The sequence below is a fragment of the Cryobacterium lyxosi genome, from assembly GCF_004403345.1.
GTDB classification, from domain to species: domain Bacteria; phylum Actinomycetota; class Actinomycetes; order Actinomycetales; family Microbacteriaceae; genus Cryobacterium; species Cryobacterium lyxosi.
Map to the genome: position 1 here is coordinate 57,672 of NZ_SOGT01000015.1, position 57,671 is coordinate 115,342.

Below are 57,671 nucleotides of genomic sequence, written 5' to 3' on the forward strand. Positions count from 1 at the left end.
GTTCCCGGCGCGCGCCTGCACGGCGCGACCTTCGCTGCTGCCGCCGCCGAGGCCGGGGCGGTGGCCATTTTGACCGACGAGGCCGGAGGGGTGCTCGCTGCAGCCAGCGGTCTGCCGGTTTTGGTCACACCGGATGCCCGCGCCGCGCTGGGCGCCGTCGCGGCCTGGATTTATCGCACCGATGACAATCCGGCGACCCTGTTCGCGGTCACCGGCACCAACGGCAAGACCAGCGTCGTCTACCTGTTGTTCGGCATTCTGAACCAACTCGGCGTCGTCTCCGGGCTCACCTCGACTGCCGAACGCCGTATCGGCGATCTAGCCGTCACGAGTTCCCTGACCACGCCCGAGGCCAGCGAACTGCACGCCTTGTTAGCCCGTATGAACGAGGCCGAGGTACGTGCCGTCGGCATCGAGGTTTCGGCGCAAGCCCTCAGTCGCTACCGGGTAGACGGTCTCGTCTTCGATATCGCTGCGTTCACCAACCTCAGCCACGACCACCTCGACGACTACCCGGCGATGGATGACTACTTCCAGGCGAAGCTGGAGCTGTTCCAGCCCGACCGGTCGCACCGAGGTGTCGTCACCGTCGACACCGAGTGGGGGCGGCGCCTCGCCGACGAATGTCGCATCCCGGTGACGACCATCAGCAACCTGGCCGACGTCGACGCCGACTGGCACATGAGCGTTGTGGGGGAGTCCGCCACGCATACCGACTTCGTGCTCGAGGGCCGGGGCGGCCGTCGCCTGCAGACCCGGGTGCCGCTGCTCGGCTGGTACATGGCCGCCAACGCCGCGCTGGCCATCGTCATGCTCGTGGAAAGCGGATTCGACCTCGGCGCCATCCAGCACACACTGAACCGCGACGGTGGCATTGTCGCGTTCATCCCCGGCCGCGCGGAGCGCATCTCCGGTGATCGCGGGCCGCTGGTCTATATCGATTATGGGCACAGCCCCGATGCCTTCCTCAATACGCTCGCGGCCCTGCGCAAATTCACGCCGGGTAAACTCATCATGCTGTTCGGCGCCGACGGCGACCGCGACACCACCAAACGCGCCGATATGGGCCGGATCGCCGCCGAGGGCAGCGATATCGTGGTGGTGACCGACTTTCATCCGCGGTTTGAAGATGCCGCGAGCATCCGTGCTGTTTTGTTGAAAGCAGCGCGCGAAGCCGTGCCAGACGGCGAGTTCTACGAAGTGGCCAACCCACGTGCGGCATTCCGCACGGCGCTGTCACTCGCACACGAAGGAGACACCATTCTGTACGCCGGCCCAGGCCACGAGGACTACCACGAGGTACAAGGCGTGAAACTGCCGTATTCGGCCCGGGATGACTCCCGCCAGGCTCTGCGCGATGCGGGGTGGCTGTAAATGATCGCCCTCTCCCTGGCCGATATCAGCAAGGTCGTCGACGGGGCGCTGCACCTCGCCGGCGCCTCCTCGGCCACTGACCTCGTTGACGGTTCGGTGCAGACCGACTCCCGGCTGGTCGAACCCGGCTCCATCTTCATCGCCAAGCCCGGCGCGGTCACCGACGGACACCTGTTCGCGCCCGCCGCCGCAGCCTCGGGGGCCGCGCTGCTCATCGTGGAACGGCTGCTCGACCTGCCGGTCACTCAGATCGTCGTGGCCGACGCCGTTGCAGCGCTCGGCGCCCTGGCCTCCGCCGTTGTCGCCAGGGTGCGCTCCGCGGGGAAGCTCAAGATCGTTGCCGTCACCGGTTCCAACGGCAAAACCACCACCAAGAACCTGCTGCGCAGCATGTTCGAGCGGGTCGGCGTCACCGTCGCCCCGCAGGGCTCTTTCAACAACCAGGTCGGGGCGCCGATGACGATGCTCGAGGTCACCGACGACACCCGTTTTCTGGTGATCGAGATGGGCGCCAGTAGCGAGGGCGCCATCGCGAACCTTGTGCGCCTGGTACGACCCGATGTGGGCATCGTGCTCACCATCGGCCTCGCCCACGCCGGTGAATTCGGCGATCTTGACGCCACCGTGCGGGCCAAGTCCGCGATGGTCACCGACCTGCTTCCAACGGATGTCGCGGTGCTGAACGCCGACGACCCGCGCGTCGCGCAGATGGCCGCGATCACCCCGGCGCGCATCGTGCGATTCGGCGAGTATGGCCAGGTCGACGTGCGTGCAAGCGACCTGCACTCCGGTCGCACGGGAACGACGTTCACCCTGCACCTCGCCGACGGGCAGAGCGCCCCGGTCGTGTTCCCGGTGCTCGGTGAGCACCACGTCATGAATGCCCTCGCTGCGGCGGCCGCCGCCGAGGTACTCGGGGTGTCGCTTGGTGATATCGTCGCCGCGCTGCAAGCCACCACACGGGCCGAACGCTGGCGCATGGAGGTGCTCGGCGGTAAGGACAACGTCACGATCATCAATGACGCCTATAACGCGAGCCCCGACTCGATGAGCGCAGCGCTCAAGACGCTTGCCCAGATCGCTACTCCCGGCTGCCGAACCATCGCGGTGCTCGGCGAGATGGCCGAACTCGGCGAACTGGCCGGTGAAGAGCACGATCGCATCGGGCTACTCGCTGTGCGACTGAACATCTCCCAGATGATAGTGGTGGGCCAGCGAGCCCGCCGAATGCATATCAGCACGATCAACGAGGGTTCGTGGGACGGCGAGTCGGTCTATGTCGACACGCCGGACGAAGCCTTCGAACTGGTGCGCAGCAGCGTGAATCCGGGGGACACCGTGCTCGTGAAGTCATCCAACTCAGCGGGTCTGCGATTTCTCGGTGATCGACTGGGAGACTTGTTCTCGTGAGAGTTCTGCTGCTGTCCGGAGCGTTTTCGCTAGCGTTCACGCTGTTTCTGACGCCGCTGTTCATTCGATTATTCAAGAAGCTCGGCTGGGGCCAGTTCATTCGAGACGACGGCCCCAAGAGTCACCACGCCAAGCGCGGTACCGCCACCATGGGTGGAATCATCATCATTCTGGGCGTACTGATCAGCTATTTCACGGCCATGCTGATCGAGCAACGACCGTTCACCCCGTCACCGTTGCTCGTCTTGTTCATGATGGTGGGCCTCGGGCTGGTTGGTTTTATCGACGACTTTCTGAAGACCCGCCACCAGCGCAGCCTGGGGCTCGGTGGCTGGTCCAAGGTTCTCGGGCAGGTCATCGTCGCCGGGGCTTTCGGCGTTCTGTCGCTGCAATTCGTCGACCGCAACGGCCAGACACCCGCTTCGACGAGCATTTCGTTCATTCGCGACCTACCCCTCGACTTCATGAAACTGGGCACGTTCATCGGCATCGCCGTGTTCCTGCTCTGGATCTGCCTGATCGTGGCCGCGACCTCGAACGGCGTCAACGTCGCTGACGGCCTCGATGGCCTCGCTACGGGGGCATCCACTTTCGCCATTGGGTCTTTTGTGGTGATCGGCTTCTGGCAGTCCAACCAGAGCTGCTTCGGAGGATCAGATGCCGCTGACCAATACAAGTGCTATCTCGGTCCCGATTCCTTTGACCTGGCCATCGTCGCGGCGACTATCGTCGGTGGCCTGATCGGTTTTCTCTGGTGGAATACCTCGCCGGCCAAGATCTTTCTGGGCGATACCGGTTCGCTCGCCCTCGGCGGGGCGCTGGCCGCCCTCGCGATTCTCAGCCGCACCGAATTGCTCCTCGTACTCATCGGCGGCCTGTTCGTGATGGAAGCCGGATCGGTGATCGTGCAGCGTGCCTACTTTAAAATCACCCACGGTAAACGCATCTTCCTGATGAGTCCGATCCATCACCACTTCGAGCTCAAGGGTTGGGCCGAAGTCACAGTCGTCGTGCGATTCTGGATCATCGGCGGCCTGCTCGTCGCGGCCGGTGTCGGCTCGTTCTACCTCGAGTGGTTGTCGCGCTAATGGGTGATGTCAATCTGTTTAGAAACAACCGACTCGACGAACTCACCAGCTGGCACGCTGACTGGAACGGGCTGCGCGTGGCCGTACTCGGACTCGGCGTGACCGGTTTTGCCGCCGCTGACACCCTCGCTGAACTCGGCGCCGACGTGCTCGTGCTGGCGTCAACCGGGCCCGACGAACGATTCGACCTGCTCACGGTGCTCGGAGTGCCGTTTGTGCAGGCTGACCTGCGTGAGGTGCCTGCTGAACTGACAGCACAGAGGCCGGACGTGATCATCGTGTCGCCCGGCTTCCATCCCGATCACCCGCTGCTCATCTGGGCGGCGGAGAACCAGGTTCCCGTCTGGGGTGACATCGAACTCGCCTGGCGGCTGCGCGACAAGGTCGGCGTTCCCGCCGAGTGGATACTCGTCACCGGCACCAACGGCAAGACCACGACCGTGCAGCTCACCGCCACCATGCTCGCCGCCCACGGCAGCCGCGTCGCCCCCTGCGGCAACATCGGCGTGCCCGTGCTCGATGCCATTCGCGATCCCGCCGGCTGGGATGTGCTCGTCGTCGAACTGTCCAGCTACCAGTTGCACCACCTGCCGCAGAGCGGTCCGGGCGCCCTGGCCCCCTGGGCAAGTCTCTGCCTCAATGTCGCTGACGACCACCTGGACTGGCATGGTTCGGCGGCCGCATACCGCGCGGCAAAAGCCAAGGTGTACCTGAACACCGCGGCTGCCTGCGTCTACAACACAGCGGATGCTGCCACCCGGCAAATGGTTCAGGAAGCCGACGTGCAAGATGGTGCCCGGGCGATCGGTTTCGGCCTGGGCGTGCCGGGGCCGAGCGAATTGGGCATCGTCGACGGCATCGTCTGCGACCGGGCCTTCCTTCCGGACCGGTTCGAACGTGCCCTCGAACTGACCACCGTTCCCGACCTCGTCGCGGCCGGCCTCGGCGCCCCGCACGTGATCATGGACGTGCTCGCCGCGAGCGCGCTGGCCCGGTCGTACGGCGTACTGCCGGCCACCATCCACACGGCACTGGAGACCTTCCATCTCGACGCGCACCGCATCGAGACCGTGGCCATTGGGGACGGCGTGGAATGGGTCGACGATTCCAAGGCGACTAATCCGCACGCCGCCGATGCCTCCCTGGCCGCTTATGAGTCGGTCGTCTGGCTCGTCGGCGGGCTGCTCAAGGGGGTCGACATCGATCAGCTCGTGCACAAGCACGTGGGTCGCCTGCGCGGCGCGATCATCATCGGCGTCGATCGCCTGGCATTACGCCAGGCATTCGCGCGACACGCCCCTGACCTGACCGTGTTCGAGATCGACCCGGACGACACTGTATCGAACGGGAACGAACAGGTGATGACGGTGGCGGTGCGGCTCGCTGCCGGGATCGCCAGGACCGGAGACACGGTGCTGCTTGCACCGGCTGCCGCGTCGATGGACCAGTTCGAGAGTTATGTCGAACGCGGCCGGCTTTTCAATCAGGCAGTACACGATTTTCTAGGCAGGTGACGCGGATGGTTCAGGTGCCGCGTAACCCCGCATCACGCACCACGTCACGCCCGGCCGTCCACACCGTGCCTGCTTCCGGGCGCCAGACGCTGGCATCCGCCCAACCGACAAAGCCGGAAACGCCGGGAGGACCCCAAGTTCGCATCAACCTCGGTCGGGTGTTCAAAGCTGAGGGTGGCAACTACTTTCTACTGCTGGGCACCACGCTGTTTCTGGTCATCTTCGGCCTCATCATGGTGCTGTCGTCGTCGTCGGTCGACTCCTTCCTGGCTGACATGGGTTTCTTCGGCGGGCTGCTGCGTCAGGGGATGTTCGCGCTGATCGGCATTCCACTCATGCTCGTCGTCAGCCGGCTGCCGCTCGCGTTCTGGCGGCGCGTGGCCTGGCCGTCGCTGTTGATCACCTGTTTCTTTCAATTTCTGGTGGTGGCCACCGGACTCGGCCGCGGCACCGGAGGCAACACCAACTGGCTGAACATCTTCGGTATCCAGTTTCAGCCGTCTGAGGGTATCAAGGTGGCACTGGTCATCTGGCTCGGCATGATCCTGTCGAAAAAACAACACCAACTCGACGACTGGAAGCACGTGTTCATTCCCGTGTTCGGGGTCGGCGGCGGGGCAGTGCTGCTCGTCATGATGGGCGGTGACCTCGGAACCGCCATGATCATGGCCGGCATACTTTTCGGCGCACTGTTCTTCGCTGGCGTCAAACTGCGGCTGCTCGCCGTGCCGCTTTTGATCGGTGTCGGTGGCGCTATCGTGCTGGCCATTGTGAGCCCCAACCGCATGACCCGCATCACGAGCTTTCTCAACGAGAGTTGCACGCAACTGAGTGGGGAGATCTCCAACAGCTGCTGGCAGCCGCTGCACGGCACCTGGGCGCTGGCCAACGGTGGAATCCTCGGCGTAGGCCTCGGCAACTCCAAGGCCAAATGGTCGTGGCTGCCGGCGGCCGACAACGACTATATCTTCGCCATCATCGGCGAAGAGCTGGGCCTGATCGGTTGCATCGTCGTGCTGGGCATGTTCATTCTGTTGGCCTTCGCCTTCCTCCGCATCATGCGTTCGGTCACGACCGTGCAGGCCAAGGTTTCCGTCGCCGCCACCATGGTCTGGATCATCGGCCAGGCCTTCGTCAATATCGGCGTGGTGCTCGGGGTGTTTCCCGTGTTGGGCGTACCGCTGCCGCTCATCTCGGCCGGTGGCACGGCCCTGCTCACGACCCTCGTAGCGATCGGTATTGTGCTCTCTTTCGCGCGTCGCGACCGCTCGAGCGAAGCACAGAACGATTTCCACGACACCGACTTCATCGAGGCGCACCGGGCATGACCACGTACCTTCTGGCGGGCGGCGGAACCGCCGGCCACGTCAACCCCCTACTCGCCGTCGCCGACCGCATCCGCGCCACTGAAGCGGATGCCACGGTGCTGGTTCTCGGCACCGCTGAAGGCCTCGAATCCCGCCTGGTCCCGGCCCGCGGCTACGAACTCATCGTCGTTGCCCGGGTGCCGTTTCCGCGCCGCCCGAATCGAGCCGCCATGCGTTTTCTACCGCGGTTCAATGCGGCCGTGCGAACGGTGACCGACGTGATCCGTTCGCGCCGGGTCGACGTGGTCGTCGGCTTCGGGGGTTACGTTTCGACACCGGCATACCTCGCGGCCCGCCGTGCCGGCGTGCCGATCGTTATTCACGAGGCCAACGCCAGGCCGGGACTGGCCAACAAGCTCGGGGCGCGCTTGACCCGGCACGTCGGCGTCGCGTTCGCCGGTACCCCGATTCGGCACGCCCGGTTCGTGGGCATGCCGCTGAGACCGGAGATCGAACGACTCGACCGGACGAAGGCCCGGCCCGACGCTCTCGCGTTCTTCGGTCTCGTCCAAGAACGCCCCGTGCTGCTCGTCACCGGCGGGTCACTCGGTGCCCGCAAGCTCAACGCCACCATGGTCGCTGCAGCGCGGGACCTCGTCGCGGCGGGCTGGCAAGTACTGCACATTACCGGGTCGAAGGCTGAGGTCACCGACCCACGGCTGCCGAACTACCACTTGCTCGAATACTGCGACCGCATGGATCTCGCCCTTGCGGCGGCTGATTTTGCCGTAACCCGGGCGGGAGCTGCCACCGTGAGCGAATTGTGTGCGCTCGGGATTCCGGCCGTATACGTGCCATACCCGGTCGGCAATGGCGAACAGCGTTTCAACGCTGCACCGGTGCTGGCGGCCGGTGGCGGCATTCTGATCGATGATAAGGACTTCGTGCCGGCTTTTGTTCAGGCTGAGCTGGTGACCCTGTTGGGCGACCGGGCGCACGTGGCGGCTATGGCGCGGGCGGCGGCATCCGTGGGCGCGCTCGACGGAACGATCCAGATGGTCGACCTGATTCACGAGGCGCTCACGACCTGAACGTCGGTGGGCACGCGTAACGTAGTGCCCGCACAAACTGTTTTTTTAGCTTCAATCGAGAAGAGCGCACCACGGTGATCAAACCAGACCTCAACCTGACTATTCCCGACACGCTCGGAAGTGTGCACTTCGTGGGCATCGGCGGATCCGGCATGAGTGGCATCGCTCGGCTGTTTCTGGATCGGGGCTATACGGTCACTGGGTCGGACGCGAAGGATTCATCGAACATGCAGGCCCTGCGTGAACTCGGTGCGACCGTGTACATCGGGCATGATGCCGCCAACGTCGGAACCGCCGATTCCCTCGTCGTCACCGGCGCCCTCTGGCAGGACAACCCCGAATACGTGCTCGCAAATGAACGCGGCCTGCCGGTGCTGCACCGCGCCCAGGCCCTGGCCTGGCTTATCCGCCAGCACCGCCTGGTATCGGTCGCCGGCGCACACGGCAAGACCACCTCCACCGGCATGATCGTCACCGGACTGCTCGGCCTCGGCCAGGACCCCAGCTTCGTCAACGGGGGCGTGATCGAATCGCTCGGGGTGAGCTCCGCGAGCGGCGCCGATGACCTGTTCGTGGTCGAAGCCGACGAATCCGACGGTTCGTTTCTGCTATACCACACGGCGGTCGCCCTGATTACGAACGTCGACCCCGACCACCTCGACCACTACGGCTCGCTCGAAGCTTTTGAGGCCGCCTTCGTCGAATTCAGCCGCGCTGCCAGCGAACTGGTCGTCATCTCCTCCGATGACATCGGCGCGGTGAGGGTCACCGCGGCCATCACGGCCGGCCTGAATAAAGCGGATGCCGCCGCCCGCGTCGTCACGTTCGGCGAGCACCGCGATTCCACAGTACGCGTGCATTCCATCACCACTGCCGGGCCGGTCAGTTTCAGCGTCTCCTGGGAGGGAGCGGATTACAGCGCCACCCTGCGCATCCCGGGCAAACACAACGCCATCAACGCCGCCGGCGCGTTCGCCGTGCTGGTCGGTCTCGGTTTCGACCCCGCCGCCAGCCTCGACGCGATCGCCGGCTTCGGCGGCACCCAGCGCCGGTTCGAACTGCACGGCACGGTCGGCGGCGTCAGCGTCTATGACGACTATGCCCACCACCCGACCGAGGTCGCTGCCGCTCTCGCCGCGGCCCGTACGGTGGTCGGTGAGGGCCGCATCATCGCCGTGCACCAGCCGCACCTGTACAGCCGCACCCGCCTGTTCGCGCGGGAATTCGCCGAGACCCTCGAGACCTTCGCCGACCAGACCATCGTGCTCGGCGTCTACGGCGCCCGCGAAGATCCAGAACCCGGTGTCACCGGCGCCCTCGTCTCCGACCGGTTCCGCGACCCCTCGCACGTTGCCTACGTGCCCGACTGGCAGGATGCGGCCGACTACCTCGCCGGTATCGCCCGCGACGGTGACTTCGTCGTGACCCTCGGCTGCGGAGACGTCAACCGCATCGTGCCCCAGCTGCTCGCCGCGCTCGAAAAAGTACGCGGATGAGGCGGCGGTGAAGCGACCGGCCAGCTTCGATCGGTCGGGCGAGCCGACTTCCGAGCCGGTTCGCCCGGCCGCTCCTGCCTCGAAACGGCGTGCGGACTCGCCCCGGGCCAAACCGAAACCGACGCCCACGCCCACGGATTCTCACGCGGCTCCAGCGCCTTCGCGGGTGCCCAGGAAGAAACCTTCCTCGTCGACAGCGCAGAAGGCTGCGCGTGCCGGGGGTGGCGCTGCACAAAAAAGTTCGCCAAAACCGTTCAGTGCGTCCGACACGACGACAGAACCGATCGTTCTCGCTGGGGGACGGGCGTCCGCTTCGCTGATCACAGCCGCGCCCGTGTCGGTTCTGCTGCCGGCTGCGCCGGCGGCTTCGGAGCAGGCAGGTGGGGTCCAGGAGCCCTCTGGCGACACTGCGGGTGCCCGCGCGGCCCGGTCGTTGCTGCGGGCGGCCCAGCGCGCCCGCAAACGGTTCGAACGGGCCGAAGTGCGGCGGTTCACCGGGCGCACACGTCGTCGGCGCACTGCGTGGATTCTCGGTGTCGGTTCGATTCTTCTTGCCTTCACGCTCATCATCGGCGCCGCTTACTCACCCCTGATGGCTCTGCGCACGATAGAGGTCGTCGGGACGAGCCGCATTCCGGCGGGGGAGGTGTCGGCAGCGCTTTCCGAGGAGCTCGGAACCCCGCTGCCCCTGATCGACAGCAACCTGATCAAGCGTGAGTTGTCACAGTTCGCCTTGATTCAGAGCTACGTCACCGAGAGTCGCCCACCGGGCACACTCGTGGTGCGCATCGTCGAACGGGTACCGGTGGGTGTGCTTGCCGGTCCGACCGGATTCGACCTGGTCGACGCCGCCGGGGTGGTCATTGAAACGTCGCCGGAGCGCACGGCAGGCTACCCGCTCATTGACGCGCCGGACGGAATCACCAGTGCCGGATTCAAGGCCGCCGCCGCGGTCCTCGCAGCCCTGCCCGAAAGTATCCGTACCCAGTTGGACGCGGTGACTGCCGTTACCACCGACGATGTCACACTCAGCCTGCTCGGTGGTGAGCGGGTGGTCTGGGGCAGCCCGGAAAAATCCGGCTACAAAGCCATCGTGCTCGCCGCCCTACTGATCGGCCACCCCGCCGGCACGGTCAATGAGTACGACGTGTCGTCGCCCGACAGCGCGGTGTTGCGCTAGATCGCAACGGATTCTGCCCGTTCTTCGCGACACGCGGGCGAGCCTCCCCAGTGACGCGTCGCACCCGCATACTTTCGTAAACAGGAATTGCATACTCAGCATAACTTTAAACTTCGACTAGAGGTTTAGGGTTCCACCCGGAGGCCGGACGTGTCAAACAATCAAAATTATCTAGCCGTCATCAAGGTTGTCGGTATCGGCGGTGGCGGTGTCAACGCCGTCAACCGCATGATCGAATTGGGCCTCCGCGGTGTCGAGTTCATCGCCATCAATACGGATGCCCAGGCTCTGCTCATGAGCGATGCCGACGTCAAGCTCGATGTCGGTCGCGACCTCACCCGCGGGCTCGGTGCCGGCGCTGACCCTGAGGTGGGTCGCCGCGCCGCCGAGGATCACGCCGAAGAGATCGAGGAAGCCCTCGCCGGGGCCGACATGGTCTTCGTCACCGCTGGAGAGGGTGGTGGCACCGGAACCGGTGGCGCCCCCGTCGTGGCCCGCATCGCCAAGTCCATCGGCGCGCTCACCATCGGTGTCGTCACCAAGCCATTCGGCTTCGAGGGCAAGCGCCGCCAGGCCCAGGCCGAGACCGGTGTTGCCTCGCTCAAGAACGAGGTCGACACCCTTATCGTCGTGCCCAACGATCGCCTGCTCGAAATCAGCGACCGCGGCATCAGCATGCTCGAGGCTTTCGCGACCGCTGACCAGGTGCTCTTGGCTGGCGTGCAGGGAATCACCGACCTGATCACCACCCCCGGGCTGATCAACCTCGACTTCGCCGACGTCAAGTCGGTCATGCAGGGCGCCGGCTCGGCCCTTATGGGCATCGGCTCGGCCCGCGGAGCCGACCGTGCGATCAAGGCGGCTGAACTCGCCGTCGCGTCGCCCCTGCTCGAAGCCTCGATCGACGGCGCTCACGGCGTACTCCTGTCGATCCAGGGCGGATCCAACCTGGGAATCTTCGAGATCAACGATGCGGCCCGCCTCGTGCAGGAAGCTGTGCACCCCGAAGCCAACATCATCTTCGGTGCCGTCATCGATGACACCCTGGGCGACGAGGTACGGGTCACCGTGATCGCTGCCGGCTTTGACGGTGGCGAGCCCGGCGCCAAAGCGGTCGAGGTGCGGCGTGCCGACCTGGTGGCCGCTGGAATTGCGGCTGGCGCCGGGTCAGCAACGGCCGGTGCGGCAGCATCCGCCGGCAGCGCCACGAAAGTCCCGGCGACCGAGTCCGGCAGCTACAGCGATGGCGAGCTCGCGGCGTCCGTCTGGGGCGGCTCTGACGCTGGTAACGGCGTGACCGTTGCCGACCCGGCCTTTGAAGAAGAGGTCGACGACCTGGACATCCCCGACTTCCTCAAGTAAGTCGATGACAGGCAATCTCGGAGCCGATCAGGTCGCATCGGCTTCGGGATGTACCCTGATCACCAAACGAATCGACCACACGCAACGGACAGAACACTATGAGCCTGGCATTTCCCAACGGGGTTTCCTCCGAACCGGCAGCTGACGCGTCGGCACCGAGTGATCTGGCAACCCGTCTGGAAACCGTGCGCGTCGGTGTCGCCGATGCGGCCCGAACAGCGGGCCGCGATCCGGCCGACATCGCCACGATCGTCGTGACCAAGTTTCACCCCATTTCACTGATCGAAGAGCTCTACGCCCTCGGTATGCGCAACATGGGCGAGAACCGGCACCAGGAGGCGCAGTCCAAGGCCGCGTCGCTGGCCGATCTCGACCTCGTTTGGCATTTTGTCGGGCAGGTGCAGGGAAAGAAGGCGCGCCAGGTGCGGGCCTACGCCAACGTTATCCACTCGGTTGATCGGGAGTCTCTCGTGACCGCACTGGCCTCGGAAGAATCGACTATCGACTGCTTCATCCAGGTGAATTTGACGGATGACGCGGCGCGCGGAGGCGTGGATCCCGCACATCTGTCGGCCCTCGTAGACAGCGCTCTCATGGTTCCCGGCGTGCGCCTGCTCGGGCTCATGGCCGTCGCTCCCTTGGGGCAGGAGCCGCGTCGTGCTTTCGCCTACGTTCGCGAGCTCAGCGAACAGATCCGTCAGCAGGTGCCCACGGCCACCGCGTTGTCTATGGGCATGAGCCAGGACTACGCGGCTGCCGTGCTCGAAGGGGCGACACACCTAAGAATTGGCACGGCAATCACCGGCAATCGCCCGGTGCTCAGTTAATCTCGAAGTAGCAAACCAACACGGAGGTCGACATGTCCAACCCGCTCAAGAAAACCATGGTTTACCTGGGTCTGGCAGACGAAGAGCTGGAGTACCAGGCGCCCGCCAGCGCCCAGAGTGCTGCCGCCAGCAACCACGTGAGTGCGGTGCCTGCACGCGGGCACGACAACGCGCCGCACGGTAACGCCGCACCCTCCAACGCGGCCCAGAACTCTGCCGGTCGTGCACCGGTCACCCCGCTGCGTAAGACTTCGACCCCCCAGAATGTGGCTGCGTCTGATATGAATGAAATTCTCACGGTTCACCCGCGCGCCTACAAAGACGCCCAGGTCATCGCCGAATCCTTCCGTGAAGGCATTCCCGTCATCATCAATCTGTCGCAGATGAGCGATGGTGATGCTCGCCGCCTGATCGACTTCGCCAGTGGCTTGTCGCAGGGCCTCTACGGCAAGATCGAGCGTGTCACGGCCAAGGTCTTTTTGCTCTCGCCGTCCCACGTCGTCGTCTCCGGCGACAGCACCACCGAAGAGGGCGCTGAGGATAGCTCCTTCTTCGCGCAAGGCTAGACTTAAGTGTGACTGGTCTATCGATTCTGGGGAATCTTCTCTACTTCCTGTTCTTCATGTACTTCCTCGTGCTCTGGGGTCGGTTCATCATTGACCTCGTGCGCGGTGTCAACCGGTCTTGGCGTCCGCAGGGCTTCCTGCTCGTGCTCGTCGAATTCGTCTACACGCTGACGGACCCGCCAGTACGTTTCTTTCGTCGTCTGGTCCCGCCGCTGCGCATCGGGCCGATCGCGCTGGATTTCGGCTTCACGCTGACGATGCTTTGCTGCATCGTCGGCATGACCGTGGCAGGAATAATACAACGTGCCTAGTGGGGCATGTATCCTTGACGGATGACTGGTTCGCCCTGAGCCTGCACTCGCTCGACGGAAGCCCGTAGTCAATCCAACACTTGAGGCACCCATCGCCTCAAGTCAGTCAAATGTTCACAATTAACATAAGTTTTGAGGGTGGAAAGCCATGGCGCTAACTCCGGAAGATGTAGTCAACAAAAGGTTCCAGTCGACCAAGTTCCGTGAGGGATACGACCAGGACGAGGTCGATGACTTTCTCGACGAGGTTGTCGTCGAACTGCGTCGCCTCACCAAGGAAAACGAGGAACTGCGCGCTCAGGTCGGAGGGGACGCTGCCTCCGTGGCCGAGTCCGCTCCGCTCGCTGCCGCGTCGTCCGAACCCGTTGTCGTCACACCCGTTGTCGTCGAACCTGTCGCCGCTCCGGTTGCCGCAGTCGCCGCGACGCCGATCGACGAGACGGCCGGCACGACCAACCTGCTGCAGCTGGCCCGCCGCCTGCACGAGGAGCACGTCAAGGAGGGCGCTGAAAAGCGCGACGCCCTGATAGCTGAAGGCCACGCCACTGCGGCGCGTGTCATCGCCGAGGCAGAGACCCAGCAGCGCGTTCAGCTGCAGAAGCTCGACCAGGAGCGTTCGACGCTCGAAGGCAAAATTGACGAGCTGCGCACGTTCGAGCGTGAGTACCGCCTGAAGCTCAAGAACTACATCGAGGGTCAGCTGCACGACCTCGACGCGAGCTCGGTCGGCTCTGCGGCTGACGCTGAAAACGCGCCGAAGCCCAGCTTCCAGGGCTTTGGAGCCTAGCGCCCGAACGAAGAAGCGTTCGCGAGCGCTCATCGTTCTAGCCCTCGTCGCGCTGGGCGTTTACGCGCTTGATCAATCCAGTAAGTATCTCGTCGTCGCTTCGATGACCGAGGGTTCCGTCATCCGGGTTCTGAACGATGCGCTGCAAATGCATTTCGTTCGGAACCCGGGGGCGGCATTCTCCCTCGCGAGCGGTTCTACCTGGATCTTCTCCATCATCGCTGCCGCCGTCGTAGTGTTCATCCTGTGGTTCGCCCGGCGCATCCGCTCATTCGCCTGGGGTCTCGTTTTCGGGCTGCTCCTCGGCGGAGTGCTGGGCAACCTGACCGACCGGCTGCTGCGCGAACCCGGCTTCGGGGTTGGGCACGTCGTCGATTTCATCTCGACACCGTGGTTGTTGCCGGCGATCTACAACGTCGCCGACATGGCCATCGTGAGCAGCATGGTCATCTTCATGATTCTGACCATTCGCGGTATCGGCCTCGACGGCAATAAGGTCGTGGCCGTCAGCAAGACCGCCACCCCAACACTGAAACAAACGGATGCTGTGACCCCCGATTCCATGACCCGCGAATCAGTTGACCCCGATTCGACGACCAGTGACCGGCCAAACCCCGGGGCCGAGGCTCGGCCATGACCGGTTCCCACGACCTGTCCAGCGCCCCGGAGCGGCGATCGCTGCCCCTGCCAGACGGGCTGGAAGGCGTACGCGTTGACGCGGGTCTGGCCAAGCTATTCGGATTCTCCCGCGGCTTCGCTGCCGAGGTGTCCGAGGCGGGCGGCGTCGTGCTCGACGGCGCCATCGTCGGCAAATCGGATCGCCTCCGGGCGGGCAGCTGGATCGAAGTCACCTGGCAACCCAAGCAACCGGTGCGCATCATCCCTATTGCTGTTCCCGACCTCACGGTCGTGCACGACGATGAGAGCATCGTCGTCATCAACAAGCCGGCCGGCGTGGCCGCCCACCCGAGCGTCGGATGGACCGGCCCAACCGTTCCGGGCGCCCTGGCGGCGGCGGGGTATCGCATCGCGACGTCCGGCGCTGCCGAACGGGCAGGCATCGTGCACCGCCTCGACGTCGGTACCAGCGGGCTCATGGTCGTTGCCAAGTCGGAGACGGCCTATGTCGCCCTCAAAAAGGCGTTCCACGACCGCGAGGTGGACAAGATCTACCACGCGGTCGTACAGGGCCACCCCGACCCGCTCGCCGGCACCATCGACGCGCCCATCGGCCGCCACCCGCGGTCAGACTGGAAGTTCGCGGTACGGGCTGACGGTAAGTCTTCGATCACCCACTACGAGACCCTCGAAGCCTTCCCTTCGGCCTCCCTGCTCGAGGTGCACCTGGAGACCGGTCGCACCCACCAGATCCGTGTACACATGACGGCCCAGCGGCATCCGTGTGTCGGCGACGCCATGTACGGCGCCGATCCGTCGATCACCGCCCGACTCGGACTCAAACGCCAGTGGCTCCACGCCAAACAGCTGGCTTTCACCCATCCGGACAGTCACGAATGGGTCACCTACAACGCCGATTACCCGGCTGACCTCTCGCATGCCCTCTCAGTGCTGCGCGGAGACTGACCGGCCGACTCGTCCCTAACCGTTTCATCAACTCGTCGGAGTCTTTGTGAGTAACCCGGTCAGTGCCACCGAAAATTTTGTACACCTACACGTGCACAGCGAATACTCAATGCTCGACGGTGCAGCCCGCGTGAAACCCTTGATCAAGGCCGCTGTTGAGCAGGGGATGCCTGCGGTGGCGATCACCGATCACGGTAACGTGTTCGGCGCGTTCGACTTCTGGAAGAGCGCGACCGACGCCGGTATCAAACCGATCATCGGCACCGAGGCGTACATCACCCCCGGTACCGACCGCCGTGACAAGACTCGGGTGCGCTGGGGAACGAGTGGCCAGAACCGCGACGACGTCGGTGGCGCCGGCTCGTACACCCACATGACCTTGCTCTCCGAGAACACTGCGGGAATGCACAACCTGTTCCGGCTCTCTTCGAAAGCCAGCCTCGAGGGGTACTACTTCAAACCGCGCATGGATCGCGAGCTGCTGAGCCAGTACTCCACGGGTCTGATCGGAACCACCGGCTGTGTCGGTGGGGAGGTACAGACCCGCCTCCGGCTCGGCCAGTACGCAGAGGCCAAGAAGGCAGCCGGAGATTTTCAGGACATCTTCGGCAAGGAGAACTTCTTCTGCGAGATCATGGATCACGGCATCGATATCGAGCGCCGAACCATGACCGACCTGCTCAAGCTCGCCAAGGAGCTGGACCTGCCCCTGCTGGCCAGCAACGACCTGCATTACACCCACGCTCACGACGCTACCGCCCACGCCGCGCTGCTCTGCGTGCAGTCGGCATCGACCCTCGACGACCCGAACCGGTTCAAGTTCGACTCCAGCGAGTTCTACCTCAAAACGGCCGCTCAAATGCGGCACCTGTTTCGTGACCACCCGGAAGCCTGCGACAACACACTGCTCATCGCCGAGCGCTGTGAGGTGGAATTCAACACCAAAGCCAACTACATGCCCCGTTTTCCCTGCCCGGAGGGTGAGAACGAGGAAAGCTGGTTCATTAAAGAAAACGAGATCGGGCTGGCCAAACGTTACCCGAAGGGCATCCCGGCAGACGTGCGGAAGCGCGCCGACTACGAAGTCGGGATCATCGTACAGATGGGGTTCCCCGGTTACTTTCTCGTCGTCGCCGACTTCATCATGTGGTCCAAGCAGCAGGGCATCCGCGTCGGCCCCGGTCGTGGTTCCGGTGCGGGCTCGATGGTCGCCTACGCGATGGGCATCACTGACCTCGACCCGCTCGTGCACGGGCTCATCTTCGAACGGTTTTTGAATCCCGACCGCGTCTCCATGCCCGACTTCGATGTCGACTTCGACGAGCGTCGTCGCGGTGAAGTCATCAAGTACGTCACCGAGAAATACGGCGAGGAACGCGTTGCCCAGATCGTCACCTATGGCACGATCAAGGCCAAACAGGCCCTGAAAGATGCCTCTCGCGTACTCGGCTTTCCGTTCGGCATGGGCGACAAACTCACCAAAGCCATGCCGCCGGCGATCATGGGCAAAGACGTGCCTCTCACCGGCATGTTCGATAAGGACCACCCGCGCTACCGGGAAGCGGCGGACTTTCGTGCGGTGATCGAAAGCGACCCCGAAGCCCGTACGGTCTTCGACACCGCCCTCGGCCTGGAGAACCTGAAGCGCCAGTGGGGCGTGCACGCCGCCGGCGTGATCATGTCCAGCGACCCCCTGATCGACATTATTCCGATCATGAAGCGTGAAGCGGATGGTCAGGTCGTCACGCAGTTCGACTACCCGGCTTCCGAAGCCCTCGGACTGATCAAGATGGACTTTCTGGGGCTGCGCAACCTCACCATCATCGATGACACCCTCGACAACATCGCGGTGAACCGCGGCCATCGGCCCGTACTCGAAGACCTCGGGCTTGAAGACCCCGCCGCCTACGAACTGCTCGCACGCGGAGACACCCTCGGTGTCTTCCAGCTCGACGGCGGCCCCATGCGAGCGCTGCTGCGGCTCATGAAGCCCGACAACTTTGAAGACATCTCGGCGGTCATCGCCCTGTATCGCCCGGGGCCCATGGGCGCCAACTCGCACACCAACTATGCGCTGCGCAAGACCGGTGTGCAGGAGATCATTCCCATCCACAAGGAGCTCGAAGAGCCCCTCAAAGAGGTCATCGGCACCACCTACGGTCTGATCGTGTACCAGGAGCAGGTCATGTCCATCGCGCAGGTGCTCGCGGGCTTCACGCTCGGTGAAGCCGACCTGCTGCGCCGCGCCATGGGTAAGAAGAAGAAGTCTGAGCTGGACAAGCAGTTCGAGGGCTTCTCGAAGGGCATGCAGGACCGTGGCTACTCCATGGATGCTGTGACCACGGTCTGGAACATCCTGCTGCCCTTTTCCGACTACGCCTTCAACAAGGCGCACTCGGCTGCGTACGGGGTGCTCTCCTACTGGACCGCGTACCTCAAAGCCGTCTACCCGGCCGAGTACATGGCGGCGCTGCTCACGAGCGTTGGCGACTCCCGTGACAAGCTTGCGCTCTACCTCAATGAGTGCCGCCGCATGGGGATCCAGGTGCTGGCGCCCGACGTGAACGAGTCGATCGGGTTCTTCGCGGCCGTGGGCACGGACATCCGTTTCGGCCTGGGTGCTGTGCGCAACGTCGGTTTCAACGTGGTCGAGGCTATCCGCAGCGCCCGCGAGGAAAAGGGCCGCTTCGACTCGTTCCACGATTTTCTTCGCAAGGTGCCGCTGCCCGTCGCTAACAAGCGCACGATCGAATCGCTGGTCAAGGCCGGGGCATTCGATTCGCTCGGCGCGACCCGGCGCGGCATGGTTGAGATTCACGAATCGGCCGTGGAGTCCGCCGTCAAGATCAAGCGGGAGGAGAGCAACGGCAATATCGGGTTCGACTTCGACAGCCTCTTCGACGAACCGCAGGACACCGAGCAGGTGCCTGACCGGCCCGAGTGGAGCAAGAAAGAGAAGCTCGCCTACGAACGGGACATGCTGGGGCTGTACGTGTCTGACCATCCGCTCGCCGGGCTGGAAATTCCTCTTGCCAAACACGCCAGCACGACCATCGCCGACCTGATCGCGTCAGAATCGACCGAAGACGGCGACACCGTGACCGTGGCCGGCCTGATCACGAGCGTGCAGCACCGTATCGCCAAGAAATCGGGCAACCAGTACGGCATGATCCAGGTCGAAGACTTCGGCGGTGAAATCACCGCGATGTTCATGGGCAAGGCCTACCTCGAATTCGCACCCGAGTTGGTCAGCGACTCGGTCGTCGTGGTGCGCGGCCGCGTGAGCCTGCGCGATGACGGCATGAACCTGCACGCGTTCAGTGTTTTCCAACCGGAGCTCGGCCAGGGCTCAGACCAGAGCCTGGTCTCGATCACGGTAGGGGAGGCCCGCGCGACCACCGATACTGTCGGTGCGCTCGGCGAGATCCTCCAGCGACACAGTGGAGATGCCGAGGTACGGTTGAAACTGGTCAAGGGCGATGTGGCTCGGGTGTTCGAACTGCCGCACCGTGTGAAGGTGAGCGCTGACCTGTTCGGCGAGCTCAAGAGCATCCTCGGCCCGAACTGCCTGACCTGATGAGCGGCGCACGCGCTGCAGAAGACTGACAGCGGGCCAGCCTAGGCTGGATACATGCACAAGCGAGAGCCGATCTATTCGACCGCCATCGGCGCCGGACGCGCCCTGTTCGGCCTGCTCCGGGTGCGCCCGACTGTGACCGGCCTGGAACATCTGCCGGCCACCGGCGGCGCGGTACTCGCGATCACCCACTTCGGTTACCTCGACTTCGCCCTGGTCGAGTGGATCACCTGGCGACACAACCGTCGCCACATTCGTTTTATGGCCAAGAAGGGCGCCTTCGACCACCCCCTAATAGGTGCGCTGCTGCGGGGGATGAAGCACATCTCGGTCGACATGGACAGCGGCCGGGAGGCCTACGCGCAGGCCGTCGACGCTCTACACGACGGCGAACTGCTCGGTGTTTTTCCCGAGGGCGGCGTGAATGCCTCGTTCACGGTGCGAGAGCTCAAAACCGGCGCGGTGCGCATGGCGCAGGCCGCGAACGTGCCGATTATCCCGGTCGCCGTGTGGGGTGGGCATCGGTTGATGACCAAGAACCACCGGTCGACACTTCGGGAGCGGGTCGGCGTGCCGGTGGGCATCCGCTTCGGCCAGCCGATTCCACCGGATACGGCAGGCCCGGCCGACCGCGACGTCGCGGCGCACACGCTGCGGCTGCACGACACCCTGCAGTCTCTGGTCGACGCCGTGCAGGCGGAATACCCGGTGCCGGGCGCTGGAGCGTGGTGGCAGCCCGCACACCTGGACGGGACCGCGCCGACACCGGCCGAAGCTGCGGTCGTCGAGGCTGAACGGCGCCGCCGTAAGGCCGCGGAGAAGTTGGCCGCCGCGCAGGCGAAGCCGAGGTTCTAGACGGCGGCACCCGGCACTCGGTAAGTACGCTCGTGGTAGAGCAGGGCCTCAGCATCGGGGCCCATGCCACCGCCCTCGATCTGCACGACGACGACGGCGTTGTTGTGCACCGACACCCGTTCGACGATGCGGCCGATCATCCAGCTGGTCACGCCCTCCAGCACCGGAAGTCCGTAGGGGCCGGGCTGCCAGTGCTCACCGACGAAGCGTTCGGCGTGCGGCCCGGCCAGTTTCTCGGCGACGCTGCGGTTATGCGCGCCGAGCATGTGGATGACCACGCGGTCGGCGGCGGCGATGGACGCCCACGAGCTGGCCGATCGGGCCATGTTGAACGTGGCAAGCGGCGGAACCGCGGAGAGCGACGCGAGGGAGGTAGCCGTGAAGCCGACCGGGCTGCCGTCTTGGGCCAGGGTCGTTATCGCGGCGACCCCGGCGGCGTGACGGCGAAACGCGTGCTTGAACGCGGCAAGGTCGTCGGGGGCATGGGGATCAGCCGTGAGCGGCGGGGCGACCGGCAGAGTCAGCGGGGGTTCAACATTACTTTTCATACGCAACCAACAATCTGTTTCACCCTCAGCCTATTCCCGTGCGCTGCTTGTTCCGGCTCGCGGCGGATAGGCTGGGACACGATGATCCAGACTATTGACCTTCGCGGGACCGAGCCGACCCCGGCCTCCCTCCTGGCTGCTGTACCGCGCGCCCTCACGAGCGTCGCCGTCGCCGCCGACATCGCCGCCGACCTCATCGCCGACGTGCGCGAGCGCGGCGAGGCGGCCCTGCTTGATCAGGCCGAACGCCTCGACCGGGTGCGCCCGGACCAGGTGCGGGTTCCCGCCAGCCACATCAATGACGCGATCGCCGGGCTCGACCCGGCCGTTCGCACGGCCATCACCGAGACAATCCGCCGCGTGCGCCTCGCCAGCGCCGCGCAGGTACCCCCACACGTGACGACGACGATCGAGGCCGGAGCCACCGTCACCCAGCGCTGGCAGCCGGTGAACCGGGTCGGTCTCTACGTGCCGGGCGGCAAGGCCGTCTACCCCTCGAGCGTCGTGATGAACGTCGTGCCCGCGCAGGTATCCGGCGTGAGGTCCATCGCTTTGGCCTCGCCGGCGCAGAGCCACTTCGACGGCCGGGTACACCCGACCATCCTCGCCGTCGCCGGACTGCTCGGTGTCGACGAGATCTACGCCATGGGCGGTGCCGGCGCCATCGGTGCCCTCGCCTACGGGGTGGCTGACATCGGCCTCGAGCCCGTGCAGATCGTCACCGGCCCCGGCAACGTCTACGTTGCCGCCGCCAAACGGCTCATTCGTGGGCAGGCCGGCATCGACTCCGAGGCCGGCCCCACCGACATCCTCGTGATAGCGGATGCCGCCGCCGACCCGCTGCTCGTCGCCGCCGACCTGGTCAGCCAGGCCGAACATGATGAACTTGCAGCGGCCGTGCTCGTGACCGATTCGGCCGAACTCGCCGACGCGGTGGCGGCGCGCCTCACCGAGCTGGCAGCATCCACAACCCACAGCGCACGGGTGAGCGCAGCGCTCGGCGGCCGCCAGTCGGCGATCGTGCTGGTGGACAACCTGCAGGTTGCCGCAGGGTTCAGCAACGCCTTCGGACCGGAGCACCTCGAGATTCAGACGAGCGACCCCGATGCGGTGCTGGCCGACATTGAGAATGCCGGCGCGATTTTTCTCGGCCCGTATTCACCGGTGAGCCTTGGAGACTACGTCGCGGGTTCCAACCACGTGTTACCTACCGGGGGACAAGCCCGGTTCTCGTCGGGACTCGGCGCGTACACCTTCTTACGGCCGCAGCAGGTCGTTCGGTACAACCGCGAGGCTCTCGAAGCCGTCGCCGGTCACATTGCGGCATTGTCCGGCGCCGAAGCCCTGCCCGCACACGGCGACGCAGTGGCTGCCCGTTTTCCGGCCGACCGCTAAGCTGACAGCACCATGTTCTGCCCGTTCTGTCGCCACCCCGATTCCCGAGTCGTCGACTCGCGCACGAGCGACGACGGACTGTCGATTCGCCGCCGTCGGCAGTGCCCGGAATGCGGCCGCCGGTTCAGCACCACCGAAACGGCGAGCCTGAATATCATCAAGCGCAGCGGCGTGGTCGAACCGTTCAGCCGAGAGAAGATCGTCTCCGGCGTGCGCAAAGCGTGCCAGGGGCGACCCGTCACGGACTCCGACCTCGCCATGCTGGCTCAGAAGGTCGAGGAGACCATCCGCCAGACCGGCGTCTCCCAGGTCGACGCCAACGACATCGGCCTGGCCATTCTCCCGCCGCTGCGTGACCTCGACGAGGTCGCCTACCTGCGATTCGCGAGTGTCTACCAGGGGTTTGACTCCCTCGACGACTTTGAAGCCGCCATCGCCGCGCTGCGTACCGGGCACTCACAACGCTCGAAAAAGCCGAGCGCAGCGTCAACCGCTGGCACACCTGTGGTCGACGCTGCCGCGACCAAACGGTAGGGCCCGATGTATCCGCTGTTCTTCAAGCTCGTGCTCACCCGGATGGACCCCGAGCGCGCTCATCACCTCGCTTTCACCGTCATTCGGCTGCTGCCGGCGCTGGGCATCGGCCATCTCGTTCACCGCTTCACGCGCCCGCGCACCGACCTCAGCGTGAACACCCTCGGCCTGCACTTTGCGTCACCGTTCGGCGTCGCGGCAGGCTTCGACAAAGATGGCGAAGCCGTGCTGGGGCTCGGTCAGCTCGGCTTCGGCCACGTCGAGGTCGGAACTCTGACCGCCGTAGCCCAGCCCGGAAACCCGAAGCCGCGACTGTTTCGCCTCGTGGCCGACCGCGCGGTCATCAACCGCATGGGCTTCAATAACCACGGTGCCGCAGCAGCCGTCGCCCGGCTCACCCGGGTGCGTGCGGCGGCCGGCCGTCCGGTGCTCGGCATCAACATTGGCAAGAGCCGCGTCACCGCCGTTGAGAACGCCACGGCTGATTACCTCCAGAGCGCCCACACCCTCGCTGCCCTCGCCGACTACCTCGTGGTCAACGTGAGTTCACCCAACACCCCGGGCCTGCGCGGACTGCAGGAATTGGACCAGCTCACCCCGCTGCTGACCGCGGTCAAGAGGGCCGCCGGCGTCACCCCGTTGCTCGTCAAGATCGCACCCGACCTGTCGGACGCCGAGGTCGCGCGCATCGCTGCCCTCACCGTCGAACTCGGCCTCGACGGCATCATCGCCACGAATACCACGATCTCCCGCACGGGCTTGCGAACGGATGCCGCCACCATCGCCGCCGCCGGAGCCGGCGGCCTGTCCGGCGCCCCGCTGCACGCCCGGTCGCTCGCCATCCTGCGGCAGATTCGTGCCGTCGTGCCACCCGGGTTCTGCGTCATCTCAGTCGGCGGGGTGGACACGGCCGCTCAGGTGGCGGAACGCCTCGCCGCCGGTGCGACCCTCGTGCAGGGCTATACGGCGTTCCTCTACCGCGGTCCCCTCTGGGCCCGCCAGATCAACCGCGGACTCGACCGCATCCTGGCGCCTGCCGCTTTGTAACCCTAGGGATCCGGCCGCCCGGGCATCGAGCCGGTCTAGCGGAGGATATCCTTCCTTTGTCGACATCTGTTTGAAACATAGTCGAACTGGGATCGTTACATGACACGCTTACACTGCCCCTTCCGGGGCATTTTCGTGGCTCGACAGCGCCCGAAAACAAGCCTCTCCAAAACCACAGCAGCTGTATCTCCACAGCGCCCTTGCTTCCTTGAAAGGAAACCCGCAATGACACCGTCCAGAGGCTCGTTCAATCATCGATCGGCAACCCGGGTGGTACGCGGCGTCGCGGTCGCCGCCGTCCTGGCGTTCTCCCTGGCCGCGTGCGCGGGCAGCGATGAAGAAGTGGCCGGGGCGGACGGCGCGGCGGCATCGTTCGGGGACGCGAGCATTCAGTTCAGCTGGATCAAAAACGCCGAATTCATGGGGGAGTACCTCGCCGACGCGAACGGATACTTCAGCGCAGCGGGCTTCGACTCCGTCGACATGATCGAGGGGCCGGCTTCGATCGAAGCAGCCGTCATCTCGGGCAACGTCGACATGGGCATCGGCAACGCGATCTCGACCGGCACCATCATCGCCAATGAGGGTGCGCCGCTGAAGATCATTGGCGCCACCTACCAGAAGAACCCCTTCATTATTCTTTCCCTGGCCGATAAGGGCAACATCGCAAGCCTCGCCGATTTGACCGGCAAGACCATCGGCGTTCAGGCCAGCAACCTGAGCCTCTGGGAAGCCTTCCTCGAGATCAACGACATCGACGAGAACTCGTTGACCACCCTCCCCGTGCAGTACGACCCGACCCCGCTGTTCAACGGCGAGGTGGACGGCTGGTTCTCCTACCTCACCAACGAATCCATCGACGCCGAACTGCTCGGACTCGACCCGGTGAACCTGCCGTTGGCCGACTTCGGCCTCCCCTTCGTGGCGGAGACGCTCACGGTCACCGACGACGCGATCAAGAACGACCGGGAAAAGCTCAAGGCCCTGCTCGTGGCCGAGATTCGTGGCTGGACCGACGCGATCAACGACCCGGAGGCCGCCGCACAGCTCACCCTCGAGACCTACGGGCCGACCTTCGACCTCACTATCGAGAAGGAAACCCGGCAGGCCGAGATTCAGTCCGTTGAGCTCGTGGTGAGCGCCGACACCCTCGCCAACGGCCTGTTCACGATCAGCGACCAGTTGCAGCAGCAGAGCATCGACACCCTCGCGGCTACCGGCCTGACGATCACGGCCAGCCAGTTGTTCGATCTGACCCTGCTCGACGAGGTCTACGCCGAGAACCCCGACCTGGTGGCTTACAGCAAATAGCAGCGGGGGAGCAATGGGCATCCGTCGGAACGACACGGTGGATGCCCATGCAAAACGTAAAATAAAAACCTGACCCGAGGAATCACCCCGCTTTGCCATCGCCAAGGAGCGAATCACGTGAGTAGTACTGATGCCGGAGTTCGTAACTCGGTCACGAACACGACTGCCGGTAGCGAGGCTGCGGGCACCGGCCTGCACATCTCCGAGCTGCACAAGGTCTTCACTGTCGGGCGCACCGACGTCGTCGCCCTGGATGACGCCAACCTGCACACCGACAAGGGCAGCTTTCTCTCGCTGCTCGGACCGTCCGGATGTGGAAAATCAACCATCCTGCGCATTCTGGCCGGACTGGAACAGCCCACGAGCGGCACCACCCGGGTCGACGGCAAGAGCCCACAACAACTCCGGCAGGGGCACCAGCTCGGCATTGCCTTCCAGGATTCGGCCCTGCTGGCCTGGCGCAGCGTGCGCTCCAACATTCGCCTGCCGTTCGAGGTCGCTCGTCTCCCCGTCGACGACGCCTACATCGACGAACTGATCGCCCTCGTCGGCCTGCAGGGCTTCGAGAAAGCGAAGCCGGCGCAGCTCTCCGGCGGCATGAAGCAGCGCGTGTCGATCGCACGCTCGCTCGTGCTCAAGCCCTCGGTGCTGCTGCTCGACGAACCCTTCGGGGCCCTCGACGACATGACCAGGCAGCGGCTCAACCTGGAGCTGCTGCGCATCTGGACACAGAAGCCAGCCACGACGCTCATGGTCACCCACGGCATCGCGGAAGCCATCTTCCTCTCCGACCACGTCGCGGTCATGAGCGCCCGGCCCGGCCGGATCAAAGAAATCATCGACGTCGACCTCCCCAGGCCTCGGCTGCCTGAGATGATGCGTACGCCCGAGTTCCACGCCCTACACGACCGCGCCTCCGACCTGCTGTTTGGCGATGCGGTCGTGGCGGGCGACGACCGGTGATCCGCAGTTCGCTGCGCGCCCTGCCCGCTTGGGCGACCGGCCTGATCGGAGCCGCGCTCGTCATTGGCCTGTGGTGGATCGGAGCCGTCACCGTCTTCGCCGAGGTCGGGTCGATGCCCGGCGGCGCAGTACCCACCCCGCTCGATGTGTTCGTGCAGCTCATTAGCGACGGGCCGGCTTTCTACCTGCCCCACGTCAGCGTCACCGTTCTCGAAGCGCTCATCGGCTTCGCCTGGGGCACTGGGCTGGCACTGGCCCTCGCGGCGCTTGTGCTCCTGCTGCCGCGCATCGAGAAGATCGCGATGCAGGTCGCCGTGATCACCTATTGCATACCGATCGTAGCCATCGGCCCGATCGCGTACATCGTGATCGGGGCGCCGAGCGCGGGCGACCCGGCAGGAACGGCAGTGTTTCTCGCTGCCATGTCGGTGTTCTTCACCACGGTCATCGGGTCGCTCGTCGGCCTCAAGGCAGCGGATGCCGCCAGCCTCGACCTCATCACCGTCTATGGCGGCAGCAAGTTCACCCAGCTGCGTAAGGTGCGCCTGATCGCCGGACTGCCCAGTGTGCTGACCGCGCTGCAGGTCGCAGCACCGGCCGCCTTCATTGGGGCCATTCTGGGGGAATATCTTGGCGGGGTCAGTCGGGGGCTGGGCATCGCCATGCTCGTGGCCGGTTCAACGGCCAACGTCGACCGGGTCTGGAGCCTCGCGCTCGTCGCCGGGGTCGCCGCGGGGCTCGGCTACGCGATCTTCGCCGTCATCTTACGTTTAGCAACGCCGTGGACGAACGGACGGAGTAGCCGATGAGCTTTGCACGGATAGCACTGTCAACCGTGGCGCGCGGTCTGCTCACCGGGCTCATCACCCTGGTGCTGGTTCTGATCGCCTGGCAGGGACTGCTCCTGGTGCTGGACATTTCGCCGTTTTTGGCCAAGGGGCCCCTCGACGTCTGGACCTGGCTCGTGACCGTACCGGATGCCGCCGATAATCGAGCCCTCGTCCTCGGCAACCTCATGGTGACCCTCGGTGACGCCTTTCTCGGGTTCGTAGCCGGGCTCACCTGCGCACTGCTCCTTGCAGTGCTCTTCACGCTGTCGCGGGGGATCGAGCATGCCCTCATGCCCATTGCCCTGCTGCTCCGGTCGGTGCCCCTCGTGGCGCTCGTGCCGATCATCAGCCTCATCACCGGGCGCGGCCTCACGACCGCCGTGGTGATGGGGGCCATCGTCGTGCTGTTTCCGGCGCTGGTGAACATTGCGTTCGGCCTGCGTTCCACCTCGCCGCAGATCAGCGATGTCATCACCGTGTACGGCGGCAGCGCCTTCACGACCCTGCGCAAGGTGGCACTGCCGAGTTCGCTGCCGTCCTTCTTCGCCGCGGTGAAGATCTCGGTGCCCGGGGCGATCACCGGCGCGCTGCTGGCCGAATGGCTCACGACCGGTCAGGGACTGGGCAATTCGATTGTCGCCGCCGTTGCCAAGGTGCAGAACTCCGAGGTATGGGCGTCGGTCGTGGTGATCACCATTGTGTCCCTCGTTCTCTACGGCCTGGCCCAGGTCGTCGAGAACCTGGTACTGCGTCGTATGAGCATGGGGTAGAGCGCCGCATACTGACGCGCTGACGCACAGTACGGTCGAAGATCGTGAGCGTGGCTAGAGCAGCCCGTGTTCGGCGAGCTGATTGGCGAGGCTGGAGCCGTCCGGGCCGTAGACCCAAGGTGCTTCAGGGCCGCCCTCGATGAGGACGGCATCACGCGAGCGACCGCCGGCGAGGACCGCTTCGCTCGGGGAGAGTTGACGAATGGCCACGGCCGCTACGCTGCCCGGATAGTCGCGTTGAAAGTCGCTGTAGATGGCTTCGTCGTGCTGCCCGTCGTCGCCGATCAAAATCCAGCGCATCTGCGGAAACTGCTCGGCGAGTCGGCGGAGGTTGTCGCGTTTGTGGGCGCTGCCACTGCGGAACCAGCGGTCGTGCGTTGGTCCCCAGTCGGTCAACAAGAGCGCCCCGGCGGGATACAGGTTACGGGAGAGAAAACGTGACAGGGTGGGGGCCACATTCCAGGCGCCGGTCGAGAGGTAGATGACCGGGGCGCCGGGGGTGAACGACGCCAGACGCTCCAGGAACACGGCCATGCCGGGGGTCGGCACCCGGGCGTGCTCGTCGAGCACAAACGTGTTCCAAGCGGCCAGCAGGGGGCGGGGGAGGGTGGTGACCATCACGGTGTCGTCGACGTCAGAGACGATGCCGCAGCCGACCGTGGGTGCCACGATGAAGATCGGCGCTTCCACCACGTTCGAGGACTCGGTGTGCAGCCGGGCGACGTGCCAGCCGGCGGGCAGTGATACCGGAACCACGGTATCGACGACCCCGCCGCGATCCGCCTGAACAAGGTGCGTCCGCCCGTCGATCTCAATCGTGACGGTGACATCGTTGACGGGCACACTCGTGAAGCTCCGCCAGCCTCGAATGCCGGCGTCACGGCCATCCGCTCGGGGGCGTTTTTGACGTTTCGTGGGCTTTTCCGGCTTGGCCAGCAGCACGCGGCACAGGATGCGTACCCAGGCGGTCGAGCCGTAACCGGTATACGGGATGACGGTGGGCTGGTAGCCGCGGCGGCGGGCGGAATGCTCGCGATGTTCGTGGAGCCAGTCTTCGATGCGGGCCGCACGGTGCATGATTCGCTCGGGACTCGGCGCACGCGGAGTGGCGTCTGGAAACTCTGGCACGCATTCATTCTGCCATGTTTGCTGTGCATCCCCGATCAGGCCTGTGGAAAAAGGGTTTTACCCCGTAGTATGGTGACTTATCTTCAAGGGGGATAAATGTCGCTTGGTGGCCTATTAGGTGAAGGGACCGGTGCAGCACTACAGCAGGTGCGCACCGAGCCGATTCAGCAGCGCAGTGCTGCACGTCTGTCCGGTTTGCTCGATGCAGCCGCCGCCGTTGTGGACGAGGTCGGTTTCGACCGCATCACGACCGCCATGGTCGCCGAACGCGCCGGTGCCTCCATCGGCACCGTGTACCGCTACTACCCCGACAGGGTCGCTGTTTTGCACGCCCTGCATGAGCGTGCCGTAGCGCGCTTTCGGCAGCGTGTCGTCGACGAACTCGGTGCCACCACCCTCACCTCCTGGTGGGACGCCGTCGACTGCGTCGTCACCGCCTTTGTCGGCCTGTACCGTACGGAGGCGGGGTTTCGTATTGTGAACTTCGACGACCGCGACGGCGCTCCAGGCGCCGACGCCGTTGCGGACGCCGACTTCTTCGCCCGCCGCCTCGCCGACGTTCTCGTGAACGAGTTCGATCTGCCCAGCGGCGACGATTTGATCTTTCGACTCGGAGTTGCCGTGGAGATGGCCGACGCGCTGCTCGCCCGCGCTTTCTATAGCAATCCGCTCGGTGACGAGCGCTTTATCACCGAGTGCCGCCTGGTAATGCGCGACTACCTCGACCGCTTCTACAGCCCGCAGGCGCTGGATCTTCTCGCCACTTTGTCGTAGTACCCGCCGACAGCCGGGCCCCACTGGGGCCGGCTTTTTTGCGCCCGAAAGTCGCACCTGTTCGCTCAGGGATAAAACTTTGTTAGCGATGGGTTTTGCCTGTCGCTCTAAATAGTGATTGGGTTAGCATCTGGTTTGTGTTGGCCCAGAAGATGCGAGGAGCGAGCCGTCAGGATGATTGAATTCCACTCGGTGACCAAACGGTTCCCCGACGGCACGCTCGCCGTTGAAGATTTCAGCCTCGTGCTGCCTTCCCGCAAGACCACCGTGTTCGTCGGGACGTCGGGGTCGGGGAAAACCACACTGCTGCGTATGATCAACCGGATGGTCGATCCGACCAGCGGGTCCATCGACATTGACGGAGCCGATATCGGTACCCTCGCGCCGGTCAAGCTGCGGCGCGGCATCGGTTACGTCATGCAGAACTCCGGTCTCCTTCCGCACCGCAGGGTCATCGATAACGTAGCCACCGTGCCAATGCTGCAGGGAACACCGAAGAAGAAGGCCCGCGAAGAGGCGCTCCAATTACTCGACACGGTGGGACTTGACCGTTCGCTTGCCAACCGGTATCCCAGCCAGCTGTCCGGCGGCCAGCAGCAGCGCGTCGGTGTGGCACGTGGGCTCGCCGTCAATCCCAATATTCTGCTCATGGACGAGCCGTTCGGCGCGGTAGACCCTATCGTGCGCGCCGAACTGCAGCAGGAGCTGCTTCGTTTGCAACGAGAACTGGGCAAGACCGTAGTCTTTGTCACTCACGACATCGATGAGGCCTTCCTGCTCGGCGATCAAGTGGTCATTCTGCGCACCGGCGGGCTGATCGCCCAGGTGGGGTCCCCGGCGGAGATCCTGGCCAATCCGGCAGACGATTTTGTGGCAGCCTTTGTCGGAGCAGACCGCGGCAAACGCGTGCTGCACCTCGAGTCCCACTCGGACGGCGACGTGCTTGTCGACGCCGATGGACGGCTCGCCGGCGTACTTGCCGGTGGAACATCCCCGAGTGCCGCCGCTGGAGCAAAGACCGCGACCGAAGAAAAGGCCGCCCCCGAAGTAAAGGCCGGTCCGTTCGCGGGATCGGGTGCCCCGGCGCAGGGTGGGGATCCCCGGTGACCTGGATATGGTCAAACCTGGACATCATTTGGGATCGCACTCTCGATCACGTCGTGCTGAGCGTTCCGCCCATCATCCTCAGTTTTCTCCTAGCTGTTCCCCTCGGTTGGCTGGCTTACCGCTTCCGCGTTGGCCGCGGCATCATTCTCTCGGGCGTAGGCCTGCTGTACGCCGTACCCTCGCTCCCACTCTTCATTGTGCTTCCTTTCATCGTGGGAACGACCGTTCGTTCGCCGCTCAATCTCATCATCGCCCTGACGCTCTACGGTGTGGCGCTCATGGTGCGAGTGGTGGCCGATGGTCTCGCCTCCGTCGACCGGAACGTTCGACAGTTCGCGATGGCGGTGGGCTTCTCCGAGTGGACCCAATTCTGGCGGGTGGAGTTTCCACTCGCGGGGCCGGTCCTGCTGGCCGGGTTGCGGGTCGTCGCAGTGAGCACGGTCAGTCTCGCCACGGTGGGCGCTGTCATTGGTGCCCAGAGCCTGGGCAGTCTGTTCACCGACGGTTTTCAGCGCGGCATCCAGGCGGAAATTATTGCCGGGATTATCGCCACGGTCGGACTCGCCCTGGCACTGGATGGGGCTCTTGTTCTTCTCGGTCGCCTTCTCATGCCGTGGACGAGATCTGCGCCATCGACGGCGGCGCGCGCGCCGATGCGCTCTGACAAGGAGGCGGTGGCATGAACTTCTTTGCAGATGCAGTCGCGTGGCTGTTTGATCCGACCAACTATGTGGGATCGAATGCCATTGGCAGCCGGGTATTGGAACACCTGGGCTTTACTTTGCTCACACTTGTCTTTGCGTCCGTCATCGCCATACCCCTGGGCTTCTTCATTGGACACACCGGACGCGGGCGTGGCTTGGCCGTCGGAACCGCAGGCGCTTTCCGTTCCATTCCGACCCTGGGGTTGCTCACGCTTGTCGCTCTGTCGGTGGGAATCGGTCTGACCGCACCCTACGCGGCCCTCACGGTGCTCGCGATCCCACCCATTCTCGCGGGCGCATACACCGGCTTCGAAGCGATTGATCGCGCGACCATCGATGCCGCCAGAGCCGTGGGGATGTCGGCGGGGCAGATTGTGCGCAAAGTGGAGCTTCCGCTCAGCCTTCCCCTCTTGATGGGTGGGTTGCGCTCGGCCACGCTGCAAATCGTGGCCACCGCCACACTCGCTGCCTACGTGGCCGACATCGGACTGGGTCGCTTCCTGTTCACGGGGTTGAAAAATCTTGATTATGCGCAGATGCTGGGTGGGTCCATTCTCGTTATTCTGCTCGCGCTGCTGCTTGAGGGCATCTTTGCGGTGCTTCAGAAATTGGTTGTTCCCCGCGGAGTTGCGGCCGGACGCCCCACAGACATCTGGGCCGGTTTCACCAAGCTGGCCCGGTGATGGAATTCGCCATCATGAAAGGAAAACGCATGTTCACAGCAAAAAAAGGCCGACTCGCGCTCATCAGTGTGGTCGCGGTTGGGGCCGCAGTAGCCCTCGCAGGGTGCGCGTCCGGTGATCCCTTGGGCAGTGGAAGTGGTGCCACAAGCGCTGCCGACACGCTCGTTGTGGGTTCCCAGGACTACTACTCCAACGAGATCATCGCCGAGATCTACTCGCAGGCATTAGAGGCCAACGGTTTCACCGTCGACCGCACGTTCCGGATAGGCCAGCGTGAGGTGTACCTACCCGAGCTGGAAGCAGGCGGCGTCGATGTGTTCCCCGAATACACCGGTAGCCTGCTGCAGGCACTCGAACCGAACGCTGTCGGTGGCACGAGCGACGCGATCTACACCGAGCTCCAAGCGGCGCTTCCCTCCACCCTGCGCGTGCTGGACAAAGCGGCGGCTTCAGACCAGAATTCCTGGACCGTAACCCAAGCCTTCGCGGATAAATACAACCTAACGGACATTGCGTCACTGAAGAATGTCACCGAACCGCTCATGGTTGGTGGCACCTCTGTGCTGGAGACACGTCCGTATGGGCCGGCCGCCCTCAAGGCGAAGTACGGCATCGAAACCGCCGGTTTCACCCCGATTGAGGATGGTGGTGGCCCGCTGACCGTTAAGGCTCTTGTTGACAACGCTATTCAGTTGACCAACATTTATACGGCAAGCCCCAACATCAAGTCAGACAAGCTCGTGGCGCTGAGCGACCCAGATAATCTCTTCTTCGCGGACAACGTCGTGCCTTTGGTTTCCGAAAAGGTCACCGACAAGGCCGCGTCGGTACTGAACAAGATCAGTGCTGCCCTCAGCACTGAGGACCTGGTGAGCCTCAACTCCGAGAGCGTCAATGACCAGAAGTCCGCTGAGGCCATCGCGGCGGCCTGGCTCGAAAAAGCAAACCTCTTCTAGCAGTATCGTTTCCCCCAAAACCCTCACAACGACCCCGTCTTGGGCGGTGTGAGGGTTTTGTGCGTCTATGCCCGCAACAGCACGATGGCTGGAGCGAGGGCGAGCGCGATCGCGGTCACGAAGACGGCCATGGTGGCGAGGCGGGACAGGGGAAGAGCCTGGTTTATGAGCCGGTACACCCGCGGAGCGACGAGCGCGCGCTCCGGCGACGAGATCCACGGCTCGTCCGACTCGCCATCCGACGTCGTGGCGAGGACCTCCGGTTGTTGCCCCAGCCCCACGAGCGCGATAGCGGTAGCAAGTGTTCGGTCGTCCACGTCGCGGCGTGCGCGATCGTCCGCGATCATTTCAACCAAGAGCGCCACGGCATTTTCGGCGCGATTGGCGATGGGAAACCAGGGTAGGGCGCTGTGCCAACTCTTGAAGGCCAGTAACACCAGGTGATGCTGCTGAACCAGATGGGCTCGTTCGTGGGCGATCACCGCACGCACCTGGTCGGCGTCGAGCAAGCGGAGCAATCCTTTAGATAGCACCGTCGCGGAATGACCAGCACCGGGAAGGCAATAGGCGACCGGGGCAGGATGGTCGATGACGCGCATTCCCGGTTGGCCGTTCAGAGGATCGCTGAGCAGAGCGATGAGAGTGTAGTGGCGGCGTCGCTGTCGCTCGGCGCGCACGAACGTGGCGAACAGATTCAACAGCAGGTGAGTGCTGAGCAAAATAGCTGCCCCGAGCGCGAGCACGTGGGTGAAACGCGTATCGGCAGGAAGAGTGCCGGACCGTAGGCTGTAGCCGAGGGCGATGACGCTCTGTGGCAGAGCGTTACCGAACGGAACAAGACCGTAGAGCAGCAGTGAGCCGATCATCGACATGCCACCGGACAGGGCGATGGCCTGCCAGAGCACGAGGGCGACGCCCGGGGAGCGCGCGGGCCAATCCGAGCGGGCCAGCACCAACGGAAAAGGCCAAGCGAGAGTCACGGCAATGACGCCAAGCAGGGCGGCGCTAATGATCACGGGTATCGCAGTTAAGGTCTGGCAGAGTTAGACGTTGTCGGTCGTCGCAACGCCGAGGAGCTGGCGCAGTGTGTCTGCCTCCTGAGGTGTGACGCCTCCAATGAACCGCACGAGGGCCGCTTGGCGGTCAGGCACCTGCCCGAGCACCTCATGCATGAGCCCGGCCGTGTGGGTCGCACGGGTCATAACAGCGGTGTAAGCGTGTGGGCGCACACTGCGATCGCGGGTGACGAACCCCTTTGTCTCAAGTCGAGACAACACCGTCAGAACGGTTGTGGTCGCCAGTGGCTTCGTGGGCCCGGTCGCAAGACTCGGGCTCATCAAAGAGTCCTTGAGATCGTTGGCGGTCAACGGTGTGGGGGAGTCCCACAGGACATCCATCAGAAGCCGCTCAAGCACGCCCAAATTTGCCATACATAGCATCTTACGCTATCGAACTGTAATTTCTACGTGTCGTAGAAAATCACTGTCGTACTCAGGTTTCTACACAGCGTAGAAGGGTAATCTTCTACACAGCGTAGAAAAGTGCGCGGGTAACAATAATGCTGGAGGGCATATGAACGAGTGGTTGGACCCTTTACTCCTCTCACGGTGGCAGTTCGGTCTCACGACCATGTATCACTTCATTTTCGTACCACTCACGATCGGTATGGCGCTCACGGTCGCGATCTTCCAGTCCGCGTGGGTGCGCACGGATAAAGCTAAGTACCTGCAGCTCACGCACTTCTTCGGCAAGATCTTTCTGATCAACGTCGCCATGGGCGTGGTGACCGGAATCGTTCAGGAATTCCAGTTCGGTATGAACTGGTCGGACTACTCGCGTTTCGTCGGTGACGTCTTCGGTGCTCCGCTCGCCTTCGAGGGCATCGTCGCGTTCTTTCTCGAGGCGACGTTCATCGGATTGTGGATCTTCGGCTGGGACAAACTGCCCAAAAAGATTCACCTGGGCACGATCTGGATGACCGTGGTCGGCTCGATCGCCTCGGCCTATTTCATTCTTGCCGCGAACGCGTTCATGCAAAACCCGATCGCGTACACGATCAACGAGGAGAAGGGGCGCGCCGAACTCACGAGCATCTGGGAACTGCTCACGAACCCCATTGCCATCGCCGCGTTCCCGCACACGATTTTCGCCTGCTTCATGGTGTCTGCCGGACTCATCATCTCGGTAGCCGCCTGGCACCTCTATCGCAACCAGCACCTCGACACGATGCGTCCAGCACTCAAGTTCGGTCTCTGGATGATGGTCATCGCCGGAGTGCTCACTACGCTCGCCGGTGACCAGCTCGGTCTGGCCATGGTCGAGGCCCAGCCGATGAAGATGGCGGCGGCCGAGGCGCTTTATCACACCGCGACCGGTGCCAACGCAAGCTTCTCAGTGTTCACGCTGGGCACTCCGGACGGCGTACAAGAGCTGTTCTCCGTGCGCGTTCCGTACCTGCTCTCCTTCCTGTCGACCCATACTTTTGACGGCACGGTCGAGGGCATCAACAACTTGCAGGCCCAGTACGTCACCCTCTACGGTCCTGGCGACTACACCCCGATGATCTGGATCACTTACTGGGCATTCCGCTGGATGATCGGACTCGGCCTGGCGCACATGCTCGTCGCCGTCGTCGGCCTGTGGCTGACCCGTGGGGGGCGCAGCCCGAAGCGCACCTGGGTGTGGAAGGTCGCTATCTTGAGCTTTCCGATGTCGCTGCTGGCGATGAGCGTCGGTTGGGTTTTCACGGAGATGGGTCGTCAGCCCTGGCTCGTGTTCGGACTCATGCGCACCGCGGACGGTATCTCGCCCGGCGTGACCGGTGTGGAGATTTTGATCTCGTTGATCGTCTTCACCCTGCTCTACGGAATCCTCGCCGTGGTCGAGTTCAAGCTCATCCTGAAGGCCGTCCAGAAGGGCCCGGACGATGCGCCGGTTCAAGACGTCGAATCCGGCGCCCACCAGCACGCTGTCACGGTCTACTAGAACGGGGTTACGGAAAATACACAATGGATCTCACAATTCTTTGGTTTTGGATCATCGCTTTCATGTTCATCGGGTACTTCGTACTCGATGGCTTCGACTTCGGGGTCGGTATGTCCCTGCCCTTCCTCGGGAAAGACGACACCGATCGCCGCGTTCTCATCAACACCATCGGTCCGGTCTGGGACCTCAACGAAACCTGGGTCATTGTGGCCGGGGCGTCGCTCTTTGCGGCGTTCCCGGAGTGGTACGCAACAATGTTCAGCGGCTTCTACCTGCCCCTGCTGCTCATTCTGGTGGCCCTGATCCTGCGTGGTGTGTCATTCGAATATCGGCACCAGCGCCCGGAATCATCGTGGAAGAAATGGTTCGACGGCCTGATCATCGTCGGTTCGGCCGTTCCGGCGTTTCTCTGGGGTGTGGTCTTTGCCAACATCGTGCGCGGCGTGAAGCTCAATGCCAACCACGACTACATCGGTACCCTCTTCGACCTGCTCAACCCATATGCCCTGCTCGGCGGCATCACGACGCTGCTCTTGTTCTTCGTGCACGGAGTGGTGTTCGTGACGCTCAAAACCGAGGGAGACATTCGACTGCGGGCCCGCAAACTGGCGACGAAAGCTGGAATCGTGACGATCCTCGCCGCGGCCACCTTCTTAGCCTGGACGACGCTCGCCTACGGCACCGTGGCATCCGCTCTGCTGGCAGCCCTGGCCGCTGCCCTGCTGATCGCATCGTTCCTGGCCAACCTGCGCGGCGCCGAACGGCTCGCGTTCGCCCTGATGGCCGGCACGATCGGTCTTGTCGTGCTGACCCTGTTCTCGTCATTGTTTCCCGAGGTCATGCCGGCCAGCAACAACCCGGCCAACAGCCTGACGATCGCGAACGCCTCCTCGTCGACGTACACTCTCGGTGTGATCAGCTGGACCGCCCTGATCGGTATGCCCGTCATTTTGCTCTATCAGGGCTGGACCTACTGGGTGTTCCGTAAGCGCATCGGCCGGGCGCACATTGACCTCGCCGTACACTAAAACAGTGCGTCCCCTGGATCCTCGTCTTCTTCGCTACGCCCACGCAGCCCGTCGGTTTCTTCTGGTCGGCGCGCTGCTGGGCCTGGCGCAAACGCTCGTCGTCGTCGCGTTCGCGTGGCTGCTGACCCGAGCGATCACGTTCACCGTCGCGGGGGAACCCCTCCGTACTATCGCGCCGACCCTCGCCGCCCTCGCCGGAGTCGTCGTGCTGCGCTCGGTGCTCATCTGGCTGCTCGAAGTCGCGGCCAACCGTGGCGCCGCTCAGGTCAAGAGCCAACTGCGCGCCAAAGTCCTTGCCCAGCTCGCCGAGCGCGGCCCCGACTGGGTCGCATCCCGGCAGAGCGCGCGACTCTCGACGGTCGTGACGACCGGACTGGACGCGCTCGACAACTATTTCGCCCGGTACCTGCCCCAACTGTTGCTGACCATGATCGCCACCCCCATCCTGATCATTGTCATCCTCTCGCAAGACCTCATCAGCGGGCTCATCGTCATTGTCGTGATTCCGCTGATTCCGCTTTTCATGATTCTCATCGGCCGGGTCACCCAGTCGGTGCAGCAGGAGCAGTGGCAGGCCTTGCAGCGTTTGTCGACCGGGTTTCTCGACGTGGTCGGGGGCCTGGGGACCCTGAAGATTTACGGCCGCGAACGACGCCAGTTCGATCGAATCAGGTCGATCACCGAGGAATACCGCACCCGCACCATGAAGGTGCTGCGCGTGTCGTTCCTCAGCGGTTTCGTGCTCGAACTCGCCGCTAGCCTCTCAGTCGCGATCATCGCCGTGTCGATCGGCCTACGGCTCATCGACGGTGCCCTGCTGCTCGGCGTCGGCCTGTTCGTTCTGCTGCTCGCCCCAGAGGTTTTTCTGCCGGTGCGCCAGGTCGGAGCGCAATTCCATGCCGCATCCGACGGGCTCGCCGCCGCCGAAGAATTGTTCGCCATTCTCGACGACGAGACGACGCCGGAAATCTCGCGAGCGGATGCCGTCGCCCACACGGTGCAACTCGGTTCGGGCGCCCTGGTGCTCAACGGAGTCTCCGTTCGGCGTGGCGACACCCTCGTGATCGATCACCTGCACGCGGAATTTGCCCCCGGACAGCTCAGCGTGCTGCGCGGAGTGAGCGGAGTCGGCAAATCGACCCTCGTCGCAGCCCTGCTCGGTTTCGTCCCTTTTACCGGTAACCTCACCCTCGATGGTGTGACAGTTTCGGCCGGCTCGACGCGCGGCTGGCTGGCCTGGGCCGGCCAACGCCCGGGTCTGTTCCGGGGGACGGTGGCCGAAAATGTGGCGCTCGGGGCAGTATCCGCTGATCCCACCGGTTCCGACCAGAGCCTGGTCGTGCAGTCACTGTGCTGGGCCGGCGCCGCGGAGGTGTCACCGGCTACGGTCCTCGGGGTCAACGGTGAGGGTCTCTCGGGCGGTCAGGCCCAACGTGTCGCCGCAGCGCGAGCCATCTACCGGGCCCTCGCGACCGATTGCCACGTGCTGATCCTGGACGAACCGAGTTCGGCGCTCGATTCCGACGCCGAGGCCGGTCTGCTCGTCGGGCTCAGACACCTGGCCGATCAGGGGCGCGTTGTGATCGTCGTCAGCCACCGCGCGGCTGTTGCTGCTGCCGCCGACAACGTGATCGAACTGCAGGAGCTGACTCATGTCTGAGGCCACGCTCCACCCGCATACCCGCGACGTGTTGCGCCTCGCCCAGCCTCGCCCACGCTGGTTCGTTCCCGGTCTGCTGGCCGGCATCGGCAGCGCCGTCATGGCGGTGGCGCTTTTGGCCTGCTCGGCCTGGCTGATCACCGTCGCGGCCGAAATGCCGTCCCTCGCGGTTCTGGGTTTGGCCGTCGTCGGGGTTCGCACCTTCGCCATTTTTCGCTCCGTGTTTCGCTATCTGGAACGGGTGTCCAGCCACGATGCCGCCTTCCGGCAGCTCGCCGAGCTGCGCCTCGGCATGTTTCGACGCATCGTGCCCATCGCCCCGGCCGGGCTCGCCAGCGCTGGGCGTGGTGATCTGCTCACCCGCCTCGTGCGGGATGTCGACGATCTTCAGGACCTGCCGTTACGGGTCGTGCAACCGCTACTGGTGGCGGGAATAACCGCCCTGCTCAGTGTGGTCGGTATCTGGCTGATCGTTCCGGCTGCCGGACTCACGCTGCTGGTCTGCCTGCTGCTGGCCGGAATACTCGGAACCCTCTTCTCCGGCACACTTTCCGCACGTGCCGATCGTGAACTCGCGCCCCTGCGCGGGGCCCTCGCCGACGAGGTGCTTGAGATCGTCGAAAACCTCGACGTCCTCACCGCCTTCGACGCTCTCAACCCGCGCCTCGAACAGCTTGAGCGTACCGACGCGCGCCTCCGACAGGCCACCCTGCGCCGATCGGTCGGGATCGGCGTTCAGTCGGCGGTTGTAGCGCTGTTTGCCGGCGCGGCAACGCTCGGGGCGCTCTACTTTGGTGTCCCCGCCCTCGACAGCGGTGGTGGCCTGCTCAGCCCCGTGCTGCTCGGCCCGACCGTCATCGTGGCCGTGCTTGTACCGATGGCCGTGTTCGAGGTATTCGGCATGATTCCCCTCGCAGGCTCGGCCTGGCGGCAGGTGCGGGTGAGTGCCACCCGGGTCGCTGACATCGTTCCGGCGGCGGTACCGGGGGAGATTCCCGTCGATGTGGTCGACCCGTTGACGCTTTTTGCCCCCGATCGGGCCAGGGGCCCGGTCGTTCTGGAACTGACCGACCTCGGTGCGCGCTGGCCAGGGCAGCACGAACCCGGCGTGGCCGGCATCACCCTACGGTTGGCGCCGGGCGATCGCGTGCACCTGGCCGGGCCGAGCGGCGCCGGCAAGACCACCCTCGCCCAAACCCTCGTGCGCTTTCTCGACTACACCGGTTCGTATCGATTGAACGGGGTTGAGGCGCGGCTGCTCGCCCAGTCCGAGGTGAGACGCGTGGTCGGACTGTGCGAGCAGCGCCCGTGGTTATTTGACGACAGCATCCGCCAGAATTTGCTGTTCGCCCGGGATACCGCGACCGATGCCGAGCTCGAGGCCGTGCTGGCGCGCGTCGGACTAGCCGAGTGGTCCCGCGCACGCGGCGGCCTTGACGCCCGGGTGGGCGAGCGCGGTGCGCTGGTCTCCGGCGGTCAGGCGCAGCGCATCGCCCTGGCCCGGGCCCTGCTCGCCGATTTTCCGGTGCTGATCGTCGACGAGCCCACCGCTAATGTCGACAGTGCGGGGGCGGATGCCCTCGTGCGCGACATCCTGACGGCCGCGGCTGATGCGCACCGCGCAGTGCTGCTCATCTCGCATACCCCGGTGCCCGACGAGCTCGTGACCGCGAGGGTAACGCTGCCGGCCCGTGCCGGAGGGCACACCGTAATCAGTCCATGTGGCGCAGTTCGCGGCGGTGCAGCCACTTCTTGATGAGGAAGACCGCGAGCGTGAACAGGGCGATCACGCCGACGAAGAGGTAGCCGGCGAAGTGCAGGCGCCCACTCAGCTCGCGGTAGCCGTCCGCCGCAGCCGATCCGACGCTCACGTAGGCGAGGGACCAGATGATGCAGGCGGGTACGGTCCAGGCCATGAAGGTGCCGTACCGCATACGGCTCATTCCTACGGTGAGCGGGATCAGCGAGTGCAATACCGGCAGAAAGCGGGAAATGAAAACGGCCAACCCTCCGCGCCGGTCGAGGTAGGTCTCAGCGCGAGCCCAGTTGTGCTCGCCGATGCGCCGGCCCAGCCTGCTGCTCCTGATGAATGGGCCGAAGTGGTGCCCGAGGGCAAAACCGATACTCTCTCCGGCCAGGGCTCCCACGATCACGGCCAGAACCAGGGTGACGAATTCCACCGGGCTGGCTACCGCAGTGCTGGCAACGATCACAATAGTGTCGCCGGGTGCGACCAGCCCCACCAGCACCGAGGTCTCCAACAGCATGCCCACACCGGCCAGAAGCGTTCGAATGACCGGGTCGACGCCGGAGACGGTGTCGAGAATCCACGTGAGGATGTCATTCATTGTGCCCAGCCTACGTGCCGCGCGCGATTCAACAAGGTCGTCCCGGCCCACACCGCGTCGAAAAGCTAGGCTGTTGTGGTGACCGGCACCGTGCAGAGCAAGCTCCTGGCCGGTTGGTTCGACCCTGCCGCGGTTTTTACGGCGCTTTATGCCTCCGACCGGTATTCTTTCTGGCTCGATGCCGGACCGGGCGCGCGCACCGGCGTCAGCTACCTCGGGGCCGCGTCGCCCCGGTCCCGTTTCGTCACGGCCTCGGTGATAGAGGGAACGGTCACCAGCACATACGTTCATCCGCAGGATTCCCTGCCTCCGGTGAGCACACACGAGACCGTCTTCGAGTTTCTGCGTCGCGACCTCACCGGCGATAGCCCCCCTGCAGGCCCTGCCTCGCGTCAGGATGGGTTTGAGCTTGGTTGGGTCGGCTGGCTCGGCTACGAACTGGGCGCGAACACCGTTGGTACGCCCACGCACGAGTCACGGTACCCCGATGCCGCACTGCTTGAAATAGACCGCATGATCCGGTTCGACCACGGTGACCGTACGGTGACGCTCGTGGCACGAGCGAGTGCCGGCGAGACAGGAGCGTCCGTCGCCGACTGGTTCGACCAGATCATCGCGGCGCTACCGGCGACCCAGACGGTGAACCGCGGCACACCCGCGCCGACCCGCGCTCCCTCGCCGCGGGCATCCGCTGCCCCAAAGTGGCGTCACAGCCCCACCGACTATGACGCCCTGATCGAGACCTGCCTGGCTTTCATCGGCAACGGCGACGCGTACCAACTGTGCCTGACCAATGAGATTTGGGTGCCGGGCGAGTGGCACCCGGTCGAAACCTACGGCCGGCTGCGAGCTGGCAGCCCCAGCCACCACGGCGGTTTGCTGCGCTTTGGTGACGTGGCGCTGCTGAGCGCGAGCCCAGAGCAGTTTCTGCACGTGAGCCGGGATCGACGCATCCGGACCAAACCGATCAAAGGCACCCGGCCACGCTCGACCGAGGCGGCCGAAGATGAACGGCTGAAAGTGGAACTTGCCCGCAGCGACAAAGAACGCGCCGAAAACCTGATGATCGTCGATCTCATGCGCAACGACCTCGGACGAATCGCCGAGCTCGGCACCGTAGCAGTCTCCAGCCTGCTGGCGGTGGAGAGCTACCCGCACGTGCACCAGCTGGTCAGCACCATTGAGGCGCTTCTGTCACCGGGTATTACGGTGGTCGACGCCATCGAGTCGTGTTTTCCGGCCGGTTCCATGACGGGTGCCCCGAAGCAGAGCGCGATGACCATTCTCGACGCGCTCGAACGGGGGCCACGGGGCGTCTATTCCGGGGCATTCGGCTATATCGGGCACGGCGGCGTGGCCGACCTGGCCATCGTCATCCGCAGCATCGTGCTCGATTTCGAGGGAGCCAGTATCGGAACGGGTGGTGGAATCACCGCCCTCTCGATCGCCGCCGAAGAGATCGAAGAGACCCGGATCAAGGCGGCCGCACTGCTGGCGAGCCTCGGCATCGCCGCGCCCTAGTAATCTAGACCCTGCACACGTGCGCTTCATCGCGCGTGCGCCCGAGCGAATGCTCCCGCATCGATCATGTACAACCCCTGCAATGAATGAGAGTCACGTGGCACACGAGCATGACAGCGTACGCATTGACGCGCGCGACGAGAGCGACGAAGAAGTCTACGACTTCGCGGCGATCCAGGCGAAGTGGCAACCCATCTGGGAGGAACTCGCCCCGTTCAAGACGAGCGCCGAGGGCGATACCCGCCCGCGCAAGTACGTGCTCGATATGTTCCCCTACCCCTCAGGCGACCTGCACATGGGTCACGCCGAGGTGTATGCGCTCGGCGATGTCGTCGCCCGCTACTGGCGCCACCAGGGTTTCAACGTGCTGCACCCAATCGGCTGGGACTCCTTCGGACTGCCGGCCGAGAACGCCGCCATCAAACGCGGCATCGACCCGCGCGGCTGGACCTACGACAACATCGCCCAGCAGAAGAAGAGCATGAAGCTCTACGCGACCAGCTTTGACTGGGACCGCGAACTGCACACGAGCGATCCCGAATATTACAAGTGGACCCAGTGGCTGTTCCTGCAGCTGCACAAGAAGGGGCTCGCCTACCGTAAGGACAGCTGGGTCAACTGGGACCCGATCGACCAGACCGTGCTTGCCAACGAACAGGTACTGGCCGACGGCACGAGCGACCGCAGCGGCGCCGTCGTCGTGAAGAAGAAGCTCACCCAGTGGTACTTCAGGATCACTGACTACGCCGACCGCCTGCTGGATGATTTGAACCAGCTCGAGGGCACCTGGCCGGCCAAGGTGCTCAACATGCAGCGCAACTGGATCGGACGCTCCATCGGAGCGGATGTCGACTTCGCTATTGAGGGCCGCACGGAGCGCGTCACCGTGTTCACGACCCGCCCCGACACGCTTTTCGGCGCCACCTTCATGGTCGTGGCGCCAGATTCTGACTTCGCCGCCGAACTCGTCGCCGAGGCCACGCTTGACGTGCAGGAGGCGTTCCAGGACTACCTCCTACAGGTGCAGCGCAGCACGGAGATCGAGCGTCAGGCCACCGATCGTCCCAAAACCGGCGTGTTCCTCGGTCGCTACGCGATCAACCCGGTCAACGGCGAACGTCTGCCCGTCTGGGCTGCCGACTATGTGCTCGCTGACTACGGCACCGGCGCGATCATGGCCGTGCCGGCCCACGACCAGCGCGACCTCGACTTCGCCCGCGCCTTCAACCTACCCGTGCGGGTCGTCGTCGACACCAACTCTCCGGCCACCGGCATGATCCCGGTGATCACCCAGGGCATGCTCGACGGCACCGAAGAGCTGCCAGAGCTCGACCCGCTCAGCACCGGCATCGCGCTGGCAGGCGAGGGCCGCCTGATCAATTCGGGCCCCCTCAACGGCCTGAGCAAGATCACCGCCATCAAGCGCATCATCGAGCAACTGACCAACGACGGGCTCGGCCGCTCCGCGAAGAACTATCGCCTGCGCGACTGGCTCGTCTCACGCCAGCGTTACTGGGGCGCTCCAATCCCCATCATCCACGGCGCCGACGGCGCCGAGATTCCGGTGCCTGAAGATCAGCTGCCGGTGTTGCTGCCGCCGGCAGAGGGGCTCGATCTGAAGCCGAGGGGAACTTCGCCCCTGGGCGGAGCGACCGACTGGGTCAATGTGCCGAACCCGATCGACGGCACCCCGGCGACACGCGACGCCGACACCCTGGACACCTTCGTCGACAGCTCCTGGTACTTTCTGCGGTTTTTAAACCCGAGTGATGACACCAAAGCCTTCGACCCGAAGGAGGCCGAGAAATGGGCACCCGTCGATCAGTACGTCGGCGGTGTCGAGCACGCCATCCTGCACCTGCTCTATGCGCGCTTCATCACGAAGTTCCTGTTCGACGAAGGCTACGTGAGCTTCACCGAGCCCTTCACCGCGCTGCTCAATCAGGGCATGGTCATTCTCGACGGTGCCAAGATGAGCAAAAGCCGCGGCAACCTCGTCTACTTCACCGAGGAAGTCGAACGCCACGGTGTCGATGCCGTACGCCTCACAATGGCCTTCGCCGGCCCGCCCGAAGACGACATCGACTGGGCTGACGTGTCCCCGGTCGGCTCGGCCAAGTTTCTCGCCCGCGCCTGGCGCGTCGCGCGCGACGTAACCAGCGCGCCCGACGTGGAGTGGAAGACCGGTGACGTTACCCTGCGCCGCGTCACCCACCGCTTCCTCGCGGATGCGCCCGGTCTGGTGGAGTCGTTCAAGTTCAATGTCGTCGTGGCACGTTTGATGGAGCTCGTCAACGCCACCCGCAAGGTCATCGACACCGGTGCCGGTTCAGGGGATGCCGCAGTGCGTGAAGCCGCCGAGGCCACCGCCATGGCGCTGAACCTCTTCGCCCCCTACGCGGCTGAAGACATGTGGCAGCACCTCGGCTACGAGCCGTGCATCGCTCTCGTGCCGTGGCGCAAGGCCGAGCAGACCCTGCTCGTGCAGGAGTCCGTGACGGCGGTCGTGCAGGTCGACGGAAAGATGCGTACCCTGCTCGAAGTTTCGCCGAAAATCTCCAGCGAAGACCTCGAGAAAATGGCGCGAGACGCTGCTGCGGTCATCCGTTCAATCGGTGATCGCGAGATCATCAAGGTGATCGTGCGCGTGCCCAAGCTCGTCTCGTTCGTCACACGCCCGTAGCGCTGCACGAATGAGCAGTCCCGGTCGATCGCGCGCGATCGACCGGGGTCTTCTCCACAGGACTGCTCCTGCTGGAGGCATCCACAGATAGGGCAGTGTGCGGCTGGCGGATGCTGTGCCCGGCCTAGCGTGCGAGCATGCAGCCCGATCGTTCCCCGCTCGATCTCGACCGCCTTGCTCCGGCTTCTCGGGGTCGTCCCCGACTGCGGGTCGGCGTCGGAGCGGCCGTCGTGTTGCTGCTGCTCGCCCTCGTTGTCGCCGTCATCGTGTCCGCCGTCGGCCAGCAGGCCGGGCAGCGCACGGTCGGGTCCGAAGCGTCGATCGCCTCGGGCAGCAGCGCGACATCAGAACCGTTCGACGCAAGGGCGGGTGCGGGCGCCGCGCCCGGCCAGGCGATTGCGGCCGCCGCCGATGTCACCATCTTTGTGCACGTTCTCGGAGCTATCGCACGGCCCGGGCTGTTTCAACTATCTGACGGCGATCGGGTCATGGACGCGATTGCTGCTGCCGGTGGTTTGACGGCGGAGGCCGATCCTGCGGGCGTGAATCTGGCGCGCCTCCTCAGTGATGGCGAGCAGTTCTATGTACCCCGGCAGGGCGAAGTGCCTCCGGACCTCCCCGCGGCGGTCGGCGGCACTGGGGTCGGCGGCACTGGGGTCGGCAGCACTGGGGGAGCTAACGCGAAAGCGCCCAAGGTCAACCTCAATACGGCCACCGTAGCCGACCTGGACTCCCTGCCTCGGATCGGCCCGACCATGGCCCAGCGCATCCTGGACTATCGCACGAAGAACGGCCGGTTTACGAGCATCGACGGGCTGCGCGACGTCGCCGGCATCGGCGATAAAACCTTCGAGGCGCTCAAAGACTTCATCACGGTATGAGCCTCGATCTGCGGCTTGTGTTGCCGGCACTGGCCGTGTGGCTGACCGCCGGCCTGCTGATCGGCGCGCCCACCGTGGCCGGCGCGGTCGCTGTGACGCTGTGGATAGTAGCCGGTGGCTGTATCGGCGTACTGATGATCAGCCGAATGGCGCGGCGCATCGAGTGGCCGACAGCGCCGAGATCCAGGCGCTGGCAGACAGCGTGCGCCAGCGTGCTGCTCTGCTGCGCCGGCGCGGCGCTCGTAGCCACCGCCGTCGCCGCCTGGGCGCCGGTTCGGCTGCCGCCCGAGGTGCGCGACGCCGCCGGGTCGCACGCGCCGGTCACCGCGACACTCACTATCTGGTCGGTTCCGGTTGCGGCCAAAGCCTTCATCGGCAGCGGAACCTCGGGACGGGTACGGTACAAGGCCACCCTGACCCAGATCGACAGCCGCGGCACGACCGCGCACGTGTCGAGCCCGGTCGTGGTGTTCGGCGAAGCAGCCAGGGGCGGAACCGAACCAGAAATCGGGTCAATCCTCCAAGTGCGCGGCACGCTGCGCATGACTGAGCCCGGTGATGCCGCGGTCGCCCTGTTATTCGCTACCGAAACGGCGTATGGTGTTGCGGCGCCCCCGTGGTGGTTGCAGTGGGCCAACGAACTGCGAGCCAAGTTTGCTACGGCCGCGACGAGCCTCGCTGGCGACGGGGGTGACCTGCTGCCCGGACTGGCCATCGGTGACACGAGCGCAGTCAGCCCCACGCTTGATGCAGCGATGAAGACCAGCTCTCTGAGCCACCTGACCGCGGTATCCGGCGCCAATTGTGCGATCGTCATCGCCTCGATCATGCTGCTCGGCGGCTATCTCCGGCTGCGCCGCTCCTGGCGCATCGTGCTCTCGCTACTGACGTTGCTCGGCTTCACCATTTTGGTCACACCGGAGCCGAGTGTGCTGCGCTCGGCAGTCATGGCCACGGTGACCCTCGCCTCGATCGGGGCCGGACGACCGGGCCGGGGCGTGCCAACCCTTTTGTTCGTTGTGATCGGCCTGCTGGTGAGCGATCCGTGGCTGGCGCGCAACTATGGGTTTGCGCTCTCGGTGCTCGCGACCGCCGGACTACTCGTGATCGCCGGTCCGCTATGCCGGGTACTCAGCCAGTGGATGCCATCCGCCCTCGCCGCCCTCATCGCCATTCCACTCGCGGCCCAGCTGGCCTGCCAGCCGGTACTGATTCTGCTGAGTCCAAGCCTGCCGCTCTATGGGGTTCCGGCAAATATTCTGGCTGGCCCGGCCGCGCCCGTGGCGACAGTGATCGGGCTCATCGCCTGCCTGGCCTTGCCGGTGCTGCCCGGGGTGGCGTCCGGGCTGCTCGCCCTGGCCTGGATTCCTTCGGCGTGGATCGCCGCCGTCGCTCAGGCGGTTTCGACCCTGCCGGGTAACCGATTGCCCTGGCCGGGCGGCGCTTGGGGGGTGCTGCTGCTCGGCGTCGGGACCGTGCTCACCCTCGTCGTCGTGCTGCGCGGGCCGGGCGCCCGACCCGCGCGCTGGCCGGTGGCAGTGCTCGCCGTGCTCGTGGTCGGTCTGGGTGGCTACGCGGGGTCGTTGATCGGCACCGGAATCGGCCGAGCGGTGTCGTTTCCGGCGAACTGGCAGTTTCCGGCGAACTGGCAGATTGCGGCGTGTGACATCGGCCAGGGCGACGCCGTGGTCGTGCGCGACGGCGACGCTTACGGTCTCATTGACGTTGGGCCAGACCCCCAGCTGTTGAGCACCTGCCTCGCCACTCTGGGCATCACCCGCATCAACCTGCTCGTGCTCACCCACTACGACCTCGACCATATCGGCGGGGTCGACGCCGTCATCGGCCGGGTCGACACCGCCCTCGTCGGTGTGCCCGAGAATGCCCAGGATGAGAGCCTGCACGCGCGCCTCACCGCGGGCGGGGCTACCGTCCGGCAGGCCGCGCGCGGCGATTCCGGCACGCTCGGCGGCCTGCACTGGAACATCCTCTGGCCCATTCGTGGAGCGACGACCATGCAGGTTGGCAACCCGGGAAGTATCACGATCACGTTCGACGGGCGGGGCATCCGTTCCATCTTCCTCGGCGACCTGGGGCAAGAGGCACAGGACGCCCTCCGACGCGTGTCACCGCCGGGACGGGTCGACGTCGTCAAGGTGGCCCATCACGGTTCGGCCGACCAGAGCCCCGAGTTGTACGCGGAACTTCGTGCTCGCGTCGGACTGATCTCGGTCGGGGTGAAGAACACCTACGGTCACCCCACGAACAAACTGCTCACTATTCTCGCGTCGGTCGGCACACTGTCGGCGTGCACCGATCAGGAGGGGATGTCGGTCGTCGCGCCGGGAGCCGACGGCGCTCTCGTACTCTGGACGGAGAAGGTCGCCGCCCGAGGTCCGCCCGGGTCACCGACCGAGACACCGGCCGCGTTGAGGATGAGTTGAGGATGAGTTTTAGCGCGTTCCCTCGGTGCGGAAGTATCTGGGCCGACAATGCAGTCTGTGCGCTATGGCCGTTTTACTCCAGTACGCCGTCGCCGAGAATTGGTGTCCCGGCCTAGAGCAGTTGGAGGCGGCTAGGCATCGATCACCAAATCGGTGCGAGCGGTGGAGCAGCAGGGCAGAAACTTGCCTGCATCGATTTCCCGTGCCCGGATCCCGCCCTGGTGGTTCATCTCGACCTCCCCCGAAAGCTTGACGACCTTGCAGGAGCCGCACATGCCTTCTCTGCAGTTCGCGCCGATCCTTACGCCCGCACGTTGGGCAGCGCCGAGGATGTGTTCGGCGGGGTCGATGCGCACGTTGATGCCGGTGCGCATGAAGGAAAGGGTGAGGCTTCCCATTCCGACAGTGTCGAAGCTGGAGATATCGGTGTATGCGACCTCCTTCCCCCGGTCCGGACTGCCGTCAGGGGCTACGAGGGCCGCGTTCGGGTCGACGGTCTCCAACGGTAGCCCAATGGCCGGCAGGGTTCCCTCGCCGTCGTAGCCGGGTTCGTAGAGCCCGAAGGCTGTGGGCTGGCTTTCGTAATAGTCCTCGGCGGAATCAGCGATTTCCTCGGCGATTTCCTCCGCAATGTCGACTGCAAGAGCGACCTCCGCCTGATATTCAAGGATCGTCTGGCGGTCTCCCGAGAAGAATTCCATGTGTATGGAAGTGTCGTCGACACCGACCTTCTCGAGGAGCTCGGTCGCTGTGTTCAGGTAGCCTTCGGGGCCACAAGCATAAACCTGGCGGCCGTTGGCATCGGGGGCCACTTCGTCGAGCATGGCCGCCGTCAGCCTTCCGGTAAGCCCTTCCCACCCTTCCGGTTTGCTGCGGTCGCCCAGAGAGTAGAAGATCTTAATGCGCGAGTCCACGGAGGCGATGTAGGCCAACTCTTGGTCGAATGCGAAGTCTCCGGCCGCCGCTCCGTGGTAGAGCACCACGACGTCGGCCTGTCCGGGCAGGGAGTGGATGGTCCGCACCATCGACATGATCGGGGTGATGCCGGCGCCGGCGGCCAGCAAGAGGTATCGCGCCCTCCGGTCGGCGTCGGGCAGATGGAACGCCCCGACTGGTCCGAGCATCTCGAGGACGGTGCCCGGTTTGACGTTCGCGTGCACCCACGGCGACACCTGTCCCTTGGGGTCGCACTTGACTGTTATGTTGAACGTCCACGGCTTCGTGGGCGAACTGGACAGCGAGTAGCTGCGGTCCACCGCGTCCTGGTCCTCGCCGTTCACGGGAAAGGCGACATTCACGTACTGGCCCGGACGGAACGCCAAGGGCGCACCGTCGAAGCGGCGGAATACGAAGGTGATCATTCCGCCCCCCTCGGGAACGGTCTCGACACATTCGGCCATGAGTTCCTGCGGATTCCAGGGCCCCAATGCGCGGGCGGCGCCCGCGGGTCCGTCGGTGCTGCCCATCACCCTGTTCCACGGCATCTCAAGGCCGCGAATACGCTGTGGTTCCTGGGCCGCCGTGACGGTACCGAGTTCAATCATGCCAAGTGTTCCTGCACGCGCTGCACGTACCAATTGATGAACGCCTCGACCTGGTATTCGCTCTTCATGTACGGGCCAGGCTCGTAGGCGGGGCTGCCGGCGCCCTTTTGGCACAGCTCCACGAACGCCTTGTCCTGCAGATTGGTTTGCTTCCAGGTGTGAGTGAGCTTCTTCAGGTCGTAATCGACGCCTTCCACGGCGTCGTCAGCCACCAGCCAGGTGGTGCGTACCAGTGTCTGGTGCTCATTGACGGGGAAGACGGCGAACGTGATGACGTGGTCCCCAAGGAAATGGAACCAGCTGTTGGGCTGCAGGTGCATCGAGCAGCGGCCAAGGCGAAAGTCCCGCAAGTCGCCGAGCAGCTTCTTAGAGAGTCTGTGCCCGTCGGGCGAGAACGATTCGCCGTCACCGTCGAGCGCGTCTCGTGAGATGCGGATTCCCGCTACGCGGGTGTCGAGTTCCTCGACGACCTCATAGGGGAGGCCGTAGCGGCGGCAGCGGTCTTCGAGCGAGGACTGTGCTTGCTTGTTGCGGTCCCACACCTCCTCGAGATGGAGCGGGATCAGGCCCTCGGTCAAGCCCCAGGTGGGAAAGAGAGAGCAGGCGAGTTCCGGGTGGCCGTCGCAGTGATAGCACTCCCGGTTGTTCTCCATGACGAGCTTCCAGTTGCCGTCCTCGATGATGTTCTGCTGGTAGGCGATTTTCGTCTTCGATAGATCGTGGGGTGCGAGGTAGGGCTCGAAGATTTCTCCGGTCTCGTCAAAATCCGTCGGCGGTTCGTCCGCAATGCAGACGAAGATGAGTCCGGCGACCACTCGGTTGTGGGCGCGCTTGAGGCCGAAGCAGCCCTTGTCGAACTTCGTTTCCCCCGGTGCCGAGGCATGAACCAAATCGCCGCGGGGGGAGTAAGTCCATGAGTGGTAGCCGCATACCAGGTTGCCAGTGGTCCCCGCAGGTTCGGTCAGAACGCGGGCACCCCGATGGCGGCACACGTTGTGCAGAACGTTAACGCCGCCGTCGTCGTCGCGCAGCACGATCAAGGAAAAGGGGCCGTAGTCGACAGTGACGTAGTCGCCCGGCTCCGGGAGCTCGGCGATGCTGGCGGCGAAGATCCAGTGCTGGCCAAAAATGGCTTTCATATCGATGTCAAAAATCGTCGGATCCGTGTAAAAAGGGGCATCGAGGGAATATCCCACGCGCCGGAAATCGAATAACTCGGTGATTTCCGCCACCTGCTCGGCACGCAAGGATGAAGCGAGTTTTCCGCGTGATTTGAGGAGCGTGTGCACTGGTGCGGACATGGGTTTCCTCCCGAAAGGGCTGGATAAGTGTGCGATGAGTGGGACCACGGAGTTGGGAGGCAACCGGCGTTGTCGAAAACGGGTATTTCCGAGATTAGGGAGCATCGATCTGCAACAAAAGCGCAAGATTTAGCGAATAATAGTGCAGAATAAGTGCATGATCGATCCACGGCTTATCACGCTTCGGGTGTTTGCCCGGTGCGGCACCGTTGGGGCAACTGCGGAGCTCACGGGCTATTCTGCTTCCGCCGTCTCCGCGCAGTTGCGGGAGCTCCAGCGTGTGCTTGGAATGCAGCTGCTAACGAAGGACGGCCGGGGGGTACGCCTAACCGCCACGGGCCGCTATCTCGTGGCGGGCTCGGACGCGCTCATTGCGGAATGGGAGATGCTGCGCGCCGCGGCCATGGACGCCGGCGACCAAGTGCAGTCCCGTTTCGGGCTCGGTGGATTCTCCACGGCGGCTGCACAGTTGCTCGCGCCGCTGGCCGCCACCCTGCACTCGACGCGCCCCCTGCTGGAGGTGCAGGTGCTCGAGGCGAACCCGGCCCGTTGCTTTGATTTGTTGGTTGCGGAGCGAATCGACCTTGCGGTCATCGTCGCCATGCAGTCCGACACCTATGTTGAGGACGATCCGCGCTTCGAGCAGACCTTTTTACTCGACGATCCCCTGGATGTGATCATTCCGTCCGACCATCCGTTGGCATCGCGGAAAACGGTGACACTTGAAGAGCTGGCACCGGAACCCTGGATCACCGAGGCCGCCGGTTCTACCTACCATGCCCTATTCACCGCAGCGTTCACGGCAATCGGTGTGACACCGCGAATTGCCCATGAGGCCGTGGAATGGGAAACCCTAATCGCCTTCGTCGGTGCCGGGCTGGGCCTGGGGCTGCTGCCGCGACTGGCGCCCCTGCGCGGTGCCGAAAACGTGGTTCGACTGCGTATTTCCGGCAAGTGGAAGCCGGCACGCCGCATTGTCGCTGCGGTGCGCAAAGGCAGCATTGCGTCGCCCCTGATCCAGGAGTCGCTCGGCATCCTGCAGGTTAGCGCCAATCGGATCCTCACCACCCGACCCGAAGGCGATCTCTGAGACCGGATGGCCACGTTACGTTGCCGACCGGCCAGCAGGTCATGGTGGCGACACGTCCGCGCAGCCGGCCTTCTTCAGGGCGTGGGACGCCGCCGCAGTCAGCGGGGACCGAGGTCACTGTCAACATACGAGCTGGGGCGGTTCCGTTGTCGTGTTGGCAATTGCAGCCCCCATCCAGCTGCAGTCGAATAGTCACTGGATTTAAGCACTCCAACTGGATACCTACGAATGCTTTCCCTTCGCTGTTAACCCGTAGAGTCTGTTCCTGGTCGCGGGACTCGGACATGTAGATAACCTGTGCTCTGCGTTGGAGGTGGGTATGCCGAGGCGGCACGGGCCGAGATAAACCGCGTGCCGCCAAGGTGGGCTGGTACTTAAGGTGCGCAGCTATTTACTGTCCGGGGCTGAATGCCGGGGCTCGACGGTTGGGATGCTCCCCGTGGGAGTGCCTCCCCGACAGTCCACGTCGGAGCACTTTTCGGCGCAGTCGTGCTTTGTCACGAGGTCGAACTGCACGCCGCCGTGTTGTTCCATGCCAGTGCGCATGGCCCGCTCCACTACGGATGTGGCCAGACGACGCCGTAAGAAAAGGGGATCGCGACGCAGGTCCTTGGTGAGGGCAAAGCAGAGCAGCATCATGACGATGACGAACGGTAGCGCTGCCACGATGGTGATTCGTTGCAGACCAGCCAGGGCTTCCGATGGTTCATCGCCGCCGGCCAGCAACATGACCGCCGCCACGGCGCCGGTGAGGCAGCCCCAGAAGATGACCACTCCGCGGCGGGGGTGTTCGGCGCCATTGGAGCTGAGCGATCCCATCACGATTGAGGCAGCGTCGGCGCCAGTGATAAAGAAGATAGCGACCAGAACCATGGCCAGCACGATAACGGCAGTGGTAGCCCAGTCAGGCATGCTCAGGTTCTTGATCAGGTCAAAGAGTGCTCCGTCGAAGTTGACGGACGGTGTCCCGTCGACCATGGTGACCAAGCCGGGGGTGTTGGCCTTGTCGGCTTCCTGCTGGACTTGAAAAGCGGCGCCTCCGAAGACGGAAAACCAGATCACGCTGACGACGCTCGGCACGAGCAGCACACCGGTGACGAACTGGCGGATGGTGCGACCGCGGCTGATGCGAGCAATGAAGAGGCCTACGAACGGGGTCCATGAGATCCACCAGGCCCAGTAGAAGATAGTCCAGCTGCTCATCCAGCTACGCAGCGACTCATCGCCGACCGCTTCAGTCCGGGAGGACATCTCGGCCAGGTCGCGGGCATAGTCGCCGACCGCGGAGGGGATCAAGTTGACGATGAAAAGGGTGGGGCCGACGACGAAGACGATCAGTGCAAGTACGACGGCCAGGACCATGTTGATGTTGGAGAGCCACTGGATGCCGCGGCTGATGCCAGAGACCGCCGAAGCCACGAAGCATAGGGTCAGGACGGCGACGATCGCCACGAGCACGGGGGCACCGATTTCGCCGAACCAACCGTTGGAGGTCATGCCGCTGCCAATCTGCAGGGCGCCCAAGCCCAACGATGCAGCGGTACCAAACAAGGTGGCGAAAATAGCCAGAATGTTGATGAACTTCCCGATCGGCCCTTCGACCATCTTGATGCCGAAGAGCGACGTGAAGGCGACAGAGATCAGTTGCCTGCGACCCAAGCGGTAGGTCCCGTAAGCCATTGCGATGCCGACAACTGCATACATGGCCCAGGGGTGGAGGGTCCAGTGGAAGATCGAGGTGGCCATGGCCGTCTGGATGGCTTCGGGGGTCCGTCCGTCTACGGTGCCAGGCGGGGGGGAGATGTAGTGGTAGAGCGGTTCGGCCACGCCGTAGAACATCAGCCCGATGCCCATACCGGCGGCGAACATCATCGCGATCCAGGAGACAGTGCGAAATTCGGGTTTTTCGCCGTCTTTGCCCAGCGGGATGTTGCCGAACTTGCCCAGGGCCAGCCACAACACGAAGATCACGAAAAGCGATGCCAGGAGCATGAAGAGCCATCCGGTGTACTCCATGACCCAATTGAGGGCAACCGTAGAAGTGGCGGACAGACTGTCGCGTCCCACGAAGCCCCAGATAACAAAGGCAATGGCGATAACGCCTGTGATCCCAAACGTGATCTTGTCGAGACTGAGTTTATGGTTCCGGCGTTCTGCAACTGCTTGGTCGGTCTTGGCATGACGCAGCTCTTCGAGGATTTGCTCGTACTCGACGTCCGGCAAGGGGGGTGCACCTCCTTCCTCCAGATCGAGGACAGCGGGGTTTCTGTCTACGTCGCCGGGGACACTAATGACTGCTTTATTCTTCTTTCCACTTCTAGGTTCTTCGTTACGCGGAGCCGCTGCCACACCTTTGTCAGCAGGCACCTCCTCGGGTATATGGGATTTTAGGTCACTATTAAAAGCCATGAGTGGGTCCTTTGATAGGTGAGGCATGGGCCTGCGGTTAAACATGGCCCGCGGGAGTCAAACTGGGCGGAAGGTTGAGGACCTCACCCGATTTGATGATCATGATGCAGAGGTTAATGTGCAGGGGACTAAGTTCGCGCCACGTGGGTTAGGACGGGCTCGTTCCGCATGACTCAATGGAAATCGCAAATAAAACTGATATCCTGAATTGATGAGTAAAGATATATTAGCGATATCGTAGGGCAGGACCGGGTATGTGTCCAGAGATTTCTGAGCGGCCGTGAATCAGGCTGTGCGCTAGCCCTCCGTCGGCAGGCGGAGCTCGCCGCGGAAGGCCGAAGTGATGATCGTGGCCCAAGGTTTGCAAACACCACGCATCCACATGCAGGGACGCTCGCAGTCAACTACCACAATGGCCTGTAGTGGCCGCAGCGAACTGAACAGCGCATCAACGACCCGAACTCCGCTCCTTGACCTGGTCCTGCGAGCAAAGACATCGACGAGCGGGGCCAGCTTGCTCAATCCCGCGACGAGACCCTGAGCCGGCGACGACGTCGACGTCGAAAAAAACTCTATGATCTCAAAAGCCCACTACGAAAAGCCAACTCGTGCGCGTCTATCCCGACCGGCCGTCTAAAGGACAGTGCGGATGGTCTTCTCGAAATTGGTCACGTGTTCAAGGGCCAGCGCACCGGAAAGCTCGCAGTCGCCGTCGGCGATGGCCCGGAGCAGGTTGACATGCTCATTGATATGCCCGGCCACGGACGGGATCTTGTCGAGTGCCAAGCACCAAATACGTGTGGCCAGGTTGTCGTACCGGATCAGCACGTCTTTCAGATGGGGATTGGCGGCAGCTGCATAGATCTGCCGATGTACTCTGATGTCAAAGCGCATCAGTGCGTGCTGATCCGCGTTGTCCGGTTCTGAATCGGCAATGTCAGCGGCCAAATCCCGGAGTAGTTCCCGCATCGGCGCGGAGGCGTTCCGTGCCGCGCGTCGCGCAGCGAGGGGCTCCAGGAGTTGGCGTATCTCCGAGATGTCCGCCAACTCGGTGAAGTCGACGCGGGTCGCAAAAGTTCCCCGGCGCGGGTAAGAGACGACGAGATGGTCGCTCTCGAGACGTTTAAGTGCCTCACGTACCGGGGTGCGCCCAATTCCTAAACTCGCTGCCAAGGCTGAATCATTGATGGCGTCGCCCGGGGGTATCTCCAACATAATCAGCTGGTCGCGCAAACTGCGGTAAGCCTGCTCCGACAACGGCAGATCCGTTTCCGTTGTTGCACCCTCTGCTGCCATGCTCGTCATGTTTTCTCCTAGCGGTGCTCGCCCGTAGGAAGCCCTTGACGTCGTGCCGCCCGCATTCTAATATTACATCCAATCTGATATATCAATTGGCTAGCAGTTGCGCATTAACGATACATTTCAAAGGAGCAAACCCATGGTCGATGTGCTCACCGGTACTCTCTCCAGCGTAGATACCGAGGTCGGCGAGGCCATCACCAGAGAGCTGGTTCGCCAGCAATCGACGCTTGAGATGATCGCCTCCGAAAACTTCGCCCCCGCAGCCGTCATGGAGGCCCAGGGTTCCGTGCTGACCAACAAGTACGCGGAGGGTTACCCGGGCAAACGCTACTACGGTGGCTGCGAGCACGTTGATGTTATTGAACAGCTGGCCATCGACCGGGTCAAGGCGCTCTTCGGCGCCGAGGCCGCCAACGTACAGCCGCACTCGGGCGCACAGGCCAACGCTGCCGCCATGTCTGCGCTTCTCAACCCGGGCGACACCATACTGGGATTGGACCTGTCCCACGGCGGGCATTTGACGCATGGCATGCGGCTGAATTTCTCCGGCAAGTTGTACAACGTCGTGCCATACCACGTGCGTGAATCAGACATGACCGTGGATATGGCCGAAGTGGAATCGCTGACGATCGAACATCAACCCAAGCTGATCGTGGCCGGGTGGTCCGCATACACCGGCCGACTCGATTTTGCGGAGTTCCGCCGCATTGCAGACCTTGTCGGCGCGTACCTCATGGTGGACATGGCGCATTTTGCCGGGCTGGTCGCTGCTGGTCTGCATCCCAACCCGGTTCCGTACGCTGACGTCGTCACCACAACGACACACAAGACTCTGGGCGGGCCGCGGGGCGGCGTGATCCTCAGCCGCCAGTACCTGGCACGCAAGATGAACAGCGCGGTGTTTCCCGGTCAGCAGGGCGGACCTCTCGAGCACGTCATTGCCGCGAAGGCAGTCTCGTTTAAAATTGCCGCTACTCCAGCGTTCCGTGAGCGTCAGGAACGCACCCTCGAGGGTGCCAAGATCCTCGCCGATCGCCTGCTCGCCCCGGATGTCGCCGAGTACGGAATCTCCGTGGTCGGCGGCGGCACGGCGGTACACCTCGTGTTGGTGGACCTCCGTAAGTCCGCACTCAACGGTCAGCAGGGCGAGGACCGGCTCCACCGGATCGGTATCACCGTCAACCGCAACGCCGTTCCCTTCGACCCGCGGCCACCCATGATCTCCTCCGGTCTACGGATCGGCACGCCCGCCTTGGCTACCCGCGGCTTTGGTCGCACCGAATTCACCGAGGTGGCTGACATCATCGCGCGGGCTATAACGGGCGACCTCAGCGAAGACCGCGCGATCGTGTTGCGCGAGCGGGTTAGGAAGCTGGCCGAGACATTCCCGCTGTAC

The 57,671-nt window shown here is 64.0% G+C and carries 49 protein-coding genes (2 of these 49 cut by a window edge); 39 read left to right on the forward strand and 10 right to left on the reverse strand.

Annotated features, from left to right (window positions below; all coding sequences use genetic code 11):
- The 17 genes from E3T27_RS13790 to E3T27_RS13870 form a co-directional block, all read left to right on the forward strand.
- Positions 1 to 1,374 carry the 3' portion of a Mur ligase family protein gene (locus tag E3T27_RS13790; RefSeq protein WP_134573397.1) on the forward strand. It extends 171 nt beyond the left edge of the window, so only the last 1,374 of its 1,545 coding nucleotides appear in the window; the start codon falls outside the window, past its left edge; its stop codon occupies positions 1,372 to 1,374.
- Entirely contained in the window at positions 1,375 to 2,784 is a 1,410-nt protein-coding gene (locus tag E3T27_RS13795) for a UDP-N-acetylmuramoyl-tripeptide--D-alanyl-D-alanine ligase (protein ID WP_134573399.1), read from the forward strand. It begins immediately after the preceding gene.
- The gene (gene mraY, locus E3T27_RS13800; RefSeq protein ID WP_134573401.1) at positions 2,781 to 3,872 is read left to right on the forward strand and encodes a phospho-N-acetylmuramoyl-pentapeptide-transferase; all 1,092 of its coding nucleotides are present in this window, start codon (positions 2,781 to 2,783) and stop codon (positions 3,870 to 3,872) included. The genes E3T27_RS13795 and mraY overlap by 4 nt, the downstream gene beginning before the upstream one ends.
- On the forward strand, positions 3,872 to 5,386 hold the full coding sequence (gene murD / locus E3T27_RS13805) for a UDP-N-acetylmuramoyl-L-alanine--D-glutamate ligase (RefSeq protein ID WP_134573403.1): 1,515 nt from the start codon (positions 3,872 to 3,874) through the stop codon (positions 5,384 to 5,386). Before mraY ends, murD begins: the two co-directional genes overlap by 1 nt.
- 5 nt (positions 5,387 to 5,391) lie before the next feature.
- Positions 5,392 to 6,714 (forward strand): putative lipid II flippase FtsW, encoded by a 1,323-nt coding sequence (ftsW, locus tag E3T27_RS13810; RefSeq protein WP_134573405.1) that lies wholly within the window; start codon positions 5,392 to 5,394, stop codon positions 6,712 to 6,714.
- Positions 6,711 to 7,784, forward strand: coding sequence for a UDP-N-acetylglucosamine--N-acetylmuramyl-(pentapeptide) pyrophosphoryl-undecaprenol N-acetylglucosamine transferase (locus E3T27_RS13815; RefSeq protein WP_134573407.1), 1,074 nt, complete (start codon positions 6,711 to 6,713; stop codon positions 7,782 to 7,784). Before ftsW ends, E3T27_RS13815 begins: the two co-directional genes overlap by 4 nt.
- Positions 7,785 to 7,858: 74 nt before the next feature.
- Positions 7,859 to 9,280 carry a UDP-N-acetylmuramate--L-alanine ligase gene (gene murC / locus E3T27_RS13820; RefSeq protein ID WP_134573409.1) on the forward strand — a complete coding sequence of 474 codons (1,422 nt, stop codon included), beginning with the start codon at positions 7,859 to 7,861 and terminating at the stop codon, positions 9,278 to 9,280.
- A 334-nt stretch (positions 9,281 to 9,614) separates the two neighbouring features.
- Positions 9,615 to 10,460 carry a cell division protein FtsQ/DivIB gene (locus tag E3T27_RS13825; RefSeq protein ID WP_134573411.1) on the forward strand — a complete coding sequence of 282 codons (846 nt, stop codon included), beginning with the start codon at positions 9,615 to 9,617 and terminating at the stop codon, positions 10,458 to 10,460.
- A 150-nt stretch (positions 10,461 to 10,610) separates the two neighbouring features.
- Positions 10,611 to 11,822, forward strand: coding sequence for a cell division protein FtsZ (ftsZ, locus tag E3T27_RS13830; protein WP_134545674.1), 1,212 nt, complete (start codon positions 10,611 to 10,613; stop codon positions 11,820 to 11,822).
- Positions 11,823 to 11,920: 98 nt separating this feature from the next.
- The gene (locus tag E3T27_RS13835) at positions 11,921 to 12,649 is read left to right on the forward strand and encodes a YggS family pyridoxal phosphate-dependent enzyme (protein ID WP_104196202.1); all 729 of its coding nucleotides are present in this window, start codon (positions 11,921 to 11,923) and stop codon (positions 12,647 to 12,649) included.
- A gap of 32 nt (positions 12,650 to 12,681) precedes the next feature.
- A complete protein-coding gene (locus E3T27_RS13840; protein ID WP_134573413.1) occupies positions 12,682 to 13,215 on the forward strand; it encodes a cell division protein SepF in 534 nt (177 codons plus the stop codon).
- 8 nt (positions 13,216 to 13,223) lie between these two features.
- Entirely contained in the window at positions 13,224 to 13,526 is a 303-nt protein-coding gene (locus tag E3T27_RS13845) for a YggT family protein (RefSeq protein WP_233197860.1), read from the forward strand.
- 148 nt (positions 13,527 to 13,674) lie between these two features.
- Positions 13,675 to 14,313: a DivIVA domain-containing protein gene (locus tag E3T27_RS13850; protein ID WP_134573415.1), complete on the forward strand. Its 639-nt coding sequence runs from the start codon at positions 13,675 to 13,677 to the stop codon at positions 14,311 to 14,313.
- Entirely contained in the window at positions 14,303 to 14,950 is a 648-nt protein-coding gene (gene lspA / locus E3T27_RS13855) for a signal peptidase II (RefSeq protein ID WP_104196205.1), read from the forward strand. Before E3T27_RS13850 ends, lspA begins: the two co-directional genes overlap by 11 nt.
- Positions 14,947 to 15,897: an RluA family pseudouridine synthase gene (locus E3T27_RS13860; protein ID WP_104196206.1), complete on the forward strand. Its 951-nt coding sequence runs from the start codon at positions 14,947 to 14,949 to the stop codon at positions 15,895 to 15,897. Before lspA ends, E3T27_RS13860 begins: the two co-directional genes overlap by 4 nt.
- Positions 15,898 to 16,006: 109 nt before the next feature.
- Complete coding sequence (gene dnaE / locus E3T27_RS13865) at positions 16,007 to 19,474, forward strand: DNA polymerase III subunit alpha (protein WP_104196278.1); 3,468 nt, start codon at positions 16,007 to 16,009, stop codon at positions 19,472 to 19,474.
- Between the two features lie 54 nt (positions 19,475 to 19,528).
- Positions 19,529 to 20,329 (forward strand): lysophospholipid acyltransferase family protein, encoded by an 801-nt coding sequence (locus E3T27_RS13870; protein WP_134573417.1) that lies wholly within the window; start codon positions 19,529 to 19,531, stop codon positions 20,327 to 20,329.
- On the opposite strand, the gene E3T27_RS13875 is transcribed toward E3T27_RS13870, so the two are convergent.
- Entirely contained in the window at positions 20,326 to 20,877 is a 552-nt protein-coding gene (locus tag E3T27_RS13875; protein WP_104128409.1) for a flavin reductase family protein, read from the reverse strand. The two genes, E3T27_RS13870 and E3T27_RS13875, sit on opposite strands and share 4 nt — an antisense overlap.
- An 81-nt stretch (positions 20,878 to 20,958) precedes the next feature.
- Between E3T27_RS13875 and hisD the strand changes: the two genes are divergently transcribed.
- From hisD to E3T27_RS13910, 7 genes are all read left to right on the forward strand, one after another.
- Positions 20,959 to 22,272: a histidinol dehydrogenase gene (hisD, locus tag E3T27_RS13880; RefSeq protein ID WP_134573419.1), complete on the forward strand. Its 1,314-nt coding sequence runs from the start codon at positions 20,959 to 20,961 to the stop codon at positions 22,270 to 22,272.
- 12 nt (positions 22,273 to 22,284) lie between these two features.
- Complete coding sequence (gene nrdR, locus E3T27_RS13885) at positions 22,285 to 22,806, forward strand: transcriptional regulator NrdR (protein WP_104196209.1); 522 nt, start codon at positions 22,285 to 22,287, stop codon at positions 22,804 to 22,806.
- A gap of 6 nt (positions 22,807 to 22,812) precedes the next feature.
- Positions 22,813 to 23,853: a quinone-dependent dihydroorotate dehydrogenase gene (locus tag E3T27_RS13890; protein ID WP_104196210.1), complete on the forward strand. Its 1,041-nt coding sequence runs from the start codon at positions 22,813 to 22,815 to the stop codon at positions 23,851 to 23,853.
- 225 nt (positions 23,854 to 24,078) lie between these two features.
- Positions 24,079 to 25,164 (forward strand): ABC transporter substrate-binding protein, encoded by a 1,086-nt coding sequence (locus E3T27_RS13895; RefSeq protein WP_134573421.1) that lies wholly within the window; start codon positions 24,079 to 24,081, stop codon positions 25,162 to 25,164.
- A gap of 117 nt (positions 25,165 to 25,281) precedes the next feature.
- Positions 25,282 to 26,127, forward strand: a complete 846-nt coding sequence (locus E3T27_RS13900) for an ABC transporter ATP-binding protein (protein WP_134573423.1) — start codon at positions 25,282 to 25,284, stop codon at positions 26,125 to 26,127.
- Positions 26,124 to 26,936 (forward strand): ABC transporter permease, encoded by an 813-nt coding sequence (locus E3T27_RS13905; protein ID WP_233200585.1) that lies wholly within the window; start codon positions 26,124 to 26,126, stop codon positions 26,934 to 26,936. The genes E3T27_RS13900 and E3T27_RS13905 overlap by 4 nt, the downstream gene beginning before the upstream one ends.
- Positions 26,933 to 27,727, forward strand: a complete 795-nt coding sequence (locus E3T27_RS13910) for an ABC transporter permease (protein ID WP_104196213.1) — start codon at positions 26,933 to 26,935, stop codon at positions 27,725 to 27,727. Before E3T27_RS13905 ends, E3T27_RS13910 begins: the two co-directional genes overlap by 4 nt.
- Positions 27,728 to 27,781: 54 nt before the next feature.
- Here the strand turns inward: E3T27_RS13910 and E3T27_RS13915 are convergent, their stop codons facing one another.
- On the reverse strand, positions 27,782 to 28,804 hold the full coding sequence (locus E3T27_RS13915) for an App1 family protein (protein ID WP_134573695.1): 1,023 nt from the start codon (positions 28,802 to 28,804) through the stop codon (positions 27,782 to 27,784).
- A 147-nt stretch (positions 28,805 to 28,951) separates the two neighbouring features.
- Here E3T27_RS13915 and E3T27_RS13920 point away from each other — a divergent pair, with 147 nt between their 5' ends.
- The 5 genes from E3T27_RS13920 (at position 28,952) to E3T27_RS13940 (ending at position 33,079) form a co-directional block, all read left to right on the forward strand.
- Positions 28,952 to 29,629, forward strand: coding sequence for a TetR/AcrR family transcriptional regulator (locus E3T27_RS13920; RefSeq protein ID WP_104196214.1), 678 nt, complete (start codon positions 28,952 to 28,954; stop codon positions 29,627 to 29,629).
- 174 nt (positions 29,630 to 29,803) lie between these two features.
- Complete coding sequence (locus E3T27_RS13925; RefSeq protein WP_104196215.1) at positions 29,804 to 30,736, forward strand: ABC transporter ATP-binding protein; 933 nt, start codon at positions 29,804 to 29,806, stop codon at positions 30,734 to 30,736.
- Positions 30,733 to 31,419 carry an ABC transporter permease gene (locus E3T27_RS13930; RefSeq protein ID WP_104196216.1) on the forward strand — a complete coding sequence of 229 codons (687 nt, stop codon included), beginning with the start codon at positions 30,733 to 30,735 and terminating at the stop codon, positions 31,417 to 31,419. Before E3T27_RS13925 ends, E3T27_RS13930 begins: the two co-directional genes overlap by 4 nt.
- Positions 31,416 to 32,123: an ABC transporter permease gene (locus tag E3T27_RS13935; RefSeq protein ID WP_134573425.1), complete on the forward strand. Its 708-nt coding sequence runs from the start codon at positions 31,416 to 31,418 to the stop codon at positions 32,121 to 32,123. The genes E3T27_RS13930 and E3T27_RS13935 overlap by 4 nt, the downstream gene beginning before the upstream one ends.
- A gap of 29 nt (positions 32,124 to 32,152) precedes the next feature.
- Positions 32,153 to 33,079, forward strand: a complete 927-nt coding sequence (locus E3T27_RS13940; RefSeq protein WP_104196281.1) for an ABC transporter substrate-binding protein — start codon at positions 32,153 to 32,155, stop codon at positions 33,077 to 33,079.
- Between the two features lie 65 nt (positions 33,080 to 33,144).
- Here E3T27_RS13940 and E3T27_RS13945 read toward each other — a convergent pair whose 3' ends face one another.
- A complete protein-coding gene (locus E3T27_RS13945) occupies positions 33,145 to 34,095 on the reverse strand; it encodes a M56 family metallopeptidase (RefSeq protein ID WP_233200586.1) in 951 nt (316 codons plus the stop codon).
- 27 nt (positions 34,096 to 34,122) lie between these two features.
- Positions 34,123 to 34,509 carry a BlaI/MecI/CopY family transcriptional regulator gene (locus tag E3T27_RS13950; protein ID WP_134573427.1) on the reverse strand — a complete coding sequence of 129 codons (387 nt, stop codon included), beginning with the start codon at positions 34,507 to 34,509 and terminating at the stop codon, positions 34,123 to 34,125.
- Between the two features lie 142 nt (positions 34,510 to 34,651).
- Between E3T27_RS13950 and E3T27_RS13955 the strand changes: the two genes are divergently transcribed.
- Genes E3T27_RS13955 through cydC form a run of 4 tightly spaced genes read left to right on the forward strand, consistent with a single transcriptional unit; the run spans position 34,652 to position 40,508 of the window.
- Positions 34,652 to 36,064, forward strand: coding sequence for a cytochrome ubiquinol oxidase subunit I (locus E3T27_RS13955; protein WP_134573429.1), 1,413 nt, complete (start codon positions 34,652 to 34,654; stop codon positions 36,062 to 36,064).
- Positions 36,065 to 36,087: 23 nt separating this feature from the next.
- Positions 36,088 to 37,092, forward strand: coding sequence for a cytochrome d ubiquinol oxidase subunit II (cydB, locus tag E3T27_RS13960; RefSeq protein ID WP_134573431.1), 1,005 nt, complete (start codon positions 36,088 to 36,090; stop codon positions 37,090 to 37,092).
- A 4-nt stretch (positions 37,093 to 37,096) separates the two neighbouring features.
- Complete coding sequence (cydD, locus tag E3T27_RS13965) at positions 37,097 to 38,752, forward strand: thiol reductant ABC exporter subunit CydD (protein ID WP_134573433.1); 1,656 nt, start codon at positions 37,097 to 37,099, stop codon at positions 38,750 to 38,752.
- Positions 38,745 to 40,508 carry a thiol reductant ABC exporter subunit CydC gene (gene cydC / locus E3T27_RS13970; RefSeq protein WP_134573435.1) on the forward strand — a complete coding sequence of 588 codons (1,764 nt, stop codon included), beginning with the start codon at positions 38,745 to 38,747 and terminating at the stop codon, positions 40,506 to 40,508. The genes cydD and cydC overlap by 8 nt, the downstream gene beginning before the upstream one ends.
- Here the strand turns inward: cydC and E3T27_RS13975 are convergent.
- On the reverse strand, positions 40,465 to 41,100 hold the full coding sequence (locus tag E3T27_RS13975; protein ID WP_104196224.1) for a DedA family protein: 636 nt from the start codon (positions 41,098 to 41,100) through the stop codon (positions 40,465 to 40,467). The two genes, cydC and E3T27_RS13975, sit on opposite strands and share 44 nt — an antisense overlap.
- 78 nt (positions 41,101 to 41,178) lie before the next feature.
- Between E3T27_RS13975 and E3T27_RS13980 the strand changes: the two genes are divergently transcribed.
- The 4 genes from E3T27_RS13980 (at position 41,179) to E3T27_RS13995 (ending at position 48,629) form a co-directional block, all read left to right on the forward strand.
- Positions 41,179 to 42,621, forward strand: a complete 1,443-nt coding sequence (locus E3T27_RS13980) for an anthranilate synthase component I family protein (protein ID WP_134573437.1) — start codon at positions 41,179 to 41,181, stop codon at positions 42,619 to 42,621.
- A gap of 82 nt (positions 42,622 to 42,703) precedes the next feature.
- A complete protein-coding gene (gene leuS, locus E3T27_RS13985) occupies positions 42,704 to 45,304 on the forward strand; it encodes a leucine--tRNA ligase (protein WP_134573439.1) in 2,601 nt (866 codons plus the stop codon).
- A 137-nt stretch (positions 45,305 to 45,441) separates the two neighbouring features.
- Entirely contained in the window at positions 45,442 to 46,185 is a 744-nt protein-coding gene (locus E3T27_RS13990) for a helix-hairpin-helix domain-containing protein (protein WP_134573441.1), read from the forward strand.
- The gene (locus E3T27_RS13995) at positions 46,182 to 48,629 is read left to right on the forward strand and encodes a ComEC/Rec2 family competence protein (RefSeq protein ID WP_134573443.1); all 2,448 of its coding nucleotides are present in this window, start codon (positions 46,182 to 46,184) and stop codon (positions 48,627 to 48,629) included. The genes E3T27_RS13990 and E3T27_RS13995 overlap by 4 nt, the downstream gene beginning before the upstream one ends.
- Positions 48,630 to 48,760: 131 nt before the next feature.
- On the opposite strand, the gene E3T27_RS14000 is transcribed toward E3T27_RS13995, so the two are convergent.
- Together E3T27_RS14000 and E3T27_RS14005 are read right to left on the reverse strand one after the other, a co-directional pair.
- Positions 48,761 to 50,173, reverse strand: coding sequence for a ferredoxin reductase (locus tag E3T27_RS14000; protein WP_134573445.1), 1,413 nt, complete (start codon positions 50,171 to 50,173; stop codon positions 48,761 to 48,763).
- The gene (locus E3T27_RS14005) at positions 50,170 to 51,474 is read right to left on the reverse strand and encodes an aromatic ring-hydroxylating oxygenase subunit alpha (protein WP_104196366.1); all 1,305 of its coding nucleotides are present in this window, start codon (positions 51,472 to 51,474) and stop codon (positions 50,170 to 50,172) included. The genes E3T27_RS14000 and E3T27_RS14005 overlap by 4 nt, the downstream gene beginning before the upstream one ends.
- Positions 51,475 to 51,631: 157 nt before the next feature.
- Between E3T27_RS14005 and E3T27_RS14010 the strand changes: the two genes are divergently transcribed.
- The gene (locus E3T27_RS14010) at positions 51,632 to 52,564 is read left to right on the forward strand and encodes a LysR family transcriptional regulator (protein ID WP_104196365.1); all 933 of its coding nucleotides are present in this window, start codon (positions 51,632 to 51,634) and stop codon (positions 52,562 to 52,564) included.
- 387 nt (positions 52,565 to 52,951) lie between these two features.
- Here E3T27_RS14010 and E3T27_RS14015 read toward each other — a convergent pair whose 3' ends face one another.
- From E3T27_RS14015 to E3T27_RS14025, 3 genes are all read right to left on the reverse strand, one after another.
- Positions 52,952 to 54,973, reverse strand: a complete 2,022-nt coding sequence (locus E3T27_RS14015) for a BCCT family transporter (protein ID WP_369831128.1) — start codon at positions 54,971 to 54,973, stop codon at positions 52,952 to 52,954.
- A gap of 297 nt (positions 54,974 to 55,270) precedes the next feature.
- Positions 55,271 to 55,552, reverse strand: coding sequence for a GTP cyclohydrolase I (locus E3T27_RS14020; RefSeq protein WP_134573697.1), 282 nt, complete (start codon positions 55,550 to 55,552; stop codon positions 55,271 to 55,273).
- 54 nt (positions 55,553 to 55,606) lie between these two features.
- On the reverse strand, positions 55,607 to 56,278 hold the full coding sequence (locus E3T27_RS14025) for a GntR family transcriptional regulator (RefSeq protein ID WP_134573446.1): 672 nt from the start codon (positions 56,276 to 56,278) through the stop codon (positions 55,607 to 55,609).
- A gap of 133 nt (positions 56,279 to 56,411) precedes the next feature.
- Between E3T27_RS14025 and glyA the strand changes: the two genes are divergently transcribed.
- On the forward strand, positions 56,412 to 57,671 hold the 5' portion of the coding sequence (gene glyA, locus E3T27_RS14030) for a serine hydroxymethyltransferase (protein WP_134573448.1). Its footprint extends 69 nt past the window's final position; the window shows 1,260 of its 1,329 coding nt (coding positions 1-1,260); its start codon is at positions 56,412 to 56,414; its stop codon lies off the right edge, out of view.

What these genes read in the sequence shown, in the direction of transcription:
- E3T27_RS13895 (WP_134573421.1), top strand. Translation starts at nt 24,079, where the DNA reads ATGACACCGTCCAGAGGCTCGTTCAATCATCGATCGGCAACCCGGGTG.
- E3T27_RS14010 (WP_104196365.1), top strand. Translation starts at nt 51,632, where the DNA reads ATGATCGATCCACGGCTTATCACGCTTCGGGTGTTTGCCCGGTGCGGC.
- E3T27_RS13870 (WP_134573417.1), top strand. Translation starts at nt 19,529, where the DNA reads ATGCACAAGCGAGAGCCGATCTATTCGACCGCCATCGGCGCCGGACGC.
- E3T27_RS13955 (WP_134573429.1), top strand. Translation starts at nt 34,652, where the DNA reads ATGAACGAGTGGTTGGACCCTTTACTCCTCTCACGGTGGCAGTTCGGT.
- E3T27_RS13840 (WP_134573413.1), top strand. Translation starts at nt 12,682, where the DNA reads ATGTCCAACCCGCTCAAGAAAACCATGGTTTACCTGGGTCTGGCAGAC.
- E3T27_RS13940 (WP_104196281.1), top strand. Translation starts at nt 32,153, where the DNA reads ATGTTCACAGCAAAAAAAGGCCGACTCGCGCTCATCAGTGTGGTCGCG.
- E3T27_RS13875 (WP_104128409.1), bottom strand. Translation starts at nt 20,877, where the DNA reads ATGAAAAGTAATGTTGAACCCCCGCTGACTCTGCCGGTCGCCCCGCCG.
- E3T27_RS14000 (WP_134573445.1), bottom strand. Translation starts at nt 50,173, where the DNA reads ATGATTGAACTCGGTACCGTCACGGCGGCCCAGGAACCACAGCGTATT.
- E3T27_RS13950 (WP_134573427.1), bottom strand. Translation starts at nt 34,509, where the DNA reads ATGGCAAATTTGGGCGTGCTTGAGCGGCTTCTGATGGATGTCCTGTGG.
- leuS (WP_134573439.1), top strand. Translation starts at nt 42,704, where the DNA reads ATGAATGAGAGTCACGTGGCACACGAGCATGACAGCGTACGCATTGAC.
- nrdR (WP_104196209.1), top strand. Translation starts at nt 22,285, where the DNA reads ATGTTCTGCCCGTTCTGTCGCCACCCCGATTCCCGAGTCGTCGACTCG.
- E3T27_RS13815 (WP_134573407.1), top strand. Translation starts at nt 6,711, where the DNA reads ATGACCACGTACCTTCTGGCGGGCGGCGGAACCGCCGGCCACGTCAAC.
- E3T27_RS13850 (WP_134573415.1), top strand. Translation starts at nt 13,675, where the DNA reads ATGGCGCTAACTCCGGAAGATGTAGTCAACAAAAGGTTCCAGTCGACC.
- cydC (WP_134573435.1), top strand. Translation starts at nt 38,745, where the DNA reads ATGTCTGAGGCCACGCTCCACCCGCATACCCGCGACGTGTTGCGCCTC.
- E3T27_RS14005 (WP_104196366.1), bottom strand. Translation starts at nt 51,474, where the DNA reads ATGTCCGCACCAGTGCACACGCTCCTCAAATCACGCGGAAAACTCGCT.
- E3T27_RS13890 (WP_104196210.1), top strand. Translation starts at nt 22,813, where the DNA reads ATGTATCCGCTGTTCTTCAAGCTCGTGCTCACCCGGATGGACCCCGAG.
- E3T27_RS13835 (WP_104196202.1), top strand. Translation starts at nt 11,921, where the DNA reads ATGAGCCTGGCATTTCCCAACGGGGTTTCCTCCGAACCGGCAGCTGAC.
- E3T27_RS13975 (WP_104196224.1), bottom strand. Translation starts at nt 41,100, where the DNA reads ATGAATGACATCCTCACGTGGATTCTCGACACCGTCTCCGGCGTCGAC.
- murD (WP_134573403.1), top strand. Translation starts at nt 3,872, where the DNA reads ATGGGTGATGTCAATCTGTTTAGAAACAACCGACTCGACGAACTCACC.
- ftsW (WP_134573405.1), top strand. Translation starts at nt 5,392, where the DNA reads ATGGTTCAGGTGCCGCGTAACCCCGCATCACGCACCACGTCACGCCCG.
- E3T27_RS13925 (WP_104196215.1), top strand. Translation starts at nt 29,804, where the DNA reads ATGATTGAATTCCACTCGGTGACCAAACGGTTCCCCGACGGCACGCTC.
- E3T27_RS14015 (WP_369831128.1), bottom strand. Translation starts at nt 54,973, where the DNA reads ATGGCTTTTAATAGTGACCTAAAATCCCATATACCCGAGGAGGTGCCT.
- E3T27_RS13860 (WP_104196206.1), top strand. Translation starts at nt 14,947, where the DNA reads ATGACCGGTTCCCACGACCTGTCCAGCGCCCCGGAGCGGCGATCGCTG.
- E3T27_RS13795 (WP_134573399.1), top strand. Translation starts at nt 1,375, where the DNA reads ATGATCGCCCTCTCCCTGGCCGATATCAGCAAGGTCGTCGACGGGGCG.
- E3T27_RS14025 (WP_134573446.1), bottom strand. Translation starts at nt 56,278, where the DNA reads ATGACGAGCATGGCAGCAGAGGGTGCAACAACGGAAACGGATCTGCCG.
- E3T27_RS13920 (WP_104196214.1), top strand. Translation starts at nt 28,952, where the DNA reads ATGTCGCTTGGTGGCCTATTAGGTGAAGGGACCGGTGCAGCACTACAG.
- E3T27_RS13990 (WP_134573441.1), top strand. Translation starts at nt 45,442, where the DNA reads ATGCAGCCCGATCGTTCCCCGCTCGATCTCGACCGCCTTGCTCCGGCT.
- E3T27_RS13915 (WP_134573695.1), bottom strand. Translation starts at nt 28,804, where the DNA reads ATGCACCGTGCGGCCCGCATCGAAGACTGGCTCCACGAACATCGCGAG.
- cydB (WP_134573431.1), top strand. Translation starts at nt 36,088, where the DNA reads ATGGATCTCACAATTCTTTGGTTTTGGATCATCGCTTTCATGTTCATC.
- E3T27_RS13935 (WP_134573425.1), top strand. Translation starts at nt 31,416, where the DNA reads ATGAACTTCTTTGCAGATGCAGTCGCGTGGCTGTTTGATCCGACCAAC.
- dnaE (WP_104196278.1), top strand. Translation starts at nt 16,007, where the DNA reads ATGCTCGACGGTGCAGCCCGCGTGAAACCCTTGATCAAGGCCGCTGTT.
- E3T27_RS13995 (WP_134573443.1), top strand. Translation starts at nt 46,182, where the DNA reads ATGAGCCTCGATCTGCGGCTTGTGTTGCCGGCACTGGCCGTGTGGCTG.
- E3T27_RS13910 (WP_104196213.1), top strand. Translation starts at nt 26,933, where the DNA reads ATGAGCTTTGCACGGATAGCACTGTCAACCGTGGCGCGCGGTCTGCTC.
- hisD (WP_134573419.1), top strand. Translation starts at nt 20,959, where the DNA reads ATGATCCAGACTATTGACCTTCGCGGGACCGAGCCGACCCCGGCCTCC.